Source organism: Micromonospora sp. MW-13 (genome assembly GCF_003434305.1).
Taxonomy (GTDB): Bacteria; Actinomycetota; Actinomycetes; order Mycobacteriales; family Micromonosporaceae; genus Micromonospora.
Window position 1 is genome coordinate 1 of record NZ_QKKX01000047.1, and the last position, 56,614, is coordinate 56,614.

Consider the following 56,614-nt stretch of genomic DNA (forward strand, 5'->3'; position numbering starts at 1 on the left):
GGCCGATCATCAGGATCAGCGCGCCGCCGAGCAGTTGGCTCACCCGACGCGAGGGTCTCCGAACAGTCACCGTCACTCCTCGTCGACTACAAAAGGGCGACTGTGATCATGCCGCCCGGGTTGCCGCACCATATAGCGCGACACCCATCTATGTCGAGACCTTGCATGAGACCCGAAGATGACGAAGAATTCCTTCATGTGGCGGATGTCGGGACGACATCACCGCGAAATGGTCCGAGGTCCCCGACGATGCGGTCCACGGTGACCGGCTCGTCGCTGCCGTCGGCGCGCCGCACGACCACGGTCACCCGGCCGTCGTCGGGGTGAGGGCGTGCACGGTGAAGCCGGTGAGCAGCCGGATCCGGCCGGCGTCGACGTGCGCGCGCAGCCGCGAGCCGAGCGCGCCGCGCGCCGGCAGGGCGTCGGCGTCCCCGCCGCCGTAGGTGCGCGCCGGCGAGGCGGTGGACGGCTGCCCTGCCTGGGGCTGGGTTGGTCAGGTGATGGCGGGGCTGCGCCGTTCGAGCAGCACGACGTCGCGCCATCGACCGTGGTGGCGGCCGACGCGTTCGCGGGTGCCGATGATTCGGAAGCCGGCGCGCTGGTGCAGGGCGAGGCTGGCGGTGTTCTCGGGAAAGACACCGGACTGGATGGTCCAGATGCCGGCGACCTCGGTGGAGGCGATCACCGCGTCGAGGAGCAGCCGGCCGGTGCCTCGGCCGCGCGCGGCGGGGTCGAGGTAGACGGAGTGCTCCACCACGCCGGCGTAGACGGCGCGCGTCGAGGTGGGCGAGACGGCGATCCAGCCGAGGACGAGGTCGTGGCCGTCGACGGCCACGAAGCGGTGCGCGGGCAGCTTTGCGGCGTCGAACGCCGCCCAGGTTGGTGCGCTGGTCTCGAAGCTGGCGTGCCCGTGGTCGAGGCCCGCCTGGTAAATGGCGAGGACCCGTTCGGCGTCGTCGGCCGCCATGGGGCGGATGGTGATACCGGCCATCAGCAGGCTCCGTTCAGGTGGGGGCGGGTCGGCCCATGCCGACGTCGGCGGCCGAGGGGAACCGGCCGAGGCAGGCGTCGTTGATGCGGTAGTGCCGGGCCGTGCCGACCGAGTCGACGGCCGGCCGGTGCGGTGCGGCCGGCTCCCGACGGTCGGGCTCGGGGCGCTCGGATCAATGCGCGGGTGCGTGGCGGGTGCGGTGCCGACGTACCGCGTCGCGGTTGGCGCATCGGGGCGAGCAGTAGCGCTGCCGGCCGGTCCGGGACAGGTCGGCGTAGATCGTCCGGCATTCGTCCAGGGCGCACCGGCCCAGCCGGTCCATTCCCCGGCCGGTCAGGTGCAGGGCGGTGCCGACGCTGATCAGAGCGCGGAGCACGGCCGAGAGGGACACCCCGTCGTCCCGGTAGTGCAGGTGCCAGCGCCCGTCCGCGTGGTTGGTCAGCCGGGGGTACGTCGAGGCGCCGGCAAGCATCCGGTTGAGCAGCGCGGCCCGCTCGTCCGCCGATGTGGCGTCGACGATCTCGGACCACTGCTCGACCAGCCGGAGGGTGACGGTGAGGTCGTCGTCGCGTACCGGCATGTCGATCACCACCCCGGCCGCCTGGCATCGACGGGCCAGTTCCGCCGCCGAACCGGGTGGGTCGTTGGCGAGGTCGACGGCGAGTCGTACCGGGTCTGCCCCGTAAGGGTTGAGATGCATAATGCCATTACAGCAGGCTGTGGGCATGAGCGACAGCGACGGGCACGTCTGGCAGACCAGGTCCCGGCACCGGACGAGCGAGGGGACCCTGTACTACCAGTCCTGCCACTGCGGACTGTGGCGGATCTGCGCCGGCCCGGCGGCCGGAATCCCGGTGTGGACCCGGCGGGCCCGGTCGTCCGCCGGAGGGCCGGAGATCATCCCGTCACGGGTGAGCCCTTCGGGGAGGGGTCGGCTGCCGTCGCCGTCGGAGGACCGGGCCGGCCCTCGGCGGCCTTGGTCCGGATGAACGGGCCTGGGTTGCGCCATTTGAGAACGCGCTGTCACATGCGGTGGTGGGAAACGTCAGCTTTCACGTACCTGGCCCTGGACGTGCCGGGCTGCCTCCGTGCCCTGGTGCCGTAGCGCGGATGCGCTTTCGCCCGCTTCCGACTGCACCGATTGCACGGCTTGTTGCGCTGGCTGCCGGAGATTGTCCTGCACCTGGTGGGCTACCTGGCCGGCCTGCTGCTTGATCTGCCCGGAGTGCTGCATCGCCTTTTGTTTCGCCTGAAGGGCTAGCTTTTGCTCGGTTCGGCTGGGTGAGATGAGTGACGAGGCGAGCAGCCCGACGCCAAAAGCGATCAAGCCTGCGGCGAGCGGGTTGCCCTCAGTCCGGTCCCGCGTCATCTGCGGCACTGCCTGAGCCTGGTGGGCGGCGGACGAGGCGGCGTGCGAAGCCCGGTCCGCGACACCGGAGACAGCGCCGGATGCCTGGTGGGCAGTGCCGGCCAGGCGGTGACGGGCCTCGACGGCTGATCCGCCGCTGTCATGACGGGCCTGGCTGGCGGTACCCATCACCCTGTCCTTGATCCGGCCGAAGCGGCCCCGAGCCCGGCCGATCCGTTCGGTCGCCATCCGTCGCGGACTGGCCTTGTAGGTCAGCGCGTCCACGTCGGTGCTCAGTTCCATCCTGGTGGTTTCGATCTCCTGGCGGATCTGTTCGGGATCGTTCGACATGACGTCTCCTCTCGCCTCGGTTCAGCGGCCACGAAGGGCGTTTGGTATCTCCCGGGCGGTCTGTTGCGTCCGTGGAAGCGGGCGCAACTGCCGCATCTGCTTACGCGCCCGAGCGACGAGGACGGCTCCGATCACCGCCCAAATCGCGCCGACGATCAGGGCGGCCCAGCCCTGGTCCATGATGTTGGACAGGCCCCACCACAGCGCGCTCGACAGGAAGAACAGGGTCAGCAGGCCGGCGATCGCCGCCACGGCGAACATGCCGGCGACATTGCCGGCTGTCTTCGCCTCCTGGCGAACTTCGGCCTTCGCCAGTTGCACCTCCTGTCGCACCAGGGTGGAGAAGTCCCGGGTGACCTCGCTGAGCAGGTCGCCGATCGAGGCGTGGGACCGCTCGGCGGTGGCGCTGGCACTGGGCGGCCTGGAGTCGCTCACCGGGTCACCTCGCCGTCCGGGACACGGGCCGTCCCCGTGGCTTGGTCGAGCACCGGCCCAGGATGTGTGGGCGGCGCCTCAGCCGGCATGCCGGGGAGTCGACCGCCCGGTTCGGGCCGGCGGTCCTCCCCTTGGACACCTTCCTCGGGGCCGGCAGCGGCGACGTTGCGGGTCAGCCGGCCTACCAGCAGGCCAGCCACGACGGCGCCGGCGAGGAATGCGCCAGGGCGCTGGCGCGCGTAGTCGCGCACCTCGTTGACGAGATCGCCTGGCTCCCGTCCTTCCAGCCATCCGGCGGCCTGCTCGGCAGCACCCGAGGCGCGCCGCACGACCTCGCTGGCCACACCGTCGTGGCCGCTGTTGCTGGCCATCGACTGTAGTTCCGCGCTGAGGGAGCGCAGGCCGTCGGCAGCACGTTTCTGTTGCGCCTCCGCCTGTTGCCGCAACTGCTCGGAGGCTTCAGCGGCCAGATTCCGCGCCTGCCGGCCGGTCTCGCTCGCGACCTGCTTGCCCTGCCCGGCGGCCGAATGGGCCAACTGTCCGCCAGCCTGTGTCGCTTCGTGACCAATCTTCGTGGCCTGTTCCCGCACCTGTTGCTGCTTGCCCCCGGCGCTGGGCGGCGAACCCGAACTACTCCGCGTCGTCATCCGATCCCCCTTCTGAAATCCCTGCCCGAAGGGCAGGTACCGCGCATACCCAACCTTGCTGAGGGCATGCAGCGCGAAGGGCGGCCTGGTGGCCTCGACGATTAGGGCCTGTCCTGTGAATCCTGCGGCGCGCTCAGGATCCGCGCGATCAGGGCAGGCAGTACCTGTGCCAGGCGGGATGGTTGGGGGGGCCTGGTCACCAGCGAGAGCATGACCTTCCTCGGCACCGGGGAGGGCAGCAGGCGGTCGGTGGGGTCGTCCCACCAGCGGGCCGCGAGGTCGGGAACCACGGCCGGGACCTTGCGGTGCCGGGCGATGCGCAGGGTGGCCTCGATCGTGGGGCCCGGCTGCGGGAGCGCGCCGAGCCCGGACAAACCTGCGTGCAAGTGCTCGCCGGCCAGGTCAATCGAGGAGTACATCACTTCCCTTCCCGCCAACGCCTTCTTCCCGGCGGCCAGGGGTGTGGTGTCTGCGGGCAGAACCAGGACCAGCGGGGAGGCCCCGAGCCCGGTGGCCTGGAGGCCGTGGGGCAGGACGGCCTGGTCTGCGATCGTGACGATCGCCGCGTCCAGCAGACCCTGGTGGACCCGGCCGATCAGGGTGGGGCCGTGATCGACTTCGGCCTGGAGCGTCACGCCTGCGAGTTCGATCTGGGCGGCGGTGAACACGATCGGGGCCAGCGCCTGGATCGTGCCCAGGCTCAACGACGGGGCCTGCGTCGCGGCGGCAATCTGGGCTGGGAGGGCGTCGAGGTCGGCCAGCAGGCGTGCGGCCTGCCGGGCTAGCTCCCGCCCGGCCGGGGTCGGGCGGGCCCCGGTCGTGTCCCGCTCGAACAACCTGGTCCCCAGGCGGCGTTCCAGCGCGGCCAGTCGGCGCGAGGCCGAGGGCTGGGTGGTTAGCAGTTCCTTGGCCGCGGCCCCGACCGACCCGTGCCGGGACACGGCCTCGGCCAGCACCAGGTCCTCGGTCTTCAGGTGGGATCTCATGCCTCCAGTGTATGAGCCAGATGCGCGAAGAGATCTTTACCCGGCCGGAGGAGGGCGGTCGAGGATCGGTGCGTGCGTAGAGGACTGCTGCTACTGACCGTGATCACGTTCGTGACCTGGATCGGGACGAGGATGACCGCCGTCGCCCTGCCCCTGGTCGCACTGGAGGAGACCGGGCATGCCTGGACCACGGGGCTGGTCGGCGGCATGGCCGGGCTGCCCCTGCTGACGGTGGGCTGGTGGGGCAAGGGGCTGCGTGACCGTCTCACCGGTGGGAGAGCCCTGGCGGTAGTGACGGGCGTGAACGCTGCCGGGCTCGCCGTCGTCCCCGTGGCCTCCTTGATGGGTCAGGTCGGGGCGGTCGCGCTGTGCGTCTCGGGCCTGGTGACCGGGGTCGCGGGCGCGCTGCTGGGCCCTGCCGAACGATCCCTGGTCTCCGACCTCGCCGACGAACACGTTGCCCGCGGCGGCAGGACCGGACCAGCGAGGTGGTTGGCCTGGCAGGACCTGGCCCACCGGGTCTCGATGATCTTCGCTCCGCCCGCCGGGGCCTGGGCCGTGACCATGTTGGGCGCGGGTTCCCTGCTGTGGTGCGAGACCGCCGTGGTCGCCCTGGCCGCGATCGCCTTCCTGGCCGTCCCCGCCCGCAGAACGACACACCACGAAGACCAGGGCGGCGTTCAGGGAGAGGCCACGCCGGGACGGCCAGTCTCTGCTCTGGCGGTGCTACGTTCCCGCCCGCAGGTCGCCGCCGGCGTGCTCATGGCTGGGGTCGGCGGGGTGTGCTGGTTCGGGTTCAGCCTGGGCCTGGCCGTACTCGGGGTCGAGCACGACATGCCCGGCGCACTCATCGCTGCGGGCATGAGCGGGTACGGGGCCGCATCCGTGGCCGCCTCCCTGCTGGTGCCGGTGGTCATCGACCGCCTGCCGCGCATGACGGCGATGCTGGTCTCCTGGGTCGTGCCCGGGGCCGTGTTCGTCGCCCTGCCGCTGGTGGCACCGAGCCTGGCCGGTATCGCGGTCGTGGCCGCAGTGGGCGGAGCCGCGATGCCCTGGGGCATCGCCGCCTTGAACGCTCTGATCAGCGAGCAGACCCACGGCCCCGAACGCCGGGCGGCGTTCACCGCAGAGACAGTCCTGCACTCCGGAGGCACCTCCCTGGGGCTGCTGGCTGGCGGAGCCCTGATCGGTTGGGCAGGATCCGAGGCCGCGCTCCTGACCACCGGGCTCCTCCAGATTGCCGCCGCAATCGGGGGGGCAGGGTGGGCCTGGAAAACCCATCACCAGCAAGCCGTCGAAACGGGTGTTCGCACGGCCGCCTGCTGAGCCACAGGTGGCAAGTCGTGACGACCTCACCGACGAGCAGTGGGCCCAGATCCACCCTCTGATGCCCTCGTCTGCGCGGGGCGGGCAGGGGCGCGACCACCGCCAGGTCATCGACGGGATCCTGTGGCAGCTGCGCACCGGAGCGCCCTGGCGAGACGTCCCAAAGCGGTACGGGCCGTGGAAAACCCTGCACGAGCGACTGCGACGGTGGACCGCGGACGGGACTTGGGACCGGATCCTGGCCCGCGTCCAGACCACGCAGGCCGACGCCGGGCGGATCGAGTGGGTCTTCTCGATCGACTCGACCGTGGTGCGTGCCCACCAGCACGCAGCCGGGGCGCGACACCCTGCAGGTGGGAGCGCCGCCTGGGTCGAGGATCTTGCCCTGCCCGGAGAGGCGCTTGGACGCTCCAGGGGCGGGCTGAGCACGAAGATCCACCTGGCCACCGACGCCCGCGGCCTGCCCATGGTGGTCCTGCTGACCCCAGGCCAGGCCGGTGACAACCCGCAGCTGCTCATCCTGCTGGACCAGGTGCGGGTCAACGCCTTCGGGCCGGGCCGGCCCCGAAAACGCCCCGACTGCGTCCTGGCCGACCGGGCTTACTCCAGCCCTTCTACCCGCCACGCCCTGCGGGCCCGAGGGATCAGGTTCGTCAGTCCGGAGAAGAAGGACCACGCCGCCCACCGCCGCCGTCGTGGCTCCCGGGGCGGTCGTCCGCCCGCGTTCGACGCGGAGGTCTACAAGGGCAGGAACGTGGTCGAGCGGTGCTTCAACCGTCTCAAGCAGTTCCGGGGCCTGGCCACGCGGTATGCGAAGCGGGCCGCCGGTCACTGGTCGTCATCGCCGCGATCGCGTTGTGGCTGCGCTGATTCACAGGACAGGCCCTAGCCGACCGAGCCTTCGCCGGCCGGCGACACCCAGACTTGAGGGGATCGAAGACGGCCCGGAGCCCGCTGTCGAGCACCGGGAGATGTGATGACATCGGATCAAGGCCCACAGACACATCCCGGCGCCTGCGCCCAAGCGTCCGGGTCTCTGGCCAAGGAGACCCGCGTCTCGGACCAAGGCGGGACGGTGCGGCGTACTCGCTGCCCCGTGCGCTTCGGGCGCCCAGACCCGTATCGGGTGGCCCACATGTATACCAGTCCGTCGATTAGCTGCATGGCCTCGGCGGCCGAGTCCGACAATCAGGACTATGCAGGCACGTTGGATCCGGGGAGTAGTCATGACACGTAAGAGGGCCTCCACCGTTCGGCAAGCTCTCATCCTTGCCTTCGCGGCCGGGGCGCTGACCGGAGCGGCGAGTACGCTGACCCTTCGGCGACGCCGGCCCGACAGCGGCATCCCGGCGGAAGATGCCCGCGGCCCGCTCATGACGAGTGGTGTCGGCGGTCCGGTGGGCGAGACCACTCTTCCGCCCCTCGGGGCACGGTTCGACGCACCCCCACAGGGCTCGGTCACCATGCCGGCGGCCAAGAGGGCCATCTGATTCGGGTAGTGGCTGATCGCGGTGCGGGCGTGCGGCGGCGTGGATATCGGTCGGACTTTGTCGGATGAGCGCTGAGCGGGCTGCCCGGTTCGGTTGGCTCCTGACCTGAGCGGATGTGTTCTTCGCAGGAAGGACGTGCGGGCGCATCTGACGACGATCGGTGGCGTCCTGGACGAGGTTGCACGCTCGGTCGCGGCAGCGCCACAGCAACCCTGACCGCAAGAGCTCATCGCCGCGCTGGGACCGAGGAGGTGTGACCGTCACTGCCGCCGGGTGGCGCTCTGGCGCAGTCGTTAGGGTCTTTCTGCGCCGGCTTCCTCGGTGAGGCCGGCAGTGGTGAGGCCCAGGTGCAGCCGCTCGCCGATATCCGCGTTGGACAGACCGATGCCGAGCAGTCTCAGCACGTCGCGTTCGCCCACGGTCAGCGGCCTGGCCACTCGGCTGTCAGTGGCACTCACGTCAGTTCGGCGATCACTGCGCGGACCATTCGGCGGCCGTGCTCGGCCATCCGTGGAAAGGTATGCCGGTAGTAGTCGATGCCGGTCAGCGACGGTGCGAGGGCCCAGCCGCAGGCGCGGCGCCAGGTAGCGTCGTCGTACTCGATTGCCTCCCGGTAGGCATCCCGGGCCGCGCCGGTGAAGGTCCATAGCGCCGGAGCCACGTCCGGCGCCGGGTCGCCGACACCGAGTGCGCCGAAGTCGATGACCGCGGTCAGCCGGCCGCAGTCGGTGATCAGGTTGCCCGGCTGCAGGTCACCGTGGATCCAGACGGGGTCCCGGTGCCAGTCAGGAGCAGCCAGGCAGGCGTCCCAGGCCGCCTCGGCCGCGGTCACGTCGAAGCCGTCGTCATGCTCGGCGAGCCGGGGCAGCACACGGCGGACGGCTTCATCGGCGTGGAGCAGGGCGGACCCGCGGGAACCCGGTGGTTTGGCCGGACCTCCGGCCGGATCCACCCCGTGCAGGGCGCGAACGAAGGCTGCCACATCGCGGGCCAGGGGTACGTCGTCGCAGCCAAGCCTGGGAGGCGTGCTCCCCGCGAACCACGGCACCACGGTCCACCGCCACGGGTACCCCGCGCCCGGCTCGCCCACGTGAAGCGGGACTGGAATCCGCACAGGAAGGTGGGGCACCAGCAGGGGCAGCCACCGCGCATCAGAATCGGCCTGGTCGACCGCCCAGGCAATCTTGGGCATCCGGGCGACGAGTTCGTTGCCGATCCGAAAGAGCACGTGGTCGGTGCCCTCCAGCTCGTCGGGTAGGGGCGTCACGGGCAGGTCGGCCCACCGCGGGCACTGGGCCGCCATCAGGCGGCGCACCTGCCCGACGGTGGCTCGGATCTCGTCGTCATGGATGGGCACGGCTGGCACGGTAAGGCGGTCAGGCGGTGTGCCGCCAACCGATTAGTGCTCCAGTCGTACCCGCCTGATCTGGTGTTGTGGCAGCTCATCGGCATGGGACGTGCCGCGACTCGGTGGTCTCACCCTCGACGCGGACCCGGCCGCCCGGGGTCTGCTCCACCGGTTGGGCGGCCGGGTCCGCGTCGAAGGGGTGCGGGTTGAGCCGAAAGAAAACCTGATTCATTCCAGAAGAGTGGACTATATTCAACACGTGGCGTCCGACTTCGAGACTCAGCTTCGGGCGGTCTCGTTGCGCGTGACCCGACCCCGGTTGGCGGTGCTCGCAGCGCTGCGCGACCATCCGCACGTCGACACCGACACGGTGATCGCGCTGGTACGGGCGGATCAGCCCACGGTCTCCCACCAGGCGGTGTACGACGTGCTGCGGGCGCTCACCGACGCCGGTCTGGTGCGGCGCATCCAGCCTGCCGGTGCGACCGCCCGGTACGAGTCCCGGGTGGGGGACAACCACCACCACGTCGTGTGCCGCTCCTGCGGCGCGATCGCCGACGTCGAGTGCGCTGTCGGCCGTGCTCCCTGTCTCACCGCCTCGAACGACCACGGCTTCACGGTCGACGAGGCGGAGGTCGTCTACTGGGGCACCTGCCCCGACTGTTCGACCGAACGCACCTCCCAGTGATCCGCCAGTAGTTCGGAAGGAAACAGATGAGCGACACCCAGGACAACGCCCCCTCAAGCGCGCAGGGCGTGGACAACAAGGCGGCGGCCGGCTGCCCGGTCGCGCACGACTCCGTGACCGCGCACGGCAGCGAGAGCGAGAACCCGGCGATCGACTCGCCGACGCCGAGGACCGGAGGCCGCCCGCGCACCAACCGGGACTGGTGGCCCAACCAGCTCGACCTCTCGGTGTTGCATGCGCACTCGTCGAAGGGCAACCCGCTGGGGGAGAACTTCAGCTATGCCAAGGAGTTCGCCAAGCTCGACGTCGAGGCCCTCAAGCAGGACATCACCGAGGCCCTCACCACCTCGCAGGACTGGTGGCCGGCTGACTTCGGCCACTACGGCGGCCTGATGATCCGGATGAGCTGGCACGCGGCGGGCACCTACCGCATCGAGGACGGTCGCGGCGGCGCCGGCGACGGCGGTCAGCGGTTCGCCCCGCTCAACAGTTGGCCGGACAACGCCAACCTCGACAAGGCCCGCCGGCTGCTGTGGCCGGTCAAGCAGAAGTACGGCCAGCAGGTCTCGTGGGCCGACCTGCTCGTGTTCGCCGGCAACGTCGCCCTGGAGTCGATGGGCTTCAAGACCTTCGGCTTCGGCTTCGGCCGGGAGGACGTCTGGGAGCCCGAGGAGATCTTCTGGGGTCCGGAGGACACCTGGCTCGGTGACGAGCGCTACGCCTCCGAGAAGGAGATGGTGGCCGGCGTCGGGGCGACCGAGATGGGCCTCATCTACGTCAACCCGGAGGGCCCCCGCGGCAACGCGGATCCGGCCGCGTCGGCGTACTTCATCCGCGAGACCTTCGCCCGGATGGCGATGAACGACGAGGAGACCGTAGCCCTCATCGCCGGTGGCCACACCTTCGGCAAGACCCACGGCGCCGGCGTCGCCGACGACCACGTGGGCCTCGAGCCCGAGGCCGCCCCGCTGGAGGCGCAGGGCCTGGGCTGGCTGAGCACGTACGGCAGCGGCAAGGGCGGGGACACGATCACCAGCGGTCTCGAGGTGACGTGGACCGACCGGCCGACGCAGTGGAGCAACCGCTTCTTCGAAATCCTCTTCGGCTACGAGTGGGAACTCACCACGAGCCCCGGCGGCGCGAAGCAGTGGGTCGCCAAGGATGCCGAGGCGATCATCCCGGACGCCCACGACCCGTCGAAGAAGCACAAGCCGACGATGCTCACGACCGACCTGGCGCTGCGCGTCGACCCGACGTACGAGAAGATCTCGCGCCGCTTCCTGGAGAATCCCGACGAGTTCGCCCTCGCGTTCGCCAAGGCCTGGTACAAGCTGCTGCACCGCGACATGGGCCCGGTCGACCGTTTCCTCGGACCGTGGGTCCCGGAGCCCCAGCTGTGGCAGGACCCGGTGCCGGCCGTCGACCACGCGCTCGTGGGTGACGCCGACGTCGCCGCCCTCAAGGCGACGGTCTTGAACTCCGGCATCCCGACCGCCCAACTGGTCGCCACCGCCTGGGCCTCAGCCGCCAGCTACCGGTCCACCGACAAGCGCGGCGGCGCCAACGGCGCGCGGATCCGTCTCGAGCCGCAGCGCAGCTGGGAGGTCAACCAGCCCGAGCAGCTCGCGACGGTCCTGGAGACCCTCGAGGGCATCCGGCGGGAGTTCAACTCCGCCGGCGGCGCGAAGATCTCGCTCGCCGACCTGATCGTGCTGGCCGGCTCGGCCGCCGTCGAGAAGGCGGCGCGCGACGCCGGCGTCGAGGTGACCGTGCCGTTCCGTCCGGGCCGCACCGACGCCACTGCCGAGCAGACCGACGTCGAGTCCTTCCGGGTCCTCGAGCCGCGCGCCGACGGGTTCCGCAACTACCTGCGTCCCGGCGAGAAGACCCAGCCGGAGGTGCTGCTCCTCGACCGTGCCTACATGCTCAACCTGACCGCGCCCGAGATGACCGTCCTCGTCGGCGGCCTGCGCTCCCTCGAGGCAAACGTCGGCGGCACGCGGCACGGCGTCCTCACCGACCGGCCCGGCGTGCTCACCAACGACTTCTTCACCAACCTGCTCTCCCCGGGCACCCGGTGGAAGGCGTCGGAGTCCGACGAGCACGTGTACGAGATCCGGGACCTGGCCACCGATGAGGTGAGGTGGACCGCCACCGCGGTCGACCTCATCTTCGGCTCCAACTCCCAGCTACGGGCCCTCGCGGAGGTCTACGCCAGCCAGGACGCGCGCGACAAGTTCGTGGCCGACTTCGTCGCAGCCTGGACCAAGGTCATGGAACTCGACCGGTTCGACCTCGCCTGACCCGGCACCACCCGACGAGCCCCGGTCGATCCACCATCGATCGACCGGGGCTCGTTCGCCATTGGATCGGCGGTCGCCCAATACCAACGCCTGGTCCGCTTCGCAAAAGGCCGCCATCACCCGACCGGGTTCCGGGACAAGTTCTCAGATATTCGACGGAGCCTCTCGTATTAGCGTGGGTTTGCGCGCCAGATGAAAGGCGAGAGCCTTCGAAGACTGGCGTAACCCGATCGAGAGGACACGGACCATGCGCGACCTTTCTCGTCGCGACCTGCTCAGGGCGACGGCGGCCGTTGGCGCCGGGGCGGTCGTTCTCCCGGGCATCATGGCCGGGGGCACCCCGGGGCTTGCGGCCGACGGCCCGGATCTGTCCTCCAGCGCGAAGTGCCCGCCGGCGAAGCTGACCGGCCGCATCGTCCGTCCCCAGAACCCCGAGTACGCGAGTGCGAGCCTCGGCTGGGACGAGCTCTTCGTTCACTATCCGCTGGTCATCGTCTTCGCCCAGGAGACCCAGGACGTGGTCAACGCCCTCACGTGGGCGCGGCAGAACAACGTCGCGCTGCGGGTGCGCAGCGGTCGTCACAGCCTCGAGGGCTGGTCGAACGTGGACAACGGCATCGTGATCGACGTCAGCGAGCTGAAGTCGGCCCAGATCGACACAGCCGCTCGCACCGCCACAGTCGGCGCCGGGCTCAACCAGTTGGAGGCGGTGACCACGCTCGGGAAGCAGGATCTCGCGGTAACGACGGGAACGGAGGGAAGCGTGGGCCTGTCCGGTGCGACCCTCGGCGGCGGCCTCGGCTTCCTCACCCGCTACCTCGGCATGGCCTGCGACAACCTGATAGGGGCGGAGATCGTCGTCGCGTCGGGTGCCGACGGCGCGAAGGCGATCGAGGTAGACCCGTGGAATCACTCGGACCTGCTCTGGGCGCTGCGCGGAGCGGGAAACGGCAACTTCGGGATCGTCACCTCACTCACCTACAAGGTGGCCTCGCTGAAGAGCGTCGCCTACCTGCAAGCAACATGGGACGGCCTCGACGACCTGTACGGGGTCTTCGACACCTGGCAGCGCACCGCACCGTTCGCCGACAACCGCCTCGGAACCCAACTCGAGATCCACAAATCCCAGATCCTGCTGTTCGGGGTTCTCGCGGAAGGATCGGAGGCAGAGGCACGGGAGTTGCTGGGGCCGGTCCTGTCGGTCGGCAACCCCGAGGTCACGGTGCAGACCGGGGGCTGGGGCGACACCTATGCCGGATTCCAGATTCCGACCGAGGACGAGCCCGCGAACTGGAAGTTCTTCTCCCAGTTCACCAACGAGCCGTTCCCGAAGAAGGCGATCAGCGTGATCCGCGCATTCATGGAAGACGCCCCCTCGGATGACAGCAATTTCTTCACCCAGGCATTCGGCACGGGAGCCCAATCGAGCGAACCCTTCGGCGGCGCGGCGTTTCCGCATCGCGACGCGCTCTTCTATTCCGAGCCGGGCGCCGGCTGGGGCACTCGTGGCGAGCCGGACAGCGGCAACGCCATCACCCCGATCGCCCAGGCCTGGATCGCCGAGTTCAGCCAGGCACTGCGGCCCTACGTACACGGCGCCTACGTCAACGTGCCGAACATCGGAATGGCGGAGTGGGAAACCGCCTACTGGGGTCCCAACTTCGACCGGCTCCGCAGGATCAAGGCGAAGTACGACCCCCACAACGTCTTCCAGTACGAGCAGAGCATTCCGCCCGCAGCACGCTGACCTGCGCAGCAGCCCGCGCAGGCCGGCGGCGGTGCATGCCAGCCGGCCGACATCCTTCGAGGAGGGTGCCACGGACCCGGCCGTCGAGGCGCCGGTCAGTGGCCGGCCATGGGCTGCGCCGCCGGTCATCGGCCGGCCAGGCCGTACCGAGGGGTTGCCCGCCGCGCCCGCGCAGCGGACACCCCCCCGGTCGGGTGTCCGGTCAGGAAGTCGAGCGGCCGTGCCGAGCCGCTCGAACAGCCGGTCGACGACGATGACCCGCTCGGCACCGAGGAGCTACGCGGAGCGGGCGACCAGGTGGCCAACCCGGCTTCCCCAGCCCGCTACCGCCTCACCGTCCCTGAGCCCGCAGAAGTCCCGCCGCCCTAGAAGCTACTGACCAGCTTGACGAACGCGTCGTCGATCTTCGCCGGGTCGCGGGCGTCGAACGCCTTGCCCGCGGACGCTTTGGCGATCCGGTCGAGAGTCGCGAAATCGGACTGCTCGTCGAAGGCGATGCAGAAGATCTTGACCGGCCGATCCGGATCCAGCGCGACATCCTGAAGCAGCTTGGCGAGCTTGTTGTCCTTGTTGTACTCGTTCTTGCCGTCGGTCAGTACGACCAACGCGTTGATCCGGGACTGGTCATAGTGGTCGAGCATGTGACGGTGTGCCGCCCGTACGGTGGCGTACAACGCGGTGCCGCCTTCGACATGGAGGTTGTTGATCTTGTTGATCAGGGTCTTCTGGTTGAACGCCGACAGTCGGACCTCTTCGCTGTAGGGCGATTTCGGCCGCTGCGGCGTCTCGGAGGAGAACGACCAGAGCCCGACCTGGTCCTCGGAGTTCAACAGGCCGAAGCCCTTGGCGGCTGCCGTGGTCGCCACCTGGAACCTGCTCCGGTCACCGATCTTGGCGTTCATGGAACCGGACGTGTCGACGGCGACGAGGATGTTCGCCTTCTTGCGCAGCGTGCCCCAGCCGTTGAGGATCGCCTTGACCACGGTCGGTTCCGGCGGGTCGAAGTAGGTGAGATCCGGGACTGCCCCGCGCCCGCCGACGGAGGCGACCAGCGGGCCGGACGCGTTTCGCTCGTGGTCGCGGAACCCGAGCCGGCTGAAGCTGCGCTGTTGAGGCGAATCCTGAAGGAACGCCAGAAAGTCGGCAGCGGCGTCACGCTGCTCCGGGCTGGCCGAGGGGAGGACCACGTACGGGTGGTCAAGGTTGAACGTTCCCTCCTTCGGATACACCGCGACCAGCGGGACCCTGGGCTTCTCGCCCGGGGTCGGACTCAGCTTCCCCTCGTTGTACTGGTAGACCAGCTCCTCCTGCGTCACGATCGCGCTCATGTCGGTCGGGGCCTGCGCGCCGTCGCCGGACAGGTCCGCCTCGGCGAGGTTCTTCAGCAGGTCCACCACGTCGTCGCTGTAGTGGGACACGTTGGCCTCGATGCGGCGGACGAACTGGGTCACCCGCGGATTCGCCAGGTCGCTCTCGGTGAGGTCGCTGGCCCGGTTGATGGCCGCGTAGTACGTGGCGATGATGGCAGCCAGCCCGGAGGTGGACAGGTTCGGGTTGACCTTGCCGAATGCGAACCGTCCCCACTCGGGGCGACCGAAGGTGGCCCAGCCCGCCCGCCCGGACGAGCCCAGGATCTCACCCCAGCCGAGCTGACCCTGCTGTCGGAGCAGCTCGCCCTTCGGCTGCGGCATGGCGATGACCAGCGGGCTGTTCGCGATCGACGGGTACGGCCCGGAGGTCTGCGGTGGGCGCCCGGCGGCCTCGTCCAGCAACTTCAACTGCCCGGTCCACAGGGTCGACGTCGGCATCCACACCTGCGGTTGTGGAATGTTGGGCTGCTTGACGGCCCAATCGCCGGCCAGCGCGTCCGTCGCCGCACCGGAGGTGAGGCCGTGGACGGTCACGGTGGCGCAGCGGTCGCCGAACCGCCGATTGCTCCTGTTGTATCGCTCGGCCAGCTCACCAAGCAGCACGTCCTTCTCCACCGACGAGCTGACCTCCAGCGGTGTGCACCCGACGTCCGCCGCCGGCCGGACGATCAGGTAGGCCCCCGCGACGACCGCGACTCCGGCCACGATGGCTGTGGCGTACGGCACCCACGGCGGGGCAGTCGATCGACCTGAAACCATTGGTCCTCCATGTGTCGGCTGACGGTGACGACATCAGCCATAGTGCAGCACCGTGCCGGTGCAACTCGACTCGCTGGAACAATGCCACGAGCCTGACGGCCTGCCCGCTGGGCGGGCCAGAGACCTGGACGAGCACCTCGATTTGCTCGCTGCGCTGCGTCGACTGGCGGGTAGCAGACCCTCGTCGCGTCCGGTCTGCACCCCGCCCTTGACCTGCGCTTATTCAGCCGGACATGCCAGGTGGTGCCAACCGTGACACCTCTGCTGAGCCAACATGGCTTGTGCCTGTGCCATCGGTGTGCCAAACTGGCACCATGGACTTGACCTCGTACGTGAGCAACCTCGGGCGTGAGTTCGCCACGCTTGCCGAAGCCGGCGGAGAGGAGGCGCGTGCGCTGGTCGAGCGCCTGACCGGGTCGCTCGAGTCGGCGATCCGGATGACGCTGCTGGACGCGCTGTCGGCCGCCGCCGACGAGATCACCCGGGACCTGGCTCCGGGTTCGGTGGAACTGCGCCTGCGTGGACGCGATCCGAGCTTCGTCGTGACCTCGCCACCCGCCGAGCCGCTCGAACTCGCGGCCGGGAGCACCGCGGCTACGGTCGACGGCGCGCCGGACAGCGATCTGCTGATCGCCGAGGACGGCCCCGCCGCGCGGATCAACGTACGCCTGCCCGAGCAGCTCAAGGCCGCGGTCGAGGAGGCCGCGGCCAAGGAGGGCCGCTCGGTCAATGCCTGGCTGGTCCGGGCGGCGGCAGCCGCCTTGCAGCGGTCCGATCGCGAGCAGCGGCCCGAGCCACGCGGCAGCGCGAAACGGGCCAGGCAGGGCTTCACCGGCTGGGTGCGCTAGCCGCACCGCACGCTTTCCTCACACCACGTCCCCGGCCTGCGGGGACGGCTCACCCACCCATGATGCGGGGACAACCATGCCAAATTTCGAGACGCCCGAACCGATTTCCGTCACGCTCGAACTCGGCGTCGTCGGCGACGTGCGGATCGCCGCGAGCGACCGGACCGACACTGTCGTCGAGGTCCGCCCGAGCGACGAAACCGACGAGTCCGACGTGAAGGCCGCTCAGCAGGTCCGTGTCGACTACACCAACGGCACGCTCCGGGTGACCGGTCCGAAGGCGCGCGCTTTCGACTTCTCCCGCAAGACCAGGTCGGTCGACGTGTCCATCGAACTGCCCAGCGGTTCCCAGGTGTCCGCCGAGATGCAGGTGGGCGACGTCCGCTGTGCCGGTCGACTCGGGGAGTGCAGGCTCAAGACCTCCGCCGGGAACTTCTGGCTCGAACGAACCGGCCCGCTGCGCCTGGACACGTCGGCCGGTCACGTCACGGCCGACGGCATCACGGGCAACGCCGAGATCTCCACCGGCTCCGGCAAGGTCCAGATCGGCGAGGTCGAGGGCACCGCGGTGGTCAAGAACTCCAACGGCGAAACCGCGATCGACGCGGTCACCGGCGACCTGCGGGTGCGCGCGGCCAACGGCGACATCCACGTCGAGCGGGCCGGCGCCGGCGTGGACGCCAAGACGTCCAACGGCAGCATCCGCCTCGGCGAGGTGGTCCGCGGCTCGGTCGTCCTCGGGACCGCCATGGGCAACCTGGATGTCGGCATCGCCGCGGGCACCGCCGCCTGGCTGGAGGTGAACACCGCATTCGGGCACGTGCGCAACCTGCTGGAGAACGCCACCCGGCCCGACGAGGCCGACGAGACCGTCGAGGTGCGTGGCCGCACCTCCTACGGCGACATCACCATCCACCGCTCCTGATCCACCTCCGGCTCCGGAAAAGGGAAACCATGACCAGCAAGCAATCCCGGCCCGCGATCGCCGCGACCGGGCTACGGAAGTCGTTCGGCGACCAGGTCGTGCTCGACGGTCTCGATCTGAACGTGCGACAGGGAACGGTCTTCTCGCTGCTCGGCGCGAACGGTGCCGGGAAGACCACCACGGTCAAGATCCTGTCCACTCTGCTCAGTGCCGACGCCGGTGACGTCCAGGTCGCCGGGCACGACCTCGCCCGCGAACCGGACGCGGTGCGCGCCGCGATCGGCGTCACCGGTCAGTTCTCCGCGGTGGACAACCTGCTCACCGGCGAGGAGAACCTGCTGCTGATGGCGGATCTGCACCACCTCCCCCGGGGCGAAGGCCGGCGGCGCGCCGCCCAGCTGCTCGAACAGTTCGACCTGACCGAGGCGGGCAGGAAGCCGGCATCGACCTACTCCGGGGGCATGCGGCGGCGGCTCGACCTGGCGATGACCCTGGTCGGCAGCCCGCGGGTGATCTTCCTCGACGAGCCGACCACCGGACTGGATCCGCGCAGCCGCCGCAACATGTGGCAGATCATCCGGGACCTGGTGGCCAGCGGCGTCACCATCTTCCTGACCACGCAGTACCTGGAGGAAGCCGACGAGCTGGCCGACCGGATCGCGGTCATCGACCACGGCCGGGTGGTCGCCGAGGGAACCGCGGAGGAACTGAAGCGCCGCATCCCCGGTGGACACGTTCGCCTGCGGTTCGCCGACCCGCAGGGCCTCGACGCGGCCATGCGGGTGCTGGAGCAGGCCTCGCCCGACAACGACGCGCTCGCCCTGCGGGTGCCCAGCGATGGCAGCCTGCGCGCGCTGAAGACCCTGATCGGCCGGCTCGACGACCGGGCCATCGAGGTCGACGAACTGTCCGTGCACACCCCCGATCTCGACGACGTCTTCCTCGCCCTCACCGGCAACCCCAGCAACGAGAAGGTGACCACCCGATGAGCACCTCCACCCTCACCGGCCCGGCTCCGGCGAGACTCCGTCTCCATCCGCTACGCGACTCGGCGACGATGCTGCGCCGCAACCTCAAGCGCATGCTGCGGTACCCGTCCATGACCGTGACGCTCGTCGGGATGCCCGTCGTCTTCCTGCTGCTGTTCGTCTACGTGCTCGGCGGCACACTGGGCGCCGGACTCGGCGGGGCGGCGCACGTCGGCGCGGCCGGCGGGCGCGCCGCGTACGCCAACTACGTGGCACCCGCGATCATCCTGATGACCGTGACGGCCACGGTCCAGGGGACCGCGATCTCGATCGCCATGGACATGACCGAAGGCATCATCACCCGGTTTCGCACCATGCACATCGCCCGCGTCTCGGTGCTGACCGGGCATGTCCTGGGCAGCATGATCCAGGCGGTGTTCAGCCTGGCGATCGTGATCGGCGTGGCGCTGCTGGTCGGCTTCCGGCCCACCGCCGGGCTGGGCGGGTGGCTGGCCACGGCCGGTTTCCTGGTGGCGGTGACCTTCGCACTCGTCTGGTTGTCCGTCGCGCTCGGCCAGGTGAGCAAGAGCGTCGAGACCGCGAGCAACCTGCCCATGCCGCTCGTCCTGCTGCCCTTCCTCGGCAGCGGGTTCGTACCCACCGACTCCATGCCGGCCGTTCTGCGCTGGTTCGCCGAGTACCAGCCGTTCACGCCGATCATCGAGACCCTGCGCGGCCTGCTGATGGACAAGCCGATCGGGAACAACGCGTGGATCGGGCTCGCCTGGTGCGCCGCCATCGCGCTGGGCGGATACCTCTGGTCGAAACGTCTGTTCAACCGCGAGTCCTGACCAGGCACCGCCCTTCCCCGACCGCGCCCTGCTCGCGAGACGGCCAGCGCCCTCGCCCGAGCCTCCCACGCTCTCATTTCCCCTGCCGTGCTGGTGTCGCCGTGGCATCCCCATGCCCGAAACCGGCACCGAGGAAGGACACGACGAATGAGCACTACTCAGGACTACCAGGCTGCGGAACTGCTCCTCCGTCGACCCGCCCGACCCGGCGAGTTGGTCGTCGGCGACAAGATCAAGCCGCAGTGGATCGACGGAGGGGCCCGATTCTGGTACGCGGTGAGCAACGGAGCCGGCAGGCGGTTCGTGCTGGTCGACCCGGCGGCGGGCAGCCGCGAGCCGGCCTTCGACCACGCCCGGCTCGCCGTCGCGCTGGCCGCGGCCTCCGGGCAGCAGGTCGACCGTGAGGCGTTGCCGTTCAGGGCCATCGAGCTGGCCGGGAACGCCGTGGAGTTCGACGCGTTCGGCGGGCGTTGGCGCTGCCGCCTGGACAGTTACGCCTGCGAGCGGGCCGAGCTCCCGCCGTCGGGCAACCCGCTGGAGGTGCCGTCACCCGACAAGAAGGTCGCGGTGGCCCTGCGGGGGCACGACCTGTGGGCGCGCTCGCTGTCCGACGGCCGCGAGTGGGCGCTGACCACCGACGGCGAGCCCGCCTACCGGTACGCCTCCAGCCCGGAGTGCCTCGGCAACGGCACCCTGCTGCGCAAGTTCGGCCTGCCGCACCTGCCGCCTGCCGTGGCCTGGTCGCCCGACTCGACGAAGGCGCTGACGCATCGGACCGATGAGCGCGGTGTCCGGCAGACCCACCTCGTGGAGGCCAGGCCCGCCGACGGCGGCGCCTCGGTGCTGCGCACCCAGCGGTACCCGTACCCCGGGGACGAGGCGCTGCCGCGCGCCGAACTGGTGGTCCTCGACATCGCGTCGGGCACGGTGGTCCGCGCGCAGGCGGAGCCGCTGATGATGTCGGCGCTGTCGCCGATCCTGATCAAGTGGGCGTGGTGGGCCCCGGACAGCTCGGCGGTGTACTACCTCAGCACGCCCCGCGACCGGCACACCCTCACCCTGCACCGCCTCGATCCGGCCACCGGCCAGGTCACCACCGTGCTCAGCGAGACCGGGGCCACCCGCGTGGAGCCCAACCAGTGGATGACCGAGCCACCGATCGTGCGGGTGCTGGCCGACGAGGCGCTCTGGTACTCGCAGCGGGACGGCTGGGGCCACCTGTACCGGTACGACCTGCACACCGGCACGCTGCTCGGGCAGGTCACCTCCGGGCAGTGGGCGGTGCGGCAGATCCTGCACGTCGACGAGACCGAGCGGGTGGTGTACTTCATTGCCTCCGGGCTGGTGGACGCCGACCCGTACCGGCGCACGGTGTGCCGGGTCGGCCTGGATGGCTCCGGCTTCGCCAAGGTCACCGACGACGAACGGGACCACGTCGTCACGGTGCCGGACACCATGGAGTACTTCATCGACTCGGCGTCCACCGTCGACACCCCGCCGGTGTCCCGCGTCCGCGACTGGACCGGGCGGGTGCTGGTCGAGCTGGAGCGGGCCGACATCAGCAAGCTCACCGCCACCGGCTGGACTCCGCCGGAACGGTTCCGCGTCAAGGCGGCCGACGCAGTGACGGACATCTACGGTGTGCTGTACCGGCCAAGGGGGTTCGACCCCGCCCGGCGCTACCCGGTGGTGGACAGCGTCTACCCCGGCCCGCACGTCAACCGGGTCGACCCGTGCTTCGACCCCGGCGGGTTCGGCTTCGACGCGGAGGCCATCGCGGCGCTGGGCTTCGTGGTGGTGGCAGTGGACGGGCGCGGCACCCCGGGGCGGAGCAAGGCCTTTCACGACGCCTCCTACGGTCACCTCGCCGACGCGGGATCTCTGGACGACCATGTCGCCGCGCTACGGCAACTGGCCCGGACCCGGCCATGGATGGACCTGGACCGGGTGGGCGCGTTCGGCTTGTCCGGCGGCGGGTTCGCCACCGTGCGGGCGATGCTCGACTTCCCCGAGGTCTACCGGGCCGGCGTCGCCCTCTGCGGCGTCCACGACCACCGCCACTACCAGGCGTCCTATGCGGAGCTGTACGACGGTGCGGACAACCCAGAGGCATGGGCCCGCGCATCCAATGTCGACATCGCGGACCGGCTGACCGGCAAGCTGCTGCTCATCCACGGCGAATCGGACGACAACGTCCACCCGGACCACACGCTGCGGCTGGCCGACCGGCTCATCGCCGCCGACAAGGACTTCGAGCTGCTCATCGTGCCCGGGGCGGAGCACCTGTTCATCGACTGCCTGCACTACGTCCGCAAGCGTAGCTGGGACTTCCTGGTACGCGAGCTGATGGGCGCGCAGCCGCCGGCCTACCGCCCCGCCCCCATCCCCATCGACCCCGAGCTGCTCGGCGAACTCTTCGCCTGAGCGCGACCAGCCCTCGTCGGCCCGGGCCGGCAGAGACTCGGCGATCCGGCGATCCGGCGATCCGGCAGCGTGGGCGGGTGCCGGCCGATCGCGCCGCGACCAGCTCGGCGGCTGGCCGGACCGCGAAAAGCGTATGCAGATTGATCAATGGCTTGTAGTGTGGGCCCGTCGTCTCATACCCCTGGAAGGGAAGTGGGCATGTCCAGGATCACCGTTCGCGCGCTCGGCGCCCTCGGCGCCCTCGGCGTGCTCGCCGCGACCCTCGGCGTCCTGGCGGTCGCCGCGCCTGCTCAGGCGGCGTCCCGCGATGGAATCTGCGACGCCGGGGAGTTCTGTTACTACTACAACAGCGACCACGCGGGGTCGATCTCCGATCACACCGGATCGCTGGCCGACTACGGCTCGACCCAGCCGGACTGCTACGAGTTCAAGGGCGCCGGCAACGGCCAGGGCCTGTGCATCAAGAACAATGCCGCCTCCGTGTGGAACCGCACTGGCAACACGGTGCGGGTCTACTACAACAGCGACTACGACGGCTCCTACGCCCACCAGGACTTCGCGCCGGGCGCCAAGGCGAACCTGAACGCCACGCTCAAGAACAACAACGCCTCCCACCAGCTGATCTCTGCCGGGACGACCTACCCGGCCAAGGACGACTACCCGTACAAGGGTCAGACCACGGGTATCGATCCGTGGAACTTCTACAAGGGGCAGTGCACCAGCTTCGCCGCCTGGGCGCTGCGGAGCCGGGTCGGCGTGGCCTTCCACAACCAGTACGCGGGCCAGGCGCGGTGGGGCAACGCCAAGGAGTGGGTCGCCGCTGCCGGGAACGCCGGCGTGCCGGTCTACAACAGCCCGAAGGCCGGTGACATCGCGGTCCGCCTCGGCGGCACCTACGGTCACGTCGCCTTCGTCACCAGCGTGAATTCGAACGGCTCCTTCGAAATCGACGAGTACAACTACCTCTACGCCGACGCGTACAGTCACCGGACGGTGACGGTGGGAACTGCCAACAGCCAGTTCTCCAAGTTCATCCGCTTCAAGTGACCTGCTGGCCCAACTGAGGCATGCGGGCACGCCGGCCCGGCGGGGTGGGCGTGCCCGCACGGTCGTACGACGAGCCGCCCCGGCCGAAGAGCGAGCTGATGACGCGGCTACGGACGGCGACCACCGCCGACGAGATCGTCGAGGTGCTCTACGAGTTGGGCCGTGGCCGGCGCGGCGGCGCTGACATACCTGGCCGACCATCCCGATCCGCACGTGCGCGACGCTCTCGAAAGCACCCTGCGGGCGTACCGCGGCCCCGGAGCGCGCCGGCTACGCGAGCGGTTACGAATCGGCAGCGCCTCGGTGCCGGATCCGACCCACCACTGAGGTCACCCGAAGCCTGGGGCAACCGTCGACCGGCGCGTTCCGGCCGGCGGTGCCCGACGTCCGGCGACCGCGCCGGCTCCCACCCGCACGGTCCGGGCCACGGCGAAGGGGCGGGACCCGTCCGGGTTCGGTCCGGGGCTCGAACGTGCCGGCCCGGTCCCGGGGGCCACCGGTCCGCGCCGGCCCGCTGGTGTCGGTCGGCACGGTCACAGACCCCACTAGCTCGGCGGGGCGTCCTTGACGAACACGATCCCGTCAATGCTGGCGACGTGGGCCGGGTCCAGCGGGAAGTAGCCGAACCAGGGGGACACGCGGGAGGCGGGCGCCACCTCGCCGAGGACAGCGGCCAGTCGGCGGGCGTCGACGACGTATCGGTCCTCCGGGAGCGCGTACAGGAGCCCTTCGATGGTGTCCGGGGGTGGGGTGTCCACCCCGTGGTGGCGGATCGTGCCGAGGGCCGTGGCGAGGAAGGCGTACCCCTCGCCCAGTTGGGCGCTGACGATCGCCCCGGCGCTCCACCATTGCAGCGGCAGGCCGCCCATCCGCATCCTGCTCTTGTCCCGCTGGAGATGCCCGTTGTGGGCGTACACCAGCGCCGGGCCCTGCTCGGCGATGGCGAACAGGTTGGCGGCCATCATCGAATCCCGCAGCGCGCAGAGCCGCGCCAGGCGGCTCGGTGACCCGTCGGCCATCCAGAAGTGGTATCGCAGCAGCCCGGTGGCGGTACGACCGTACATGCGTGCCCGGTCCCAGTCGTCCGGTGCGGACGCCGCGATCAGGTGTGGCGTCTGCGTGTCGAGCAGGGCCACCAGGTCGTCGGCGAGCAGCCGCAGCTGCCTGGCCTCGGGCGTCTGCCCCACGGACCGGGACGGTTCCATCATCGAGGCGGGGTCGGTCCACCGGTCGTCGGCGCCGAGCAGGCGGTCGAGCGTTTCCGTGGTGCAGGGAAGCAGGTCGGCGTCAACCCGGGCGGTGAGGTAGGCGTGGAGTGCGGTGAGGGCCTGCCGGGGGCTCGCGGCGCCGGTGGTCTCCAGCGGGCCGTCGAAACCGACGAAGCGCAGCCGCTCGGACGCGGGCCGGCCGTCGTTGTACGCGCGCATCCAGCGCACCAGTTCGCGGTTGGCCGCGAAGGCACCCCATCCGTGGCTGAAGCCGCGCTCCATGACCTCGTCGAGGATGCCCGTGCCCGACGTGACGTAGTCGTCCACGACCAGGCCCATCATGCAGTCGCTCTCGATGGCGATCGCCCGGTAGCCCTCCTGCTCGACGAGTTGCCGGAAGAGGTCGTTTCGCAGGTCGAGCAGAACATCCTCGCCGTGGGTCGGCTCACCCAAGGCAAGCAGCCGCGGCCGGGCCGGGAGCAACCCCATGACGGTAGCGGCGTCGACGAGATGGGCGGCGTCTTTGATAGCAGCAGTCATGCCATGAACGGTATCGTTGAACCATCGGTAGAAACTTTTCCGCGACAACAGCAGGCCGGTGAGACGAAACCTTCAAAGTGGCGGACAACTCAGGCCGGTTGACCTGGCCGCGAGGTTTCAGTCGGGGCACCGGATCTGGAGCGGGCCCGACCCGTGTCAGCGGCGGCGGTCGGCTCGCGCGCCGGGCGCGGCCGGTCGGCGCGTCAGTCGGGTTTGATCGCGTGGATTCGTTCCACGGTGCCGGCCTTGAGTCGTTCGGCCTCGACGATGTCGAAGCCGGCCGCTTGCACCAGGGGTAGTTGGCGGCGGGTGAAGTGTTCGCCGGCGGAGGGGACGGTGATCCGTTCGAGCAGCCACTGGGCGGCATGGACGGGTGGCCAGGTGCTGCGGATGTGATCGAGTAGGAGTAGCTGTCCGCCGGGGATCAGGACGCGGTGCATCTCACGGATCGCGGCGGCCGGATCGGGGATCGTGCACAGTGACAGGGCGCAGACGGCCGTGTCGAAGGAGGCGGCGGCGAAGGGCAGCCGCTCGGCGTCGCCTTCGTGCAGGTCGACGGTTCGGCCGAGGTCGACGGCCCGTTGCCGGGCGATGGCGAGCATGGCGGGGCTGAGTTCGATTCCGGTGACCGCGACGTCGGGCGGGTAGTGGGGCAGGTTGCGGCCGGTGCCGATGGCCACGTCGAGGGTCCGGCCGCGGGCGCGGGCACCGAGCCATTCCCGGCCGCCCCCGAACTGGAGCTTCTCCAGAAGGGCGATCTGCCTGTCGTAGCTGGGCGCGGCCTTGTCCCAGACGCGCCGTGCCCTGGCGGTCTGATCCGGTGCGGTGGTCACGGTACCTCCAGCGGACAGGAAGCGGTGCCGGTCGGGGGACAGGTCGACGGCGGTGCGGGCCGGACGGCGAGGCCCCGACCATAGTCACATGGCGACGCTGCGCCGCACCCGGCATCGAAGGACGCGAACCACTCGCCCCACTCGCAGGCTCCCACACCTCCCGTGACGCACGGCAGGCGCTCGACCGATGCCTGGCGGCGACGCCACCGGCATGGTGGTCACCGCCCCAGAGGCGGTGCTCGACGCCGTGCCCCCGCCTGATCGTCTGTCCGGATCTGTTCCGGCGGTGACCCCGGCCAAGGTCGTCACGGACGTAAGGGATGGAACACGGGTGACGGTCTGGCGCGAAGGTGCCCAGCAGGCTGGCGATCCCGGTATGCGGTGCGGCATGGCAGAGCCGGGCGGACGACGGCGGCCGGTTCTCTCCGGCCGCTCGGTGCGTCAGCGGCCGGTTCTCTCCGGCCGCTCGGTGCGTCAGCCAGGCAGGGTGACGCCGCCGATCGGGGCGAGCACCTCGCCGGTGTAGTAGGACGACAACAGGTCGCTGGCGAAGAAGACGTAGGAAGGGGCGATCTCGTCAGGTTGGGCGGCGCGTCCCATCGGGACCTGCTGGCCGAACTCCTGGACCTTGTCGCCCGGGAGGGTGGCCGGGATCAGCGGGGTCCAGACCGGTCCGGGGGCGACGCAGTTGACCCGGATCCTCTTCTTGACCAACGACTGGGCGAGAGAGTAGGTGAGAGCGATGATCGCGCCCTTGGTGGCCGAGTAGTCGATCAGATGGCTGTTGCCCTTGAGACCATTGATCGAGGCCGTGTTGATGATCGAGGAAGCCTCCGGCAGGTGGTCGAGTGCCGCCTTGGTGACCCGGTAGTAGCTGTGGATGTTGACGGCGAAGGTGCGCTGCCACTGTTCCTCGGAGATCTCGGTCAGCGAGTCGGCGTTCTGCTGGTAGGCGACGTTGTTCACCAGCAGATCCAGACCGCCCAGCTCACCTACGGTCCGGGCCACCACCTCGGAGCAGTGCCGGGCGTCGGCCAGGTCGCCGGGGATGAGCACGCAGCGGCGCCCGGTGGCCTCGATCAGCTCGGCGGTCTGTCGGGCGTCTTCGTGCTCGGCGAGGTAGGCCACGGCGACATCGGCGCCCTCCTTGGCGAACGCGATCGCGACCGCCCGCCCGATTCCCGAGTCGCCGCCGGTCACCAGGGCTCGCCTACCGCGCAGCAGGTCGCGGCCGACGTAGTCGGCCATCCGATCCCGGGGCCGGGGATCCATGCCGGCCGATTCGCCCGGATAGGGCTGTTCCTGCGGGCCCGGTTGCGGCATGTCGTCAGAAGAAGCCATCTGCTGCCCGTACCCCCAACCTGCTGACTTATCCCAACATCCAGCGACCACCGGTGGCGCATCGACCGCCACGCCGCACGCCGGGTGAGCGGCGGCCCGTGGTCAGCGTGGCGTGGCACCGACGATCAGCGCGAGGCCGGTCTCCGGGTCGACCCGCTTGGTCAGTTCGGGCCCGACCTCGGTGATGATGACCTCCAGGGTGGGCCACACCTCGCCGCGGAGTAGATGGCCGCCGAGGGTGCTGCCGTCGGGCCGGCCGAGCACGGCGTGCACGTGGAGCACAGGCTCGCCGTCCCGCTCGGCCACGTCACCGAGCAGCGACAGCACCTCGGCCTGCCCGCCGATCGGGATGCGGAGGTAGTCGCCCCGATCGCGGTCGAAGTAGCCGACCTCGCCGCCGGAGAAGCCACCGACGGCGCTCACCTGGCCGGACCGTACGCCGTGCGCGTCCAGTGCCCGGCCGATGGTGCTCACCGCCTCCTCACCCTTGTCACAGACCACCACCAGGACCCGTCGGGTCTGGTGGTGCACCTCCTGAACTCGCACGCTCCCTCCTCCTTCCGAGTCCGGCCGTCCGCCGACCGGTCGGCCGTCCGCTCACCCGGCCGGCGATGTCTTCCTCCCGTCTCATGCCACCCGGTACGCCTCGGCCCGCGCGGCCCGCAGCGCCAGCCCGTTGCCGGGCGCGTCGAGACACACCGGGGCAACCCCGCCGCCGGCCCCGACAACGCCATCGAAAAGCATCGACTCGATGCGGACGTGGTCGTGGAACCACTCGATGTGCCGCAGGTTCGGTACGGCCGCGGCCACCGGAAGGTGTTGGTGCGGCGCGCAGTGCGCGGACACCTCCAGCCCGGCGGCGGCGGCCACCGAGGCGGCGCGGAGGAACTCGCTGATCCCGCCGCACCGCGTGACGTCGATCTGGAGGCAGTCCACGTAGGGCGCCATCCGGTGGAAGTAGGCCAGGTCGTAGCCGTATTCCCCCGCCGCGACGTCGGGCAGCACGTGGTCACGGACCAGGCCGAGCCCCGGCAGGTCGTCGGAGCTCACGGGCTCCTCGTACCAGCGCACGTCGAGGTCCGCGGCACGGCGCATCACCCGGATGGCCTGCTTGCGCTGGTAGGCGCCGTTGGCGTCGACGTACAGCTCGGCCGCGTCGCCGATGGTGCGCCGGGCGGCGGCCATCCGGCTCAGGTCGCGGGGCACCTCACTGCCACCCGATCCACCGATCTTGATTTTCACCCGGGGAATGCCCTGGTCGTGCACCCAGCCGGCCAACTGCCGATGCTGTCGATCGGCGTCGTAGGTGGTGAAGCCGCCGCTGCCGTACACCGGCACCTGGCGGCGGGCGGTGCCGAGCAGCCGGGCCAGCGGCAGGCCGTGCCGGCGGGCCTTCAGGTCCCAGATCGCACAGTCGGCGGCGGAGAGCGCCAGCCCGGCTACCCCGGGCCGGCCGGCGTTGCGCAGCCGCCGCCGCATCGCCGACCAGACAGCCGGCACGTCGTCGGGGTCGCGGTCGGCCACCACCGGGGCGAGCAGCTCCGCCACCACGGGCACGACCGCCGTCGGGCCGTACGTCCATCCCAGGCCCGTTGCGCCCTCGGCGGCGGCCTCGACGAGCACCAGGGTGGTGCTGTCCCAGGCCAGGGTGCCGTCACCCTCGGGCGCGTCGGTCGGCACGCGGTACGCACGCGCGGTGAGACGCACCGTCACCGGCCCTTCCGCCCGGTGCGGGCCACGAGCCCGGCCAGCGGGGCGAGGGCGGCCAGCCCGACCAGGCCGGCAGCGGCCAGCCGGGCGATCCGCGAGGGGGCCTGCGGCCGGCGGGCCCAGAAACGTTCGGGCCGGGCCGGAACCTCGTCGGCGTGCAGGCCGGCGCGGAGCAGTTCGGCGAGGTGCAGGGCCGTCCGTCCGCCGGAGGCACCCTGCTCGACCTGGGTCCGGCAGCTGAACCCGTCGGCCAGGATGACGTCGGTGTCGGCGGCGTCGCGCAGCGCGGGCAGCAGCACCCGTTCGGCGCACGCCTCGGAGACCTCGTAGTGGCCAGCCTCGAAACCGAAGTTGCCGGCCAGTCCGCAGCAGCCCGAGTCGAGGAACTCCGCCCGCACTCCGGCGGCCGTCAGCACGGCCTGGTCGGCGGCGGTGCCGAGAACGGCGTGCTGGTGGCAGTGGGTCTGGATCAGCGCGTGCGCGTCGATGGACGGGGGGCGCCAGCCGGGGCTGTGGTCGTGCAGCAGCTCGGCCAGGGTGACGCTCTGCTCCCGTAGCCGGGTGACGTCCTCGTCGGAGGGGAACAGCTCGTGGGCGTCACCGCGGAACACGGCCGTGCAACTCGGCTCCAGGCCGACCACCCGGGTGCCGGCCCGCAGATGCGGTCGCAGCACGTCGACCGTGCGTCGCAGCACCTGTGCGGCGATGCCGAGCTGGCCGGTGGAGATCCAGGTCAGACCGCAGCAGACAGGCTGCCGTGGCACCCGCACCCGCCAGCCGGCCGCCTCCAGCACCTCGACCGCCGCCTGCGCGACGCCGGGATGGAAGTGGTTGGTGAAGGTGTCCGGCCACAGCAGCACCTCGCCGCGCGTCCCGTCCCCGCCCGGGGTGCGCCGGGCGAACCACCGCTGGAACGACTCGGCGGCGAAGACCGGGATGTCGCGGCGGCGGTCGATCCCGCCGACCGTCTTGGCGATCCGGCTCAGCCCGGGCGCGTGCGCCAGGGCGTTGACCACCCGCGGCCCGAGCCCGGCCGCCGCAGCCACCAGGGGAAGCCAGCCCATCGAGTAGTGTGCGCGGGGCCGCAGCCTGCCCCGGTAGTGGTGGGACAGGAACTCCGCCTTGTAGGTGGCCATGTCGACGTTGACCGGGCAGTCCGCCTTGCAGCCCTTGCACGCCAGGCAGAGGTCCAGGGCGTCGCGCACCGCCGCCGAGCGCCATCCGTCGCCGATGACGCCGCCGCGCGCGGTGCCGTCGAGCATCTCGAACAGCAGGCGGGCCCGGCCCCGGGTGGAGTGCTCCTCCTCCCGGGTGACCATGTAGGAGGGGCACATCACGCCGCCGTCGTGCCGGCGGCACTTGCCGACCCCGACGCAGCGCAGCACGGCCCGGCCGAAGCTTCCACCGTCGTCCGGGTAGCGGAAGACGGTCTGCACGCCGCCGTGGTCGTAGTCGGCGCCGAGCCGTAGGTGACTGTCCAGCGGGTAGGCCGGCATCACCTTGCCGGGGTTCATCCGGTCGTCCGGATCGAAGATCGCCTTGAACTGGCCGAACGCGCGGGCCAGCCGGTCGCCGAACATCCTCGGTAGCAGCTCGGCGCGGGCCTGCCCGTCGCCGTGCTCGCCGGAGAACGAGCCGCCGTAGGAGATCGTCAGGTCGGCCGCGCGTTGCATGAAGGACCGGAACTGGCGTACGCCGTCGGCGGTGCGCAGCCGGAACGGGATCCGGGTGTGTACGCAGCCCTGCCCGAAATGACCGTACAGCGACGCCTGCTCCAGCCCGTACTCCTGGTAGAGCTGGTTCAGGCCACGCAGGTAGTCCCCGAGCCTGTCGGGCGGGACGGCGGAGTCCTCCCATCCGGGCCAGGTGTCCTCGGCGTCGGGGACGCGGGCGGTGGCCCCGAGTCCGGAGTCGCGGACCTCCCACATCCGCTGCTCGTCGGCCTCGTCGACGAACTCGTGCGCGGTCGGCCCGCCGTCGCGGCTCACCGCGGCGATGAGTCGGTCCGCGGCCTGCCGCGCCTGCTGCGGCGTGTCACCGCCGAGCTGCACCATCAGCCAGGCCCCGCCTGGCGGCAGCTCGTGCAGCGCCCTGGGGTGCAGGTTCTTGCGCCGTTCGAAGCCGACCAGCTTGTCGTCGATGCCTTCGAGCACGATCGGCCGGTGTTCCAGGATCCGGGGGACGTCGTCGCCGGCGGCGGCGATGTCCGGGTAGCTGAGGAAGACAAGGCACTGGGCCGGTACCACGGGCACCAGCTTCAGCCGGGCCCGCAGGATCGTCACCAGGGTGCCCTCCGAGCCGACCAGCGCCTGGGCGACGTGGAAGTTCCGCTCCGGTAGCAGGCTGTCGAGGTTGTAGCCGGACACCCGCCGGGGGATCTTGGGGTACCGGCTGCGCAGGTCGGCGAGGTGGTCGTCGCGCAACGCGCGTAGCTGTCGGTAGATCTCCGCCTGCCGGCCGCCGCGGCGCTGAACCTCCGCGTACTGCTCGTCGGTGGTCTCCCCGACCCACATCCGGGTGCCGTCGTAGAGCAGCACCTCCAGCGCGACGACGTTGTCGACGACCTTTCCGGTGCGCTGGGCGGTGGCGCCGCAGGAGTTGTTGCCGAGCATTCCGCCCAGGGTGCAGTGGTTGTGCGTGGCCGGGCGCGGGCCGTACTCCAGACCGGTCGCCCTGAGTTGGGCATTGAGCGAGTCCAGCACGATCCCGGGCTCGACCAGACACGTGCGGGCCCGCGCGTCCACCTCCAGCAGCCGGTGGCAGTACTTCGACCAGTCCAGCACCACGGCGGTGTTGGTGCACTCGCCGGCCAGGCTGGTGCCGCCGCCCCGCGAGACCAGCGGCGCGTCGTGGCGGCGGCAGACCGCGACCGCGGCCACTGCGGCCTCCACCGTCCGCGGTACGACCACCCCGAGGGGTATCTGCCGGTAGTTGGAGGCGTCCGTGGAGTACGCGGCCCGGGAACCGGCATCGAAGCGCACCTCCCCGTCGACCTCGGCCCGCAGGTCGGCGGCGAGAGCCGCCAGGTCGACGTCGCGCGCCGGCTCGGGTGGACGCAGCACCGGCTCGGGCAGGATCACCCGGTGGGCAGCCCCCGTGGTGCCGGTCTCACCGAGGCGCCGGCTCATGAACGCAGCTCGGTGAACTTGTCGCGAGCCACCGTCGCCACCGTGGCGAGCCTGTGCGGCTGGCCGCGCAGGAACGCCTCGGTGAAGTGTTTCGCCTGGTCGTACCTGACCTTTCCCGGCATCGGCGGCTCGTTCGGGTTGACGTCGCAGTCGACCAGCGCCGCACCGGGATGCGCCAGCGCCTCCCGGATCGCGCCGGGCAGCGCCTCGGGGTCGGTGACCTTGGCGCCGTACCCGCCGCAGGCCCGGGCCCAGGCAGCGAAGTCCGCCTCCGGCTGGCGGTGCCGCACGGCGTACTCGGGGTAGCCGAGGATGACCTGTTCCCACAGGATCTGGCCGTACGCGTTGTTGTTGTTGATGATCACCTTGATGGGCAGCTCGTGCCGGACCGCGGTGAGGAACTCCGCCATCAGCATGGCGAAGCCCCCGTCCCCCACGAAGGCGATCACCTGCCGGCCCCTGTGCGCGTGTTGCATGGCGATCGCGTACGGCAGGCCCGGCGCCATGGTGGCGAGGTTGCCGGACAGGTAGAACTCCCGGCCGCCGCGGATGGTCCAGTGCCGGGCGGCCCAGGTGGCGATGGTGCCGGAGTCGCAGGTGAGGATCGCGTCGGAGGTGGCTGCCTCGTCCACGCAACTGATCAGGTACTGCGGCGCGATCGGGTTCCGGGTCGGGTCCTGTAGGGCGATCATTTCCGAGCGCCACCTGTCCCGCTCCTGCTGGTACTTCGCCAGGAAGGACCGGTCGGTGCGGGCCTGGAGCATCGGCAGCAGTTGTCGTAGCGCCAGCCTGGCGTCGGCGGTGACCGCCGCGTCCACCGGCAGCCGCAGGCCGATCAGGCTGGCGTCGATGTCGATCTGCACGACGCGGGCCTGCCCCGGCGACGGCAGGTATTTCCCGTACGGGAAGGAGGTGCCGATCATCAGCAGGGTGTCGCACTCCTCCATCAGTTCCTCGCTCGGCCTGGTGCCGAGCAGGCCGAGGCCGCCGGTGGTGAGCGGATGGTCGTCGGGGACCACCATCTTGCCGGGGAGCGTCTTGACGATCGGGCTGGCCAGCGCCTCCGCAACCGCGAGCACCTCGTCGCGGGCATGCCGGGCGCCCACGCCGACCAGCATGGCGATCTTCTTGCCGGTGTTGAGCACCGCCGCCGCCCGGGCCAGGTCGGCCTCCGCCGCGGGCACCGGCGGCTGCGACACGACGGTGCTGCTCGTCGGCGGCTCGCCGGGGCTGACGTGCCGGTAAGGGTCCTCCCCGGCCAGGGCGACCTGCAGATCGTTGGGGAAGCTCAGGTGCGCGACGGTCCGCTTGGCCAGGGCGTTGCGGATGGCGATGTCGACCACCCCCGGCATCTGCTGCGGGTTGGTCACCATCAGGTTGTACGCCGCGACGTCCTGGTAGAGCAGCGTGGTGTCCACCTCCTGCTGGTAGCGCGAGCCGAGCACCGAGGTCTCCTGCATGCCGGTGATGGCGAGCACCGGCACGTGGTCGAGCCTGGCGTCGTACAGGCCGTTGAGCAGGTGGACGGCACCCGGGCCGGAGGTGGCGCAGCAGACGCCGAGCCGACCGGTGGCCTTGGCGTAGCCGGTGGCCATGAAGGCCGCCGCCTCCTCGTGGTGCACCAGCACGAAGGTGAGCTTCTCCCGCTGCCGGCGGAAGCCCTCCATCAGGCCGTTGATGCCGTCACCCGGTAGCCCGAAGACGGTGTCGACGCCCCACTCCACCAGTCGTCGGGCCAGGCTCTCGCCGACGATCTCCTGCACCTCGCGCCTCCTGACCGAGTTCCACGCCCCCGCTGCCCCGTCCCCATGTTTCGGTAGTCAGTCGGGCAATCTGCCGGAACAACCGGACTTCGTTCGATTGGTGGAAATGCCGGGGCGGTCCGGCGGGCTCGCCGGACCGCCCCACCGGCTGGGTCACGTCCGCCCGTCGCCGGTCGAGCCGGCGTCCTCGGCCTGCGCCGTGTCGTCCGCCCGCTCGCGCTCCTGCCGCCGCCGGTCCCGCCGCCGGTCGACGATCGCCGCCAGCAGCAGCGATCCGGCGGCCATCGCCCGGCCCCAGCGGCGCAGGGCGGTGCGGATCGGGCCGGCCGGGGCGGCCGGGGGCGGGCCCGGCACCACGATCCGGTCCACCCCGGGGTACGCGAGCCGGGCGGCCGAGTCCGCCTCCTGCCGCGACAGCACGGCCCGGTTGCCGGTGACGACGAGTCGTCCGGCGTCGTCCCGGTACCGCCAGTGCCACGCGTCGCCCTCCGGCCACATCTCGATTCGACCCCCCGGCCGGTCCACGGCCGGGGTCTCCTGCCCGCCGGGGCCGTCCCCGCCCTCGGACGGCCCGGCCGGGCGGGGCGCGCAGCGGCGCAGGTCGGCGCGGGTGAGCGCGCCGACGCCGGCGGCGTCGCCGCGCCGCAGGGCCCGCGCGAGCAGGAACGCGAGCAGCCCGGCCAGGACCGGGAGGACGAGGACCAGCACCCGCAGCACGGACAGCAGGTCGTAGACGGGTAGCCGGAGCAGCCGGGCGAGGATGTCGTCCCCGGCGGCGACCACGAGCACGGCGTAGAAGGTCAGCGCGGCGACCCCGATGCCCGTCCGGGCCGGGTGGTCGCGGGGCCTGTCGAGCAGATGGTGCTGCCTGCGGTCCTTCGTCCGCAGCCGTTCGGCGAACGGCCAGGCGTAGAGGGCCAGGAAGGTCACCCCGCCGAGCACGACGCCAGGAAGGAACGGTGCCGGCACCAGGTGCCCGGCGATCCGGAACTCCCAGGGCGGGAAGAGGCGCAGGGCGCCGTCGCCCCAGGCGACGTACCAGTCCGGCTGCGCGGGCGAGGTGGCCTGGGCCGGTTGGAACGGGCCGTACATCCAGACCGGGTTGATCTGTACCAGACCGCCGAGGGCGAACAGCACCGCGAGCACCCAGGCGAACAGCGCCAGTGAGCGCAGGGTGTAGCTCGGCCACAGCCGCGACCCGACCACGTTGTGCTCGGTGCGCCCGGGGCCGGGGAACTGGCTGTGCTTCTGCCGGACCAGGATGCCCAGGTGCAGGGAGATGAGGACGACGAGGACGGCGGGCACCAGCAGCACGTGGCTGACGTACAGCCGCGGGATCATCACGTCGGAGGGGAACTCGCCGCCGAGGGCGAGCGACGCCAGCCACGCGCCGACCAGGGGGATCGACTCCACCACCGAGACGATGATCCGCAATCCCAGGCCCGAGAGCAGGTCGTCGGGCATGGAGTAGCCGGTGAACCCGTTGGCCAGCGCCAGGGCCAGCATCGTCACGCCGATCAGCCAGTTCAGCTCGCGGGGCTTGCGGAACGCCCCGGTGAAGAAGATCCGGCTCAGGTGCAGCAGGATCGCCGCGGCGAAGACCAGCGCGGCCCAGTGGTGGGTCTGCCGGATCAGCAGCCCGGCACGGACGTCCCAGCTCAGCCGCACCGTCGACGCGTACGCGGCGGAGGTGGTGGCGCCGTCCAGCGGGGCGTAGTCGCCGTGGTAGACGCGGTCCGCGCTGCTGGCCTCGAAGAAGAAGGTGAGGTAGACGCCGGTGAGTACCAGGGCGACGAACGAGTAGAGCGCGAGTTCGCCCAGCATGAACGACCAATGGTCGGGAAAGACCTTCGCCAGCGCCCGGCGGGCGATCGGGGAGAGCCGCAGCCGGTCGTCGAGTGCCCGGGCCAGCCGGTCGGTGATCACGGCCGGCTCCAGAACCCGGCGCCGGGCGGGCCGGTGAAGTCCCCGGCGGCGCGGAGGAAGCCGTCCGGGCCGACCTCGATCGGCAACCCGGGCAGCGGCCGGGCGGCCGGTCCGGCCACCGGCCGGGCATCGGCGAGCAGGTCGAACGACGACTGGTGGCAGGGGCAGAGCAGGCGCCCGGTGCCCCTGAGGTAGAGCCGGACGGGGCATCCGGCGTGCGTGCAGAGCAGCGACCAGACGGCCAGCCCGTCGAGGTGCCCGCCGGAGGGCTGCCGGGAGAAGCGCCCAGGTTCGAGCCGTACCGCGAAGGCGGGGCCGTCGCCGGCGTCGACGTGCCCCTCGGGAAAGACCCCGACCATGGTGTCGGCGGGGACGTCCTGCGGGCGCAGCGGCCGTCCGCCGGCGTCGACCAGCCGCACGCCCGGTCCCCAGGGGGTGTCCGTGCGGGCCCGGACCGGGCGGACCCGGTCGAACGGCAGCAGGGAGCGCAGCGGGAACAGCGCGGCGGCGCCGAGCGCGGTCAGCGCCAGCCCGAGCGCCGCGAGCAGGCCCCGGCGCCGGACGGGACTGTCCGGGGCGGTGAGCGCCCTGGTGGTCATCGTCTGCTCGAACGGGGGTGGGGCGAACCCCTCGTGCTCCTCGACGTAACCACCGGTCGGCACCAGGTGCCGCCCCCACTGGGACAGTCCCACGGCTAGGCCGGCGAAGGCCACCGAGAGGGTGACCCCCTCCCACCGGGTGTCCCCGCCCAGCACGTACGTCACGGCGAAGCCGACCGCTCCGGCGGCACCGGTCAGGAAGGCGGCGACGATCCGGCGGCTCGCGGCGCGCTCCGCAGGCGGCGGACGCCGGATGCTCACTCTCCGGCCCTCCGGCCCAGCCACCGGGCGGCGGCCACCAGCAGGCCGAGGGTGGCCAGCCAGGCGACCAGCCCCTCAGCCAGCGGTCCGAGGCGGTCCAGCGGGTTGCCGCCCCGGTCCATCCGCTCGCCGCGCAACCGGCGCACGTAGGTGGTCACGTCGTCGACCTGCCGGTCGTCGAGAACCTGGCTCGGGAAGACCGGCATCAGCCCGGGGCCGACCCGGACCGCCTCGGCGATCTGCACCGCGGTCGCGTCGTACAGCGGGGGAGCGGTCCAGCCGTTGGTGAGGGCGGCGCCCGCGCCGGTGGCCCCGTGGCAGGGCGCGCAGTTCGCTGCGAAGACCTCGCGGCCGGAGACCGGGTTCCCCGGGGCGACCCGGGGGATCTGTGGCCCTCCGCCGCTGAGGCTGGCGACGTGGTCCACCAGCGCGGAGATGTCCGCGGCGGAGAACACCGGCTCCCTGCGGCGGGCCTGCTGCGCTTCGTGCGACAACGGCATCCGTCCCGTGGCGACCTGGAAGTCGACCGAGGCGGGGCCGACCCCGACCAGGGACGGTCCCCGCTGCGCGCCCTGACCCTGCTCGCCGTGGCAGCTCGCACAGTTCTCCAGGTAGAGCTGAGTGCCTCGGTCTGCCGCCCGGGAAGCCGCGCCCGGGCCGGCCACCCCGGGGGAGGCGGTGGGCTCGGGCGTCGGCGCCGCGCCGAGGGCGACCGGTCCGGCGGCGAGCACCAGCACCGCGCCCACGGCGAGGGCACGGCGCGGGCGGGGCGCGACGGGCCTGGCTGAGGATCCGCGTGGTCGCCGCACCGTCAGTCCAGCGTGAGTAGGTAGGCGGCGATGTCCTGCGCGTCGATCGCGTCGACGCCCAGGTTGGGCATCGCGGTGCCCGGCTCCACGTCGTGCGGGTCGGAGATCCAGCGCCGCAGGTTGTCGGCGTTGTTGGGCAGCTCACCGGCGATGTAGGAGCGGGCGCCGAACCGGGTCAGCGGTGGCCCGACCAGACCGTCGGCGCGCCCGACGCCAGGGATGGTGTGGCAGGAGCCGCAGCCGTACCGGGCGATCAGTTCCGCGCCCCGGTCCGGCCGCCCGGCCCGGGCCTCGGGTGGTGGCGGGGGCGCCGCCGAGGAGCAGCCGGTGACCGTCACGGCCGGCGGGAGGGCGAGGGCCACCCCGAGCGCCCAGATCCGACGGGACACGTTCATCGCCGTTCTCCTTCCGTTGCCGCGCTGGCCGGCACCGCAGCGGTGCCGGGGAGCGTCGCGGTCCGGGGCAGGCCGGCGGGCCGGTCGCGGTCCAGTTGCCGCAGCCATCGCAGGAACACCGTCAGCGTCACGACCAGCACGACCAGGTCCATCGGCGCCCACATCAACAGGCCAGCCAGTTGTTGGTCGGCCAGCGGGTCGGCGCCGAACACCCGGGCGGGATAGACCGGCGCCGGGGCCAGGGTGAGCACCGCCCCGAGCGCCGAGGCCGGCAGCATGGTGCCGACCAGCGCCAGCACCGCCACCGGGGCAGGTGCGCGGTGCCGCGGCGGGCCGAGCACCGGTGCCCAGAACGACCAGGCCGCGGCCAGGAAGCACAGGTGTTCGGCGGTGTGCGTGACCGGGTGGTCCACCGCCGCGGTGTACGGCTCCGGCAGGTGCCAGAACCACAGGACGATGCTCTGCCCGCCCCCGGCCAGCAGGGCGTACGTGGTGGGGCGGCGCAGCCGGCGCACGGCCGGCGTCACCCGCCAGCGGGCCAGCAGCCGGCGCAGCGGCACCGGCGCGGCCAGGGTCAGCGGCAGCCCCGCCCCGCCGGCCGCCAGCAGGGGACCAGCCACCAGCAGGAACAGCATGTGCTGGGTCATGTGCCCGGCGAACGAGGACTCCGCCAGCTCGTGTGCCGGTCCCTGCTCGGCGGCGAGCACCGTCAGCACCCCCACGCCGAACGCGGCCACCCGCCAGGGTGGCACGATCTGGCCGGCGCCACGGCGGGCCCACAGCTCCTGGACGCCCCGCCCGTAGCCGGCCACCAGCAGGCAGACCGGGACGACCGCCAGCATCGTCAGCAGGCCCTCGGCCACCGTTTCCGGGCCGGGCTGGTGGGCGAGGTCGGCGCTCAGCGTTGACATGGCGGCAGCACCAGCACGGCGACCCCGCCGAGCACGATGATGGTCAGGAAGAGCAGGTTGGCCCAGATCCCCAGGGTGGCGAGCATCCGTGCCCGGCCGAACGCCCGGTCGTCCGCGCCGGCCTCCTGTGCCTGGGCGGTGCGCCGCCAGGCCAGGGCGGCGACCAGCAGCGAGCCCACGGTCACCAGGGCCGGGACGACCACCGCGAGCCCGACGGCCTGCCAGAGCGGCACGGCGGAGACGCGTTCGGAACCGGCAGCGCAGGTGAGCTCGTCGAGGCTCCAGCCGGCGAGCAGGTGCACCACCCAGGCGACCGCGCCGCCGAGCACGCCGTACCAGAGCAGCAGCCCGCCGGTCAGGCGGGCCCGGGATTCGGCTCGGGTGGTCGTCACAGGCGTGGGGTGAGATAGATGGTGAACAGGATGGCGGCCCACACGGCGTCGACGAAGTGCCAGTAGATGGCGGCGTTGCGGACCCGGTCGTGGCGGTGCGCGCCGAAGCTGCCGCCGCGCAGCGAGGCGGCGAGCAGCCAGCCGATCATGGTCAGTCCGATCAGGACGTGCAGCCCGTGGAAGCCGGTGATCAGGTAGAACAGCGAGCCGTACGCGTCGGTGGTCATGGTGAACTGCCGGAGCTTCTCGGCGTACTCGGTGGCCTGTAGGGCCAGGAAGGTGATCCCGAGCAGCATGGTGGCGGCCAGTCCGGAGCGCAGCCGCCACCGCTGGCCACGCCGGATGCCGTGTTCGGCCCAGAGCATGGGCAGGCTGCTGGGCAGCAGGACTGCCGTCATCACCAGCGGCTTGAGCAGGCTGGGAGCCTCGATGCCGGGCGGGGGCCACTGCGGGCCGTACTGGAAGCGCAGGTAGTAGTAGCTGCCGAGCAGGCAGGCGAAGAGGGTGGCCTCGGTGGCCACGAACATCACCATGCCCCACCAGCCGGTGGACCGTCCGGCCGGCAGTTCGGCGCTGAGCGATTCGGCGCGGGTCGCGGCCGTCACGATGCCGGCCGGGTCCGTCATGCCGTCACCCCCAGTTCCCGGTCCGGGCGGCGCGGTGGCCAGAGCCACACCGCGATGGTCACCACCACCACGAGCACGGCGACCGCCGCCACCGGATACCAGGCGAGGAGCATCGAGGTGAAGAACAGCAGCAGGGCGCCGGCGAGCAGGAGCGGCTGCAGGCTCGACTCCGGCATCTCCACCGCCCGCTCCCGGTGTGCGTCCAGCTCGCTGGTGAGCAGGGTCCGGCGGCCCTCGCTGAGGACGCGGTCCGCGCTCGCGCCCGGGCCGGTCGACTCGGCGGTCCGCTCGTCCCAGGTCGGGTGCAGGCTGTGCACGCGGGGCAGGACGGGGAAGTTGTACGGCTCGGGCGGCGACTGGGTCGACCATTCCAGGCTGTCGCCGCTCCACGGGTCCGGCGGGGCGGGTTTGCCCCGGCGCACGGCGTGTACCACGCCGACGAGTACGAGTAGCAGCCCGACGGCGAGTAGGTACGACCCGACGGTGCTGACCAGGTTCCACCCGTCCCAGCCGGGCTCGCTGCGGTAGGTGTAGACGCGGCGTGGCATGCCGAACAGGCCGTAGAGGTGCATCGGGAAGAAGGTGACGTGCATGCCGGTGAAGATCAGCCAGAACGCCCACCGGCCGAGCCGCTCGCCGTACATGCGGCCGGTGATCTTCGGCAGCCAGTAGTAGATGCCGGCGAGCATCGGGAAGACCGCTCCGCCGATCAGCACGTAGTGGAAGTGGGCCACCACGAAGTAGGAGTCGGTGACCTGCTGGTCGAAGGCGGTCAGGGCGAACATCGTGCCGGTGAAGCCGCCGAGCACGAAGGTGACGATGAAGCCGATGACGAACAGCAGCGGCACCTTGAGCACCAGCCGGCCGAGCAGCATGGTGGCCAGCCAGGCGAAGATCTGGAGCCCGGACGGGATGGTGATGATGGTGCTGGCCGCGCTGAAGAAGCTGTACGACAGCTGCGGCAGCCCGGTGGCGAACATGTGGTGCACCCAGACGCCGAACGAGATGATCGCGATCGCCACGATGGCCAGCACCACCAGCGGGTAGCCGACCACGCCGCGGCGGGTGAACGCGGGCAGCACGGCTGAGACGATGCCCAGCGCCGGCATGACGATGATGTAGACGTCCGGATGGCCGAAGATCCAGAACAGGTGCTGCCAGAGCAGCACGTTCCCACCGGCGGACGGGTCGAAGAAGTGGGTGTCGAACCGGCGGTCGAGGAAGAGCATCGCGTTGTCGAGGTTCAGCGCCGGCAACGCGAAGATCACCATGAACGCGGTGGCCACAATCGCCCAGACGAACAGCGGCACCCGGTTGAGCGACATCCCGGGGGCGCGTAGCTTGAGCGCGGTGACGATGAAGTTGATCGCGCCGGCGGTGGTGGAGATGCCGAGGAAGAGCAGCCCGAGGGCGTAGACGTCCATGTGCAGGCCAGGAGTGTTCTGCTCTCCGGTCAGCGGTGCGTAGGCGAACCAGCCGTTGTTCGGCGCGGCACCGAAGGGCAGGCTCGACCACATGAACAGCCCGGCGAACAGGAAGACCCAGTAGCCGAACGCGTTCAGCCTGGGGAAGGCCATGTCCCGGGAGCCGATCATCAACGGCACCAGGAAGTTGCCGAAGCCGAAGAGCATCGGGGTGGCGAACAGGAAGATCATCGCCGTGCCGTGCATGGTGAACAGCTGGTTGTACTCCTGCGGTGACACCACGCCCGCCTCGGGCCGGGCGAGTTGGGTGCGCATCGCCAGGGCGCTGAGGCCGGCGAGGGCGAAGAAGAACCCGGCGGTGACCAGGTACCGCCGGCCGATCCGCTTGTGGTCGACGGTGCTGAACCAGGCCCGCAGGGAGGGCGGTTCGGCCCAGTGTTCCGTGAGCCGGGCCAGGTCCGCCGGGCTGACGGCGGGCGACGGTGTGGTGGTGGGCATGTCCTGTCACCTATTCCAGCGACCGCAGGTAGGCGATGAGGTCGGGCAGCCGCGCGGCGTCGATCGGCTGCGGGGGCATGGCGTTGCCCGGCTTGGCCGTCTGGGAGTTGGCGATCCAGCCGCCGAGGTGGCCGGCGTCGTTGGGCACCGCCCCGGCACCGATGCTCCACCGTGAGCCCACGTTCGACAGGTCGGGGCCCACCCGCCCCTCGGCGCCGGTGCCCCGGACGGCGTGGCAGGCGGAGCAGGTGCCCTGCACGAACGCCTGCCGGCCGCGGCGCTCGGCGTCGGTGCCGGGCTCCCGGGCCGGGGCGTCCAGCCGGGCCAGCCAGGCGTCGTAGTCGGCGCGGGGTTGCGCCACGACCAGGAAGGCCATGTGGGCGTGCTGGGTGCCGCAGTACTCGGCGCACTGACCCCGGTAGCTGCCGGCCCGCTCCGCCCGCAGCCAGGTCTCGCGGGTCTCACCGGCGATCAGGTCGGTCTTGGGCATGAGTTGTGGCACCCAGAAGCTGTGCAGCACGTCGGCGGTGCGCAGCCGTACCCGCACCTGTTCCCCCACCGGGATGTGGATCTCGTTGGCGGTCGCTCCGGACGCGCCCGGGTAACGCACCTCCCACCACCACTTGTGGCCGGTCACCTCGACGGTGGGCGCTTCTGGGCCGGGTCCGTCGCCGAGCGCGGCCAGGTCGCGCAGGCCCACCCCGTAGACGGCGACGAGGATGACCAGCGGCAGGCCGGCGCCAGCGATGGTGACGAAACGCAGCGGCTGGCCGTGCCGTACCCGGGCGGTGCCCCGCCGGAACACCAGCGCCCAGATCAGCAGGGCCATGACCTCGACGAAGACGGCCATGGAGATCCAGAAGAGCAGCCACCAGAGGCCGGCCACCCTGGCCGATCCGGTGCCGGCGGGATTCAGGGCGGAGGGCGAGTCGCCGGCGCAGCCGGCGAGCAGGAGCAGGCCGAACAGCGCGATCGGCAGCGAACGACGTGATCGTCCGCGCCGCCGGGTGTCCCGGACGGCGCTGACGGTCAGGTCCGCTGTCGTCTCCACCGGAAGCGATGCTAGGAGCTTTAAGCCGTTTATGGCGCTTTATTCCGAATAGCATCGTTCACGCGCTTTGGGGGCTTACGGTGGACGGGCAGGAATCCATCCGGCAAGCGCCTGCGGCGCGGACAGGGAGATCATGCGAACCTCCACGGTGGACCTCGTCGCGGACACTCCCCGAGCAGCCGCCGCGCGCCGCACGATGGCCTGGACGACCGGTGGGCTGGCGGCGGCGGCAGCGGTCGCCGGCGGCTGGCTCGCCCCGCCCGACGCGGTGCAGGGCCAGGCGCAGCGACTCATGTACCTGCACGTCCCCGCCGCCTGGGTCGCCTACGCCGCGTTCGCCGTCGTACTGGCCGCCGGCGTGGCCTACCTGATCACCGGCGACCTCCAGTGGGACCGGCTCGCCCGGGCGGGCGCGGAGATCGGCGTGACGCTGACCGTCGTCACGATCGCCACCGGCTCGCTGTGGGGGCACCTCGTCTGGGGCACCTGGTGGGCCTGGGACCCCCGACTGGTCAGCACCGCCCTGCTCCTGCTCGCGTACGCCGGCTACCTGGCCCTGCGCAGCGCCATGAGCGAACGGGCCGGCACCCGCGACGGAGGCGACCATCGGGTGGCCCGCTCGGCGGCAGTCGCCGGCGTGGTCGGGTTCCTGCTCGTCCCGGTGGTGCACTTCTCCGTCGTCTGGTGGCGGTCGCTGCACCAGCAGGCGACCGTGTTCGCCCCGCAACGGCCGCCGATCGACCCTCGGATGGGTGTCGCCCTGCTGCTCGCCGTGGCCGCCGCGACGCTCGGCGCGCTCTGCGTCCTGCTGCACCGGGCCGTGCGGCTCGAACGTCGTGGCACCACCGGCGCGTCCCGCGCCCCCGACCGCGTCCCGGCCCGGGTCGGATGATCCGCCGCCGCACCGGCCGGGCCACCCTCGCCGTCGTGCTCCTCGCCGCCGGCGCGCTCCTGGTCACCAGCGCGCTGCGCGACACCCTCACCTACTACCGGACGCCGGGCGAGGTGCTCGGCGACCCGGCAGCGGCCCGGGAACGGGTACGCCTCGGTGGGGACGTGGTGCCCGGGTCCCTGCGCCGCGACGGCGACCTGGTGGTGTTTCGCCTCGCCGAGGGGGGACACGAGATCACCGTCGAGCAGCGCGGCGCTCCGACGGGGACGTTCCGGGAGGGCGAGGGCGCGGTGGTCGAGGGCAGCCTGGCGGTGGACGGGACGTTCCGCTCCGACCACGTCGTGGTCCGGCACGGCAACGAGTACGCCCCGTCGACCTCCCCGGTGGAGCCGGCCGATGCTCGGTGAGCTGGGCACGGCGAGTCTCACCGTCGGACTGCTCTGCGCCGTACTGACCGCCCTGCTCTGGCTGCGGGTGGCCCTGTTCTCCGCGCCGATCCGACCGGCCCGTCTCGCCACCGCCGCGACCTTCGCCGCCGCTGCCGTCGCCTGCGGTGTGCTGGAGGCGGCCCTGCTGCGGCACGACTTCAGCGTGCGGTTCGTGGCGGAGAACGGTGGCCGCCAGGTGCCCCTGTACTACACGGTGACCAGCCTCTGGTCAGCCCTGGACGGGTCGTTGCTGCTCTGGCTGCTGGTCCTCGGCGGCTACGCGGTGCTGCTCGCCGGCCGCCGCTACCCGCTGCGGCTGCACGCCTACGCGATGACGGTGCTCAGCGCGGTTGCCATGTTCTTCTTCGCGCTGTCCTGCTTCGCCGCGAACCCGTTCCGGACGGTGGATCCGGTGCCCGCCGACGGACCGGGGCCCAACCCGCTGCTGCAACAGCATCCGGCGATGGGAGTACATCCCCCCCTGCTCTACGCCGGCTACATCGGTCTGGTCGTGCCGTTCGCCTTCGCGCTCGCCGCGCCGCTGGCCGGCCGGCAGGGGCGCGCCTGGCTGCGGATGGCCCGGCCATGGACGTTGCCCGCCTGGGCGGCGCTGAGCGCCGGCATCGGTCTCGGCGCCTGGTGGTCGTACGCGGTGCTGGGCTGGGGCGGCTACTGGGCGTGGGACCCGGTGGAGAACGCCTCCCTGCTGCCCTGGCTGACCGCTACCGCGTTCCTGCACACCGCGCTCGGTCGCGGCGCCGGCCGGGCCGGGTGGAACCGGGTGCTGGCCTGCGCGAGCTTCGTGCTGGTGCTGCTCGGCACGTTCCTCACCCGGTCCGGCGCGGTGGCCAGCGTGCACGCCTTCACCGACTCGCCGCTGGGGCCCGTGCTGTTCGGCTTCGTGTTGCTCGCGGTCGTCGCGTCGACGGTCCTGACCGGCAGGCGCACCGCCGAGCCGGCGCGTCGTACCGGGTCGCCGGTGCTGTCCCGCAACACCGTCGTCCTGGTCAACGGGGTGCTTCTGGTGACCCTCGCGGCGGTGGTGCTGATCGGCACGGTCTTTCCCCTGCTGTCCGGCCCGCTCGCCGGCGTCCGCACCTCCGTCGGCCCGGGCTACTACCAGCGCACGGCGGTACCACTGGCGATCGTGCTGCTGCTGGCGATGGGCGTGACGCCGGCCCTGCGGGCCGGCGGGTGGACCCGGGCGGTACGCCGTCTCGCCGTACCGGGTGGCGTGGCCCTGGCCACGGTCGCCGTGGTGGGCCTGCTCAGCCGGCCCGGCCTGCCCGCGCTCACCGCCTTCGGCACCGCCGCGTTCGTGCTCGCCGGCCTCGTCGGGGAGCTGCCGGACCGGCTGCGGCGGGCGGGGCGGGGCCAGCGGGTGGGACGGCTCGCCGGCACGCTGGCCCACTGCGGGATCGCCCTGGTCGCGGTGGGCGTCGCGGGATCCTCAGCGTACGGGCGGGAGACCGAACGGACCGTCCGGACCGGCGAGACGCTGCGGGTCGGTGACGCGACCATCCGCCTGGTCGGGGTGGACCGGACGACAGGCGCCGGCCAGATGTCGGCGCGCGCTCGGCTGCGGCTCTCCGAGTCGGGTCGCGCGGAGCGTACCGTCACCCCGGCCCTGCGTTACCACCCGGCCCGGGACACCGCCGTCACGGTGCCGGCGATCGACACCGGACTGCTCCGGGACACCTACGTCACCCTGATCGCGGTCTCGCCCGACAGCGGCAGCGCAACCCTGCGGCTCGCGGTCAACCCGCTCGTCGGCCTGCTCTGGGCCGGCGGCGCGCTGACCTCGGTGGCGGGACTCGGGGCGGCGATCGGCACCGCCCGCCCGCGACGCCGAAGCGGGGCGACCCCCGGCGGAACCCGCCCGGCAACCGTCGCCGCCCGCGCCCGGGTCGGGAGATGACCCGCCTCGCCGGTCGACGGCCGCGCCGGATACCCGTCGGACCGGCGCTGGTGCTCACGGCCACCGTCGCCATCGCCGTGGTCGTGGCCCTCGGCCTACGGTCACCCCCGGCGTCGGACGTCGACACCACCGACAGGTCGGCACCCGTGCCGGCCCCGGCCCTCTCCGGCGCCACGCTGGACGGCGGCCGGTTCGACCTGGCCGACGCGCGTGGCTACGTGCTTCTGATCAACGTCTTCGCCTCGTGGTGCGGGCCGTGCCGGGACGAGCTGCCGCTGCTGGTCGACGCCGGGCAGCGCTGGTCCCCGCGCGGCCTGCGGCTGGTCGGGCTGAACGTCCGGGACGGCACCGAGGCGGTCCGCGCGCTGCTCGACGAGACCGGCGCGACCGGGCTGACCGTGCTACCCGATCCGGACGGCACCCGGGCGGTCGACTGGGGCGTCCGGGGGGTGCCCGAGACCTTCGTGGTGGACCGGAACGGTCGCATCGTCGACCGGCAGCGGGGGGTGGTCACCCGGCAGTGGCTGCAGCAGCGGGTGGCGCCGCTGCTGGCCGAATGAGGTGGCGCCCCGCCGCAGCGGCGCTCGCCCTCGCGGCCCTGCTCGCCGCGGCCGGCGTGGGCCTGACCCGGTCGGCCGCCGGCACCGGTCGGGACGACCCGGTCCGCTCGGTCGCCGCCGACCTGCGCTGCCCGGCCTGTCAGGGCGAGTCGGTGGCCGACTCCCGCTCGCCGATCGCGGCAGCGATGCGGCAGGCCGTGTCGGACCAGTTGGCTCAGGGGCGCAGCCGCGCCGAGGTCCGACGCTGGTTCGTCGAGCGCTATGGTCCTGAGGTGCTGGTCGAACCGCCGGCCCGTGGGGTGGGGCTGCTGCTCTGGGCCGTCCCCGCGCTGACCCTGCTGGGCGCCGGCTACGCGGCCCGACGCACGCTGCGGCCCCGCTCGGGGCCCGACGGCGGCCCGACGGCACCGACGTCCCCGCGGCGGGCGGCCAGGGCGATGCCGGGTGCCAGGGCCCGTCGGGCCTGGCGATGCTCGGCGCTCGGGCTGATCGCCGTCGTGGTGTCGGTAGCCGTCGCCACCCGCAGCCTCGACCGCCCCGGGCCCACCCCGACGCCGGCGGATCCGGTCGCGGTCGCGCTGGGCCTGGCGCGCGACCTGGAGGCGCAGGACCGGTACGCCGCCGCGGCGCAGATGTACCGGGAGGCCCTGCGCGACCGGTCCGACGACACCATTCGGCTGCGACTGGCCTTCGCGTTGCTGAGGGCAGGAGACGCCGCCGGGGCGGCGCAGGCGGCGACGGAAGCGCTCGCTCGCGTGCCGGACTCCCCTGACGGCCTGCTCGTGCTGGGCCTCGCCCAGCGGCGGACTCGTCCCGTCGAGGCACCGCGCACCCTACGACGCTTCCTGACCGTCGCGCCGGAGCATCCGGCAGTCCCGGAGATCGAACGGCTGCTGGCCGCCCGCCCATGACCTCCCTGGCGGGGTGCCGGCACGAGCCGCGCCGGTCACCCCGGCCACACTCCTGGAGGAGCCGGCGACCGTGCCGGCAGCCGTGCGCGTCCGGGGGTCAGGAGCGCGCTCGTGACCGTGCCAGCAGGTAGCCGACGACCAGGCCCGCCGCCATGATGAAGAGGGCCCGGCCGGAGACCGCCGACCGGAGCTGATTCAATCCCCTGCGCGGATCGACAACCGCGCCGGCCAGATCGCCGGCCGCTCCGACGAGCACGTCACCGAGTCGATCACCGTTCATCGCCCGTACCGCCCTCCGCGTCGACTCCCGTTGTCGGCCGTACCCCTCGGCACCCGATCCAAACCGGCCGAAAGAAAATTTCGCGGCTGCGGCCATCGGATGTAGACATTTTTTTTGCCGCCGCCTATCGTCACCGCATCGCCCATAGGTGCAGATCGATTGAGGGGTGTGTCGATGCGACAGTTACGACGGTGGGCCGGCGTTCCGATGGCTCTGTTGGCGGCGGGGATCCTGGTCGGCGGTGATCCGGCGAGCGCCGGGGCGGCGCCGAAGCCGGTGCCCCCGACCGTCACCGAGGCCGTGACCAGCAAGCTGCTCGGTCAGGCCGAGCGTTCCAGCATGGGTGACGTCGCGGCACCGGAGACCCGCGTCACGATCAGCCGGCAGGCCGGGCGGTGGGCGTTCGGCACCGCCGTCGCGGTCGCCCCCCGCAAGGAGGACGCCCACCCGACCGGCTCGGTGTTCATCGCGCGCGCAGACGCCGGGCGGTGGCGGGTCGCGTTCGACGGCGAGGCCGACTTCAGCGACCTGGCCGCCGAGTCGCCCCTCGTGTCGGAGCGGGAGCGGCAGGTCTTCAACACCACGCCGGCCCCCATGTACGCCGGCGGCGACTACCGGACCGGGATGGCCCTGCCGTTCGCGGTCGGCCAGACCTGGACGCTCACCAGCGGTCCGCACGGCTGGGGCGGCAGCGAGTCGCCGTACAGCTCCGTCGACCTCGCCGGCGGCGACCAGGTCGTCCGCGCCGCCCGGGGCGGCACGGCGTACACGATGTGCCAGGGCTGGATCCGGGTGATCCACGACCGGGGCTACTCGACCGACTACTACCACCTGTGGAGCAGCATCTCGGTCAACGGGGCGGCGGTCGGCGCGGGCGCGTACCTGGGCTACACCGGCACCGACGTCACCTGCGGCGGGGCCGCCTACGGCCGGCACGTCCACTTCGGGCTGCGGCAGAACAGTGCGTACGTCCCCATCGCCGGTCACGGCATCGGCAAGTGGGCGTTCGAGAACGGCGCCGCGGCCTACCAGGGCGGCGCGCGGCACGGATCGGCCTGGGCCGGGGCCGGCGGCGCCGTCTACAACTACGGCGCGCTCGGCTTCAACCAGGGAGTGGTGGACGCCAACGGCGGTGGGAGCCTCACCCGGCGCGCCGGCCCCGGCACCGGCTACGCCGCGCTCGGATCCGTTGGCGACGGGGCCACCGTCACCATCTCCTGCTCCGCGAACGGAACCTCACACGCCGGGCGGTACGGCACCACGTCGCTCTGGAACCGGCTCAGCGACGGTAGCTGGGTCTCCGACGCGTACCTCTGGACCGGGGTGAACGGCACGATCAACGGCTGGTGCTGATCGTCTGCCCGGCGCGGCGGCGAGCCGCCGCGCCGGGCACGGCACGCCTGGCAGCAGCATCCCGGTAGGGCAGACAGGGTGGTGGGACAGTCGCGGTTTGCGGCTGACCGGCCCGGGCATGACGCAGACATGTCCACGAACCGCGCCCCGCTTCTCGACAACACCCTCCGGCTGGCTCTCGAAGGCTACGGCTGGCTCCCCAACCGCCGGCGTCGCGCCGGCAGTGACGTCGTGCACGCCCGGCTCATGGGCCAGCCCGCGGTCGGACTGTGCGGGCCTGAAGCGGCACGGTTCTTCTACGACGAGAAGCACATCCACCGGCACGGGGCCATTCCGGAGCCGGCGCAGGCCACCCTCTTCGGCCACCGCGCGGTGCACACCCTGGACGGGGAGATCCACCGCCACCGCAAGGCGATGTTCGTGTCGCTGCTGACCCCCGAGGGCATCGCCGGCCTGGTCGACCGGACGATCAGGGAATGGGACGAGACCGCCGGTTCCTGGACGCCCCGACAGCGGGTGGAGTTGTTCGCGGAGACGAGCCAGGTGCTGACCCGCGCGGTGTGCGCCTGGGTCGGTGTGCCGCTGGACGGTCACGACGTACCCGCCCTGGCATCCGACCTGGTGGCGCTGGTCGACGGGTTCGCCACCCTCGGCCCCCGGCACTGGCGGGCCCGACTCGCACGCAAGCGCCGGGAGGACTGGCTGAGCCGGCTCGTCGAGGATGTGCGGCGGGGTGAGCTGGCTGTCGAGGAGGGCTCGGTGATCGACGTGGTCGCCGGCTACCGGGAGGCCGACGGGAGGTTGCTCGATGCCCGGGTCGCCGCGGTGGAACTGCTCAATGTCATCCGGCCCACCGTGGCGGTCTGCTGGTTCGTCACGTTCGCCGCGCACGCACTGCACCGGTGGCCGGACGTTCGTGACCGCCTGCGCGGTCGAGCGACCGGGTACCCGGAGGCATTTGTGCATGAGGTCCGCCGGTTCTACCCCTTCGCACCGTTTGTCGGCGGCCGGGCGGTCAAGGATCTCTCCTGGCAGGGCGAACCGATCACCGCCGGTTCGATCGTGTTGCTCGACCTGTACGGACAGAACCACTCACCGCACCTGTGGCCCGACCCCTACGCGTTCAGGCCGGAGCGCTTCCTGGACCGCGAGATCGGTCAGTTCGACCTGGTGCCACAGGGCGGCGGCGACCCCCGCACCGGCCATCGGTGTCCCGGCGAGACCGCCACGGTCGCCCTGTTGGGGGCACTGACCCCCCGACTGGCCGCGTTCGACCACGACGTGCCCGACCAGGATCTCACCATCTCGCTGACGCGAATCCCGGCCCGGGTGGCAAGCGGCTTCGTCTTCGCCGTCGGGCAGCACTCACCGAGTCACGCGCAGCCGGTGCCGTTGCCCTGATCTGGTCGTCTGATCAGCGCGCGGGTTCCCCCTCTCCAGCACGACCGCGGCCGGCACCCGACCGGGTGCCGGCCTCGGTCGTCGACCTGTCAGCGGCGGGACTCCCGCTTGGCCAACTCCGGCTCGGCGCCCTTGCCAACCTTGCGCAGGGCCTCGCGCAACTGCTCCTCGGTCATCTTCGAGTTGCCCTCGATACCAGCGTTGTGGGCCTGCTGGCGCAGGTCGTGCAGTCGCTCGCGGTCACTCATGTCACCCTCCTGTCCGTGCGGCGCGGGAACCCGTCCTCGCGCGGTGCGGAGCAGTGTCTTCCCTGGTGGGTCACCGACAAACGGGGCGACCGCTCGACGGGGCACCGTCGCTGGTCGAGGCGTCCGGCCGGGCAGCCCTGTCAGCTTGCGCCGGTGGCGGCGTGCGGGACGGTGACGGGCTTCGACTCGGGCGAGGCATGCTGGCGCAGGAAGATGCTCAACACGATCAACGCTCCGACGGCGAGGAACTCACTCTGCCAGTTCTGCATCGACTGGAACCAGAAGTCGCTGGTGCCCAGGAACTGCCAGGCGCTGATGGGAGCGGCCCCGCTCTGGAGCATCTGCTGCTCGTTGTACTCGGCGACACCGCCAAGGACGTGACCGGCGAAGGAACCCGCGAAGATCATCAGCAGGGCGATGGAGAGGCTGTTGCGGTAGATCGCGAGCGGCAGGCCACCGCTGCGTACCGGCCACGGCGAGTTCGCCGTGGCGTGTTCGCGACAATCGCCCGGACGGTCGTCCTGGTCCTCCGGCTTGGACTCCGACGAGCCCTTCTGCACCAGGTACGCCGTCAACAGCACGTACCCGCCCATCTGCAGGAACTCCGACTCCCAGTTCTCGAAGGTCGCCTCGGCGAAGTGTCCGGTGCCCAGGTAGGCCAGGTACGACAGGGTCGGGTGGCCGTACTGCGCCAGTTCCTCGTTGTGGGTGCGCCAGCCGAAGACGCTCTGCAACACCAGGAAGATCAGGAACGCGCCGAACATCGCGATCGTCAGGCCGTGTTGCCGTATCCGGCGTCGCATTGCTTCTCCTCCCGATAGCGCCCTCACTGCAGGGCAAATGCCCGTCTGCCCGTTCGGGCAAACACCCGACCGGAGCTGACGGCCCCAGGTCGCCTCGGCAGGCGGTCGTTCGTGACCAGGCCGGGTGCGCCGGCTGTTCCCGAGGGGCCCGCTGCGGCGTCCGGACCGGCTGCGGTGGGACCGGCTGCGGTAGCAACCGGTCCCACCGTCAGCTCTGCACGGTTCCGAGTACCGCCTCAGCAACGCTTACGCAGCGTGACCGGGAAGGCGCACGACGATCCGGCTCCCGTACGCCGGAACTCAGAAGTCGTCGATCTCGCAACGCATGGCCTGGGCGCCCATGCCCGACACGACGGTGCACCACTCCTGGTCACCGCTGCGATTGGGGGCGCCGGTGTTGGCGTAGACGCCGTACGTGGCGATCACAGCCGTATAGCTGTTGCTGGAGACGTCGTGTCCGTCCATCCGCAACTTGACCGTCATGGAGATCTTCTTCGGGCCGAGGCAGTTGACCTCGCCGCTCGCGATGACTGTTCCTCCCGAATAGACCGGCGCCAGGGCGACCGCTGAGCACGCAGGATCGGCGGCGGCGAACGCCGCCCCGCCGGGGAACAGTGCCAGGGCGGTCGAGGCCACCGCCGTTGCGCAGATCGTGGCCAGCACCCGGCTGGGCATCTTATTCACGGACCGTCTCCTCAGATGATTTCCCGTGGGTCGCCGCACTGCCATATCACCTCGTCCCAGAATGGTGCGAACGAACACACGGTGACCACCACCGAATAAGCACTCCCGGAGTAGGGGAAAGTGCGTGTGGCGAACGTCAGGGAGTTCGGGGAGTACGCGCATGCGGCCAGGTTGTTGTAGGCTGCGACGTCCGTTTCGACGTGGACGTAGACGCACGCTTTGGCGGTCGAACCCGTCGGGTGTATCCTGCCGTTGATCTTGACATTCGTTGCGTTGACGACGACCGAACCCTCGTAGAAACCGTAGGTCTGGTGGCCGTCGAACACGCCGAAGGCGACGTACGACGCGGCGTGCGCTACGCCCGGTGCGACGGCCAGCCCGAGCGAACTCGCGAGCACCATGGCCAGTGGCACGAGGAACAGCCTTTTCAGGCGGGTGGTCAGCTTCATGGGAACTCCTTTCTGGGATGTTGGCGCACGCCTCGTCGCGGCCAGCCGCAGCGTCGGCCGAAGTCCGGACCCGATTGGTCAATGCGCGCTCTGTCTCCTATACCGGAAACAGTGTGGTGATCAGAGCATCCACCGGCCGTCGCTGGCAACTATTCAGGCCGTCCGAACGCGTTCGGTACTGTTCCGAACAGGGCTGAGGAATGCGGCCAGGATCGCCACGCACATACGATCGGCGTACCTTGCGGCCGTCAGTCGGTGTCGTGGGTGGGGAGGTGGGGGAGGAGCCCGGCGAGTCTGGCGGTGTCGCCGAGGCGGGTGAAGATCGCGGCGGCCTCCTCGAACGCCCGTCGCGCGGCCGACGGCTCGGTGTGCGCATACGCCCTACCGAGGCTGGTGAGCGCGGCGGCCTGCATCGAATGCCACCCGCGTGTCCGCCACATCGCAACGGACTCCTCAAGGTGACCGATCGCCCGAGCCGGGCAGTCCTCCGCCAGTTCGATCTCGCCCAACACGGCGAGGGCCTCGGCCAGGTGATGGCTCATGTTGTACTCGCGACTGAGCGTCACCGCCGCCTCGGCCGTGGTCCGCGCGTCCGGACCACCGCGCCGCAGGTCCAGGCGGGCCAGCGCGAGCAGCGTCAACACCTCGGTGTACCTGTCGCCGTAGTACCGCGAGATGCCCAGCGACTCGTGAAGCATGCGTTGGCTGCGCTCGAAGTCGTCGAGTTCGCGATGGGCGATACCGGAAAACTGCAGGACGGTCGCGACCCAGCGCGGGTTGCCCAACGCCCGCGCCTCGTCCAGCGCACCGGTCAGGCCACCGGCGGCGGCGGCGAAGCGCCCCTGCTCGTAACTGACGATCGACAGTGCCAACCGGGCTCGGATCCGGCCGCCCGGGTGATCCGACCGCTTGGCGAGGTGCAGGGCGCGGCTGGCGTGGGCGGCAGCGGCAGGATGGTCGCCGATGGCGGTGAGCGCCCACGAGCACATCACGGCGGCGTCGCACATGCCCTGCTCGTGTCGGAGTTCGGTGAACATGCCCAGTAGCCGGAACGCCTCGTCGCGCAGCCGGGACATCGCGTCGCCGTCGGGGCCGTCGGTGGTCCAGGTAGTCACGTCGATCAGACCGCGCAGCATGACCGCCTCACCGAGCAGGTTGCCCGCCGCTCGGCACACCGACATGACCTCGGTGTTGGTGTCGGCCCAGTCGCTGTACATGCCGCGTACGTCGAAGTACTTCTCCATGCACCCGGCCAGATCGAACGCCACGTCGTCGAGGCCGAGCACGCAGGTCTGCCGGATCAGGGACAGCAGCGCCGCACGTTCGGCGTCGAACCACCGACCCGCATCGGTATACGACGGGGACCGCTGCAACCAGTCCATGGGCGGACGTGGCGCGGGCCCGCCGATCGCCGCGTAGCAGGGACCCGGGATGTGCTTGGCCATCCGTTCGGTGATGGCCAGCCAGCCACCGAACCCGCGGGTGAGTGCGCCGGCGAGTGATTCGCCGGTCTCCTCGAGCGAGGCGCGTTCCCGGGCGAACAGTCGCACCAGGTCGTGAAAGCGGTAGCGCTGCTGCCCGGCGACATCGGTGCCGGCGGCGGTGAGTAGCTGCGCGTCCACCAGCGCCTCGGCGTGCTCGACTCCGCGTTCGAGGGTGGCATCGAGCACGACCGCGGTGAACCAGGCGGGGAAGTCGGGCAGGTCGAAGAGGCTGAGCAGCCGGAACAGCCGCCGTACTTCCGGTTCGAGCCCCTGATAGCTCAGCGCGAGCGATGCGCGGACGGCCAGGTCGCCGGCTGCCAACTGGTCCAGGCGTCGTCGCTCGTCGCCGAGCATCGCCGCCAGATGACCGAGCTGCCAGGTGGGCCGGGCGGCGAGCCGTGCGCCGGCGACGCGTACCGCCAGTGGCAGCCCGCCGCACAGTCCGACGATCTGTGCCGCCTGGGCGTGCTGTGCCGTCACTCGCTCGTCCGCGGTGACGCTGGCCAGCAGCCGGATCGCGGTGGCGGGCGGGAACACGTCGAGGTCGACTCGACGGGCACCCTCGATGCCCGTCAGCCGGATCCGGCTGGTCAGCAGGACCGCACAGGTCGCCGTGCCCGGCAGTAGCGGTCGGACTTGCTCCTCGGTAGCGGCGTTGTCCAACACCAGCAGTACCCGACGGTCGGCGAGGCGGGTGCGGTACAGCTCGGCGCGCTCGGTCTCGTCCGCGGGAATCACCTGGCTGGGTACGCCCAGCGCGCGCAGGAACCTGGCCAGCACGTCGCCGGAGCGCAGCGGCGACGCCTCGGCCCCGCGCAGGTTCACGTACAGCCGACCGTCGGGGTACGCGGCGGCCAGCCGGTGCGCGACGTGGACCGCGAGGGTCGTCTTGCCGACACCGCCCATGCCGCTGATCGCCGCGATCGGCGCCGCGTGGTGCTGCCGACCATCACGCCGCACGCCCGCCAGGTACTCGCACAGTGGTGTCACGTGCTCCTCTCGACCGGTGAAGTCGGCGATGTCGGCGGGCAGCATGGCGGGCACGGCCAACCCGTCCGGCACCGGCTGCGGTACGTCGGGCGGGGCGGACGCTGTGCCCTTCGGCCGCGTGGCGGTGGTGGCGAGCGTGTTGCGTACCGTGACCCAGGTGGCGGTCGCCGCCTCGTCGAGCCCGCAGGCCCGGACGAAGGCCGCGACGATCTCGCTCCTGGGCAGGCTGGAACGGGCAAGCATCGTGGCGGTCGTGCTGGCGGGCATGACGTCGCCGGCAGCCTCCGCCCGGCGGGCGAGCTGTCGATAGGTCAGATCCGACCAGGCTCGTAGCTGGCGCAGGGCGGCGACGAACTCCTCCGCACTGGTGATCTCATCCGGCTTCGGCAGCCCGTCAACAAGCTCAGCCACATGACCTTCCCGTGCCGACGCCATCCCTAGTTGATCAATATAGCCGCGGGTAGGTTCCTGGGCCAGCGACGTTCGAGTCGGTTCGGTACAGACCCGAACGCCGTGGGTCGTTGTGCTGCTCCTGTGCCGGTGCTGCGATGAAAGTCAATCCCGCGCCACCGAACATCCGGAGGTACACATTGCTCAAACGGATCCTGGCCTGTGCGACGGCCGCTGTCCTGACCACGGTACTGGGGGTGGTGGCCATGGGCGCGCCTGCGCACGCCGCCCCCGCGCGCAACGACAGTTTCAACGAACCCGTCTACTTCGTACCCGGTTTCACCTTCGACCTGCTCGGCCGCGATCCCGCCCACCACTGTTGGGAGGGCTACTGGAAGTCGACCGCCGACGCCATGCGCTCGTGGGGCTGGACCGGCAGCTACCACACGGTCAGCTTCTACAAGGGCGACAACGGCTGCAACACGGTGATCAGGGAGAACGGCGACCGAGACGTCTCGATCTACGAACTCGGCCGTCTCCTGGCCTGGAACATCTACAGCTCCTACTCCAAGAACAACATCTCGGTCGACATCATGGCGCACTCCATGGGCGGGCTCATCGCCCGCTCGGCGCTCACCGGCGTCGCCGCGCACGCCAGCGGCTGGCCGCCCTACCTCTACGTCGAGGACGTCGTCACCATCGGCACCCCGCACCGTGGCACGTCGCAGGCAAGCCTCTGCGCGGCAACCTACGGCTACCGGCAGTGCTCCGAGATGTCTCCCGGCTCGCCGCTGCTGAACGCGCTCTACCAGAGTCCACAGTCGGCGCAGGGCACCGACTGGACGTTGATCGGCTCCGACGACGACGACACGGTATCGACCGAGTCCGCGCTCGGCATGACCGCCGGACACTACCTCCGCTACGACGCGAACCAGGGCCTCGAACACAGCAACGTGCACCAGGTGACCAGCGGTAGCTACTACCAGCGGTACAAGAACTACTACGAAGCCAACTGGGTCGCGGGATGGGGCGCCCCGCCCGCGCGCTCGGCCAACAACTCCCTCTACTTCTGGTGGCGTTGGTAGCCCGGACACACACCTCGATCAGCCCTTTTGAGTCCCGGGAAGCCGAAACGGCCGGGAACAACCGCGAGTCACCGAGAGACTGCGCCAAGCGGCCGTGACACCCCTGGTCGTGCCGCTCGGTCCGGCGACCGGCACGTGCCGACGCCAGGTGGCACCGGCTGGTTGTCGCATCGCCGGTGGCCGTCGTTCCTCGACGGCCACCGGCGATGCGAGGCCGGCATCCAACCGGCAACCTGGGGGCCAGGGGTGCGAGCCCTATCGGCCAACGACGAGGCTTCCGGTCGGGGCGTCGGATCCCGGTCGACGGTGTCTTGCCGGGAGGCCCGCTCTCCGTCGATCCCCGGCCTTGCGCGCCCGACGGGCCTGCCGGGTCACCGGGTGACTGCCGGGATCACGTGCTCGCCGTACGCGGCCAGGGTGGACTCCTTCGCGTCGTGTTGCAGGTAGACGGCGAACTGGTCGACGCCCAGC

At 71.2% G+C, this 56,614-nt stretch carries 51 protein-coding genes and 1 pseudogene (1 of these 52 cut by a window edge); 19 read left to right on the forward strand and 33 right to left on the reverse strand.

Annotated elements, in window-relative coordinates:
* Positions 1 to 493: 493 nt before the first annotated feature.
* From C5N14_RS22035 to C5N14_RS22070, 7 genes and pseudogenes are all read right to left on the reverse strand, one after another.
* Complete coding sequence (locus tag C5N14_RS22035; protein WP_117670186.1) at positions 494 to 991, reverse strand: GNAT family N-acetyltransferase; 498 nt, start codon at positions 989 to 991, stop codon at positions 494 to 496.
* Positions 992 to 1,004: 13 nt separating this feature from the next.
* Positions 1,005 to 1,109 (reverse strand): annotated as a pseudogene (locus C5N14_RS33360) (transcriptional regulator); the annotation flags it as partial.
* A 54-nt stretch (positions 1,110 to 1,163) separates the two neighbouring features.
* A complete protein-coding gene (locus tag C5N14_RS22045) occupies positions 1,164 to 1,691 on the reverse strand; it encodes a CGNR zinc finger domain-containing protein (RefSeq protein ID WP_117670188.1) in 528 nt (175 codons plus the stop codon).
* Between the two features lie 345 nt (positions 1,692 to 2,036).
* Positions 2,037 to 2,690 carry a DUF3618 domain-containing protein gene (locus C5N14_RS22055; RefSeq protein WP_117670192.1) on the reverse strand — a complete coding sequence of 218 codons (654 nt, stop codon included), beginning with the start codon at positions 2,688 to 2,690 and terminating at the stop codon, positions 2,037 to 2,039.
* A gap of 21 nt (positions 2,691 to 2,711) precedes the next feature.
* A complete protein-coding gene (locus C5N14_RS22060) occupies positions 2,712 to 3,125 on the reverse strand; it encodes a phage holin family protein (RefSeq protein ID WP_117670194.1) in 414 nt (137 codons plus the stop codon).
* A complete protein-coding gene (locus C5N14_RS31820; RefSeq protein ID WP_128763640.1) occupies positions 3,122 to 3,772 on the reverse strand; it encodes a hypothetical protein in 651 nt (216 codons plus the stop codon). The genes C5N14_RS22060 and C5N14_RS31820 overlap by 4 nt, the downstream gene beginning before the upstream one ends.
* A gap of 101 nt (positions 3,773 to 3,873) precedes the next feature.
* Entirely contained in the window at positions 3,874 to 4,758 is an 885-nt protein-coding gene (locus tag C5N14_RS22070) for a LysR family transcriptional regulator (RefSeq protein WP_117670197.1), read from the reverse strand.
* A gap of 72 nt (positions 4,759 to 4,830) precedes the next feature.
* Here C5N14_RS22070 and C5N14_RS22075 point away from each other — a divergent pair, with 72 nt between their 5' ends.
* Positions 4,831 to 6,084, forward strand: a complete 1,254-nt coding sequence (locus tag C5N14_RS22075; RefSeq protein WP_117670199.1) for an MFS transporter — start codon at positions 4,831 to 4,833, stop codon at positions 6,082 to 6,084.
* Between the two features lie 61 nt (positions 6,085 to 6,145).
* Positions 6,146 to 6,973, forward strand: a complete 828-nt coding sequence (locus C5N14_RS22080; RefSeq protein ID WP_371685887.1) for an IS5 family transposase — start codon at positions 6,146 to 6,148, stop codon at positions 6,971 to 6,973.
* 894 nt (positions 6,974 to 7,867) lie between these two features.
* Here the strand turns inward: C5N14_RS22080 and C5N14_RS22085 are convergent.
* Together C5N14_RS22085 and C5N14_RS22090 are read right to left on the reverse strand one after the other, a co-directional pair.
* The gene (locus C5N14_RS22085) at positions 7,868 to 8,011 is read right to left on the reverse strand and encodes a hypothetical protein (protein ID WP_207892841.1); all 144 of its coding nucleotides are present in this window, start codon (positions 8,009 to 8,011) and stop codon (positions 7,868 to 7,870) included.
* Between the two features lie 17 nt (positions 8,012 to 8,028).
* Positions 8,029 to 8,931 carry an aminoglycoside phosphotransferase family protein gene (locus tag C5N14_RS22090; RefSeq protein WP_207892828.1) on the reverse strand — a complete coding sequence of 301 codons (903 nt, stop codon included), beginning with the start codon at positions 8,929 to 8,931 and terminating at the stop codon, positions 8,029 to 8,031.
* A 250-nt stretch (positions 8,932 to 9,181) separates the two neighbouring features.
* On the opposite strand from C5N14_RS22090, the gene C5N14_RS22095 reads away from it, so the two are divergent.
* From C5N14_RS22095 to C5N14_RS22105, 3 genes are all read left to right on the forward strand, one after another.
* Positions 9,182 to 9,610, forward strand: a complete 429-nt coding sequence (locus C5N14_RS22095; RefSeq protein WP_117670201.1) for a Fur family transcriptional regulator — start codon at positions 9,182 to 9,184, stop codon at positions 9,608 to 9,610.
* Positions 9,611 to 9,636: 26 nt separating this feature from the next.
* Positions 9,637 to 11,913 (forward strand): catalase/peroxidase HPI, encoded by a 2,277-nt coding sequence (gene katG / locus C5N14_RS22100; RefSeq protein WP_117670204.1) that lies wholly within the window; start codon positions 9,637 to 9,639, stop codon positions 11,911 to 11,913.
* Between the two features lie 247 nt (positions 11,914 to 12,160).
* A complete protein-coding gene (locus C5N14_RS22105) occupies positions 12,161 to 13,660 on the forward strand; it encodes an FAD-binding oxidoreductase (protein ID WP_117670207.1) in 1,500 nt (499 codons plus the stop codon).
* Between the two features lie 365 nt (positions 13,661 to 14,025).
* On the opposite strand, the gene C5N14_RS22110 is transcribed toward C5N14_RS22105, so the two are convergent.
* Positions 14,026 to 15,789 (reverse strand): VWA domain-containing protein, encoded by a 1,764-nt coding sequence (locus C5N14_RS22110; RefSeq protein ID WP_117670209.1) that lies wholly within the window; start codon positions 15,787 to 15,789, stop codon positions 14,026 to 14,028.
* Between the two features lie 314 nt (positions 15,790 to 16,103).
* Here C5N14_RS22110 and C5N14_RS22115 point away from each other — a divergent pair, with 314 nt between their 5' ends.
* From C5N14_RS22115 to C5N14_RS32310, 6 genes are all read left to right on the forward strand, one after another.
* Complete coding sequence (locus C5N14_RS22115) at positions 16,104 to 16,637, forward strand: YlcI/YnfO family protein (protein ID WP_117670211.1); 534 nt, start codon at positions 16,104 to 16,106, stop codon at positions 16,635 to 16,637.
* A 76-nt stretch (positions 16,638 to 16,713) separates the two neighbouring features.
* Positions 16,714 to 17,562, forward strand: a complete 849-nt coding sequence (locus C5N14_RS22120; RefSeq protein ID WP_117670213.1) for a DUF4097 family beta strand repeat-containing protein — start codon at positions 16,714 to 16,716, stop codon at positions 17,560 to 17,562.
* A gap of 29 nt (positions 17,563 to 17,591) precedes the next feature.
* Positions 17,592 to 18,551 (forward strand): ATP-binding cassette domain-containing protein, encoded by a 960-nt coding sequence (locus C5N14_RS22125; RefSeq protein WP_117670215.1) that lies wholly within the window; start codon positions 17,592 to 17,594, stop codon positions 18,549 to 18,551.
* Positions 18,548 to 19,381, forward strand: coding sequence for an ABC transporter permease (locus tag C5N14_RS22130; RefSeq protein WP_117670216.1), 834 nt, complete (start codon positions 18,548 to 18,550; stop codon positions 19,379 to 19,381). Before C5N14_RS22125 ends, C5N14_RS22130 begins: the two co-directional genes overlap by 4 nt.
* A 147-nt stretch (positions 19,382 to 19,528) precedes the next feature.
* A complete protein-coding gene (locus tag C5N14_RS22135) occupies positions 19,529 to 21,805 on the forward strand; it encodes a DPP IV N-terminal domain-containing protein (RefSeq protein ID WP_117670218.1) in 2,277 nt (758 codons plus the stop codon).
* Between the two features lie 198 nt (positions 21,806 to 22,003).
* A complete protein-coding gene (locus C5N14_RS32310; RefSeq protein ID WP_165878192.1) occupies positions 22,004 to 22,852 on the forward strand; it encodes a CHAP domain-containing protein in 849 nt (282 codons plus the stop codon).
* 545 nt (positions 22,853 to 23,397) lie between these two features.
* Here the strand turns inward: C5N14_RS32310 and C5N14_RS22145 are convergent.
* The 16 genes from C5N14_RS22145 to coxB all read right to left on the reverse strand — a co-directional run bounded on the left by C5N14_RS22145 (position 23,398) and on the right by coxB (position 42,267).
* Entirely contained in the window at positions 23,398 to 24,600 is a 1,203-nt protein-coding gene (locus C5N14_RS22145; protein ID WP_117670220.1) for an erythromycin esterase family protein, read from the reverse strand.
* 203 nt (positions 24,601 to 24,803) lie between these two features.
* Positions 24,804 to 25,433, reverse strand: a complete 630-nt coding sequence (locus C5N14_RS22150) for a class I SAM-dependent methyltransferase (RefSeq protein ID WP_117670223.1) — start codon at positions 25,431 to 25,433, stop codon at positions 24,804 to 24,806.
* 474 nt (positions 25,434 to 25,907) lie between these two features.
* The gene (locus tag C5N14_RS22155; protein WP_243639913.1) at positions 25,908 to 26,774 is read right to left on the reverse strand and encodes an SDR family oxidoreductase; all 867 of its coding nucleotides are present in this window, start codon (positions 26,772 to 26,774) and stop codon (positions 25,908 to 25,910) included.
* A 102-nt stretch (positions 26,775 to 26,876) separates the two neighbouring features.
* Positions 26,877 to 27,320, reverse strand: a complete 444-nt coding sequence (locus C5N14_RS22160; RefSeq protein ID WP_117670227.1) for a PPC domain-containing DNA-binding protein — start codon at positions 27,318 to 27,320, stop codon at positions 26,877 to 26,879.
* Between the two features lie 81 nt (positions 27,321 to 27,401).
* Entirely contained in the window at positions 27,402 to 28,487 is a 1,086-nt protein-coding gene (locus tag C5N14_RS22165; protein WP_117670229.1) for an enolase C-terminal domain-like protein, read from the reverse strand.
* Positions 28,484 to 31,612, reverse strand: coding sequence for an FAD-binding and (Fe-S)-binding domain-containing protein (locus tag C5N14_RS22170; RefSeq protein WP_117670231.1), 3,129 nt, complete (start codon positions 31,610 to 31,612; stop codon positions 28,484 to 28,486). The genes C5N14_RS22165 and C5N14_RS22170 overlap by 4 nt, the downstream gene beginning before the upstream one ends.
* Positions 31,609 to 33,375 (reverse strand): thiamine pyrophosphate-dependent enzyme, encoded by a 1,767-nt coding sequence (locus C5N14_RS22175; protein WP_117670233.1) that lies wholly within the window; start codon positions 33,373 to 33,375, stop codon positions 31,609 to 31,611. Before C5N14_RS22175 ends, C5N14_RS22170 begins: the two co-directional genes overlap by 4 nt.
* A gap of 153 nt (positions 33,376 to 33,528) precedes the next feature.
* A complete protein-coding gene (locus C5N14_RS32730) occupies positions 33,529 to 35,301 on the reverse strand; it encodes a cytochrome bc complex cytochrome b subunit (protein WP_207892829.1) in 1,773 nt (590 codons plus the stop codon).
* Complete coding sequence (locus C5N14_RS22185; protein ID WP_117670235.1) at positions 35,298 to 36,161, reverse strand: ubiquinol-cytochrome c reductase iron-sulfur subunit; 864 nt, start codon at positions 36,159 to 36,161, stop codon at positions 35,298 to 35,300. Before C5N14_RS22185 ends, C5N14_RS32730 begins: the two co-directional genes overlap by 4 nt.
* Complete coding sequence (locus C5N14_RS22190) at positions 36,158 to 36,907, reverse strand: c-type cytochrome (RefSeq protein WP_117670236.1); 750 nt, start codon at positions 36,905 to 36,907, stop codon at positions 36,158 to 36,160. Before C5N14_RS22190 ends, C5N14_RS22185 begins: the two co-directional genes overlap by 4 nt.
* A gap of 65 nt (positions 36,908 to 36,972) precedes the next feature.
* Entirely contained in the window at positions 36,973 to 37,365 is a 393-nt protein-coding gene (locus C5N14_RS22195) for a cytochrome c family protein (protein ID WP_117670238.1), read from the reverse strand.
* The gene (locus tag C5N14_RS22200; protein WP_117670240.1) at positions 37,362 to 38,276 is read right to left on the reverse strand and encodes a cytochrome c oxidase assembly protein; all 915 of its coding nucleotides are present in this window, start codon (positions 38,274 to 38,276) and stop codon (positions 37,362 to 37,364) included. Before C5N14_RS22200 ends, C5N14_RS22195 begins: the two co-directional genes overlap by 4 nt.
* Entirely contained in the window at positions 38,264 to 38,668 is a 405-nt protein-coding gene (locus C5N14_RS22205; protein ID WP_117670241.1) for a hypothetical protein, read from the reverse strand. The genes C5N14_RS22200 and C5N14_RS22205 overlap by 13 nt, the downstream gene beginning before the upstream one ends.
* Complete coding sequence (locus C5N14_RS22210) at positions 38,665 to 39,294, reverse strand: heme-copper oxidase subunit III (protein WP_117670243.1); 630 nt, start codon at positions 39,292 to 39,294, stop codon at positions 38,665 to 38,667. The genes C5N14_RS22205 and C5N14_RS22210 overlap by 4 nt, the downstream gene beginning before the upstream one ends.
* Positions 39,291 to 41,216, reverse strand: coding sequence for a cytochrome c oxidase subunit I (gene ctaD / locus C5N14_RS22215; RefSeq protein WP_117670245.1), 1,926 nt, complete (start codon positions 41,214 to 41,216; stop codon positions 39,291 to 39,293). Before ctaD ends, C5N14_RS22210 begins: the two co-directional genes overlap by 4 nt.
* Before the next feature lie 10 nt (positions 41,217 to 41,226).
* Positions 41,227 to 42,267, reverse strand: coding sequence for a cytochrome c oxidase subunit II (gene coxB, locus C5N14_RS22220; protein WP_117670247.1), 1,041 nt, complete (start codon positions 42,265 to 42,267; stop codon positions 41,227 to 41,229).
* 133 nt (positions 42,268 to 42,400) lie between these two features.
* Here coxB and ccsA point away from each other — a divergent pair, with 133 nt between their 5' ends.
* Genes ccsA through C5N14_RS22245 form a run of 5 tightly spaced genes read left to right on the forward strand, consistent with a single transcriptional unit; the run spans position 42,401 to position 46,976 of the window.
* Positions 42,401 to 43,159 (forward strand): cytochrome c biogenesis protein CcsA, encoded by a 759-nt coding sequence (ccsA, locus tag C5N14_RS22225; protein WP_207892830.1) that lies wholly within the window; start codon positions 42,401 to 42,403, stop codon positions 43,157 to 43,159.
* A complete protein-coding gene (locus C5N14_RS22230; RefSeq protein WP_117670251.1) occupies positions 43,156 to 43,566 on the forward strand; it encodes a cytochrome c maturation protein CcmE in 411 nt (136 codons plus the stop codon). The genes ccsA and C5N14_RS22230 overlap by 4 nt, the downstream gene beginning before the upstream one ends.
* Entirely contained in the window at positions 43,556 to 45,505 is a 1,950-nt protein-coding gene (locus C5N14_RS22235) for a heme lyase CcmF/NrfE family subunit (protein ID WP_117670253.1), read from the forward strand. The genes C5N14_RS22230 and C5N14_RS22235 overlap by 11 nt, the downstream gene beginning before the upstream one ends.
* On the forward strand, positions 45,502 to 46,065 hold the full coding sequence (locus C5N14_RS22240; protein ID WP_117670255.1) for a redoxin domain-containing protein: 564 nt from the start codon (positions 45,502 to 45,504) through the stop codon (positions 46,063 to 46,065). Before C5N14_RS22235 ends, C5N14_RS22240 begins: the two co-directional genes overlap by 4 nt.
* Positions 46,062 to 46,976 (forward strand): cytochrome c-type biogenesis protein, encoded by a 915-nt coding sequence (locus C5N14_RS22245; protein ID WP_117670257.1) that lies wholly within the window; start codon positions 46,062 to 46,064, stop codon positions 46,974 to 46,976. The genes C5N14_RS22240 and C5N14_RS22245 overlap by 4 nt, the downstream gene beginning before the upstream one ends.
* 97 nt (positions 46,977 to 47,073) lie before the next feature.
* On the opposite strand, the gene C5N14_RS22250 is transcribed toward C5N14_RS22245, so the two are convergent.
* A complete protein-coding gene (locus C5N14_RS22250; protein ID WP_128763641.1) occupies positions 47,074 to 47,352 on the reverse strand; it encodes a hypothetical protein in 279 nt (92 codons plus the stop codon).
* A 78-nt stretch (positions 47,353 to 47,430) separates the two neighbouring features.
* Here C5N14_RS22250 and C5N14_RS22255 point away from each other — a divergent pair, with 78 nt between their 5' ends.
* Positions 47,431 to 48,609, forward strand: coding sequence for a peptidoglycan DD-metalloendopeptidase family protein (locus tag C5N14_RS22255; protein ID WP_243639915.1), 1,179 nt, complete (start codon positions 47,431 to 47,433; stop codon positions 48,607 to 48,609).
* Positions 48,610 to 48,738: 129 nt separating this feature from the next.
* Positions 48,739 to 50,010 (forward strand): cytochrome P450, encoded by a 1,272-nt coding sequence (locus tag C5N14_RS22260; RefSeq protein ID WP_117670263.1) that lies wholly within the window; start codon positions 48,739 to 48,741, stop codon positions 50,008 to 50,010.
* Between the two features lie 89 nt (positions 50,011 to 50,099).
* Here C5N14_RS22260 and C5N14_RS32315 read toward each other — a convergent pair whose 3' ends face one another.
* From C5N14_RS32315 to C5N14_RS22280, 5 genes are all read right to left on the reverse strand, one after another.
* A complete protein-coding gene (locus C5N14_RS32315; RefSeq protein WP_165878193.1) occupies positions 50,100 to 50,258 on the reverse strand; it encodes a hypothetical protein in 159 nt (52 codons plus the stop codon).
* Positions 50,259 to 50,398: 140 nt separating this feature from the next.
* Entirely contained in the window at positions 50,399 to 51,061 is a 663-nt protein-coding gene (locus C5N14_RS22265) for a DUF6766 family protein (protein ID WP_117670265.1), read from the reverse strand.
* Positions 51,062 to 51,361: 300 nt separating this feature from the next.
* Positions 51,362 to 51,724, reverse strand: coding sequence for a hypothetical protein (locus C5N14_RS22270; protein ID WP_128763642.1), 363 nt, complete (start codon positions 51,722 to 51,724; stop codon positions 51,362 to 51,364).
* A gap of 32 nt (positions 51,725 to 51,756) precedes the next feature.
* The gene (locus C5N14_RS22275; protein ID WP_117670269.1) at positions 51,757 to 52,194 is read right to left on the reverse strand and encodes a hypothetical protein; all 438 of its coding nucleotides are present in this window, start codon (positions 52,192 to 52,194) and stop codon (positions 51,757 to 51,759) included.
* Positions 52,195 to 52,442: 248 nt separating this feature from the next.
* Complete coding sequence (locus C5N14_RS22280) at positions 52,443 to 55,079, reverse strand: NB-ARC domain-containing protein (protein WP_165878194.1); 2,637 nt, start codon at positions 55,077 to 55,079, stop codon at positions 52,443 to 52,445.
* Between the two features lie 245 nt (positions 55,080 to 55,324).
* On the opposite strand from C5N14_RS22280, the gene C5N14_RS22285 reads away from it, so the two are divergent.
* Positions 55,325 to 56,143, forward strand: coding sequence for a triacylglycerol lipase (locus C5N14_RS22285; RefSeq protein ID WP_165878195.1), 819 nt, complete (start codon positions 55,325 to 55,327; stop codon positions 56,141 to 56,143).
* Between the two features lie 371 nt (positions 56,144 to 56,514).
* On the opposite strand, the gene C5N14_RS22290 is transcribed toward C5N14_RS22285, so the two are convergent.
* Positions 56,515 to 56,614, reverse strand: the 3' end of a protein-coding gene (locus tag C5N14_RS22290; protein ID WP_117670275.1) for a TIGR03842 family LLM class F420-dependent oxidoreductase. The gene runs 899 nt beyond the window's last position; 100 of the gene's 999 nt are visible here — the last part of the coding sequence; the start codon falls outside the window, past its right edge; the stop codon is at positions 56,515 to 56,517.

What these genes read in the sequence shown, in the direction of transcription:
- C5N14_RS22035 (WP_117670186.1), bottom strand. Translation starts at nt 991, where the DNA reads ATGGCCGGTATCACCATCCGCCCCATGGCGGCCGACGACGCCGAACGG.
- C5N14_RS22045 (WP_117670188.1), bottom strand. Translation starts at nt 1,691, where the DNA reads ATGCATCTCAACCCTTACGGGGCAGACCCGGTACGACTCGCCGTCGAC.
- C5N14_RS22055 (WP_117670192.1), bottom strand. Translation starts at nt 2,690, where the DNA reads ATGTCGAACGATCCCGAACAGATCCGCCAGGAGATCGAAACCACCAGG.
- C5N14_RS31820 (WP_128763640.1), bottom strand. Translation starts at nt 3,772, where the DNA reads ATGACGACGCGGAGTAGTTCGGGTTCGCCGCCCAGCGCCGGGGGCAAG.
- C5N14_RS22070 (WP_117670197.1), bottom strand. Translation starts at nt 4,758, where the DNA reads ATGAGATCCCACCTGAAGACCGAGGACCTGGTGCTGGCCGAGGCCGTG.
- C5N14_RS22080 (WP_371685887.1), top strand. Translation starts at nt 6,146, where the DNA reads ATGCCCTCGTCTGCGCGGGGCGGGCAGGGGCGCGACCACCGCCAGGTC.
- katG (WP_117670204.1), top strand. Translation starts at nt 9,637, where the DNA reads ATGAGCGACACCCAGGACAACGCCCCCTCAAGCGCGCAGGGCGTGGAC.
- C5N14_RS22105 (WP_117670207.1), top strand. Translation starts at nt 12,161, where the DNA reads ATGCGCGACCTTTCTCGTCGCGACCTGCTCAGGGCGACGGCGGCCGTT.
- C5N14_RS22110 (WP_117670209.1), bottom strand. Translation starts at nt 15,789, where the DNA reads ATGGTTTCAGGTCGATCGACTGCCCCGCCGTGGGTGCCGTACGCCACA.
- C5N14_RS22115 (WP_117670211.1), top strand. Translation starts at nt 16,104, where the DNA reads ATGGACTTGACCTCGTACGTGAGCAACCTCGGGCGTGAGTTCGCCACG.
- C5N14_RS22120 (WP_117670213.1), top strand. Translation starts at nt 16,714, where the DNA reads ATGCCAAATTTCGAGACGCCCGAACCGATTTCCGTCACGCTCGAACTC.
- C5N14_RS22125 (WP_117670215.1), top strand. Translation starts at nt 17,592, where the DNA reads ATGACCAGCAAGCAATCCCGGCCCGCGATCGCCGCGACCGGGCTACGG.
- C5N14_RS22130 (WP_117670216.1), top strand. Translation starts at nt 18,548, where the DNA reads ATGAGCACCTCCACCCTCACCGGCCCGGCTCCGGCGAGACTCCGTCTC.
- C5N14_RS22135 (WP_117670218.1), top strand. Translation starts at nt 19,529, where the DNA reads ATGAGCACTACTCAGGACTACCAGGCTGCGGAACTGCTCCTCCGTCGA.
- C5N14_RS32310 (WP_165878192.1), top strand. Translation starts at nt 22,004, where the DNA reads ATGTCCAGGATCACCGTTCGCGCGCTCGGCGCCCTCGGCGCCCTCGGC.
- C5N14_RS22145 (WP_117670220.1), bottom strand. Translation starts at nt 24,600, where the DNA reads ATGACTGCTGCTATCAAAGACGCCGCCCATCTCGTCGACGCCGCTACC.
- C5N14_RS22155 (WP_243639913.1), bottom strand. Translation starts at nt 26,774, where the DNA reads ATGGCTTCTTCTGACGACATGCCGCAACCGGGCCCGCAGGAACAGCCC.
- C5N14_RS22170 (WP_117670231.1), bottom strand. Translation starts at nt 31,612, where the DNA reads ATGAGCCGGCGCCTCGGTGAGACCGGCACCACGGGGGCTGCCCACCGG.
- C5N14_RS22195 (WP_117670238.1), bottom strand. Translation starts at nt 37,365, where the DNA reads ATGAACGTGTCCCGTCGGATCTGGGCGCTCGGGGTGGCCCTCGCCCTC.
- C5N14_RS22200 (WP_117670240.1), bottom strand. Translation starts at nt 38,276, where the DNA reads ATGTCAACGCTGAGCGCCGACCTCGCCCACCAGCCCGGCCCGGAAACG.
- C5N14_RS22210 (WP_117670243.1), bottom strand. Translation starts at nt 39,294, where the DNA reads ATGACGGACCCGGCCGGCATCGTGACGGCCGCGACCCGCGCCGAATCG.
- ctaD (WP_117670245.1), bottom strand. Translation starts at nt 41,216, where the DNA reads ATGCCCACCACCACACCGTCGCCCGCCGTCAGCCCGGCGGACCTGGCC.
- ccsA (WP_207892830.1), top strand. Translation starts at nt 42,401, where the DNA reads ATGCGAACCTCCACGGTGGACCTCGTCGCGGACACTCCCCGAGCAGCC.
- C5N14_RS22230 (WP_117670251.1), top strand. Translation starts at nt 43,156, where the DNA reads ATGATCCGCCGCCGCACCGGCCGGGCCACCCTCGCCGTCGTGCTCCTC.
- C5N14_RS22235 (WP_117670253.1), top strand. Translation starts at nt 43,556, where the DNA reads ATGCTCGGTGAGCTGGGCACGGCGAGTCTCACCGTCGGACTGCTCTGC.
- C5N14_RS22240 (WP_117670255.1), top strand. Translation starts at nt 45,502, where the DNA reads ATGACCCGCCTCGCCGGTCGACGGCCGCGCCGGATACCCGTCGGACCG.
- C5N14_RS22245 (WP_117670257.1), top strand. Translation starts at nt 46,062, where the DNA reads ATGAGGTGGCGCCCCGCCGCAGCGGCGCTCGCCCTCGCGGCCCTGCTC.
- C5N14_RS22250 (WP_128763641.1), bottom strand. Translation starts at nt 47,352, where the DNA reads ATGGCCGCAGCCGCGAAATTTTCTTTCGGCCGGTTTGGATCGGGTGCC.
- C5N14_RS22255 (WP_243639915.1), top strand. Translation starts at nt 47,431, where the DNA reads ATGCGACAGTTACGACGGTGGGCCGGCGTTCCGATGGCTCTGTTGGCG.
- C5N14_RS22260 (WP_117670263.1), top strand. Translation starts at nt 48,739, where the DNA reads ATGTCCACGAACCGCGCCCCGCTTCTCGACAACACCCTCCGGCTGGCT.
- C5N14_RS32315 (WP_165878193.1), bottom strand. Translation starts at nt 50,258, where the DNA reads ATGAGTGACCGCGAGCGACTGCACGACCTGCGCCAGCAGGCCCACAAC.
- C5N14_RS22265 (WP_117670265.1), bottom strand. Translation starts at nt 51,061, where the DNA reads ATGCGACGCCGGATACGGCAACACGGCCTGACGATCGCGATGTTCGGC.
- C5N14_RS22275 (WP_117670269.1), bottom strand. Translation starts at nt 52,194, where the DNA reads ATGAAGCTGACCACCCGCCTGAAAAGGCTGTTCCTCGTGCCACTGGCC.
- C5N14_RS22285 (WP_165878195.1), top strand. Translation starts at nt 55,325, where the DNA reads ATGGGCGCGCCTGCGCACGCCGCCCCCGCGCGCAACGACAGTTTCAAC.